Source organism: Bermanella marisrubri (genome assembly GCF_012295615.1).
Taxonomy (GTDB): domain Bacteria; phylum Pseudomonadota; class Gammaproteobacteria; order Pseudomonadales; family Oceanobacteraceae; genus Bermanella; species Bermanella marisrubri.
Map to the genome: position 1 here is coordinate 1 of NZ_CP051184.1, position 44397 is coordinate 44397.

A 44397-nucleotide genomic window follows, 5' to 3' on the forward strand; every position below is an offset into this window, starting at 1 on the left:
TTAGCAGAATCTGATGTAAAACACTCCCTTTTCTAGCACTCTCCCCCTTTTTTTAGCCGAGATTGATGTAAAACCCCCCTTTTTTAGCACTTCCCCACTTTCTTTCTATCAACCCCTGCTATTTTTGGGGGGGGTTTGGGTGTTGCTTCTCTATTTTTGGGGAGGTTTGGCTATTTTTTGGGGGGGGTTTGGGTGTTGCTTCTCTATTTTTGGGGAGGTTTGGCTATTTTTGGGGGGGGGTTGGGTGTTGCTTCGCTATTTTTGGGGTGATTTGTTTTCTTGAATCATTACAATAATTCATTCAGAGCACATATCTTGTGTTACCTCTACTTCTCGAAATATAAGGAAATACAATGAAGAAAATTCTATTTTTGCCCCTCTTGATGATCCCGACTATCGCAAGCGCTGATACGACCAGTAGATTTCTTAGTAAGATGAATATGCAGTACTGGTCAGAAAGTAAATGTGAAACATGCACAGTCACTTGCTTTAATGACCAAAAAAAGCTGTCGTTCAACTCTTTTGAGAAGCTTTCGTATGGTCAGAATGACAGTCGTATTGTTATAGCAATGGAGGGAAAGAAGCTAGACATAGTAACCCTTCCTTCTAGCGAATATGTTTGCCAGATAGAGGGGCTCGATAAGTGAGGTACGGAGTAAACTTTCGTTATGGCATGGAGTCTCGCCATATTTTGGGGTTGACGTATGCGATCTTGGTATTGATTCTAGTGGGGTTGCTAGGTTGGGAGTCATTATCTAATGGTCTATCCATCGATAATGACCCCCAAACCACGATTGCATTAATTGGGTTTTGTGGGATAGTCATAGTTAGCGGCTTTATAGCTCAAACCTTCCGAGAGAAAATGCTAATTATTTCTATGTTGCTAGCAAACCTACTATCGTTATTTTTGATGTTCTAACAGTCTTCTTCACCCGCCTCGGTTTTGTCTTCGGCGGGTGTGGTTGTTCAACCTTAAAAGACGGGGTTTCCTTTTTCGTCCTTTATGAATTTCGTACATTCATGGTTTTCTTCTTGGTGCATCCAGAAGTGAAAATCTTTCGTTTTACTGTATTTTCGTTCAATCGTCTGATCACATAACTTACAGGTAGATAGCTCTATCTTCTTCTCGCTAGGCTTTCCTTCTTTATCTTGAGCCGTGTATTTACAGCCTGATTTGAACCCTGAGCATCCCCAAAAATATCCATCTTGCCCTTTTATCCGTTTGAGTTCCGAATCGCATTTTGGGCAGTTATGGATTGGGCCTCGGTCACCTATTTTGATTTGAAACTCATGCGACCTGTCTATCAAGTTCCTGGTATGAGTGACTACGCTATTTAATACGGCAGATCCACTTAGCTGTCCTTTTCTCACCTGCTTTAGCATCCCTTCCCATATTGCGGTCATATCGATTCTCTGCATTTCTGGGGCTAAACTATTGAATAGCGTCATTCCAGCCTCGGTTGGCCTAATTTGTTTACCGCGATTAATGTATTTTCTTTTTTCCAGAGTATCTACCATCTTGGATTGAGTGGCCGGTGTTCCAAGTCCCTGAGCCTCCTTCAAAAGCTTCTTTATCTCTGTGTCGTCGATAAACTTAGCAGCATTTTCCATTGCATCGATTATGCTCTTTTCATCGAAGTAGCTTGGAGGGGAGGTTTTCTTTGTTTTTATATGTACTCCCTCCAAAGGAATATGGTGACCCTCTTCTAAATCAGGTAATAATTTGTCTTTCTTAATACCCGTTAACCACTCATGCCCTATTTCCTTTTTAACGGTTCCTTTGGCTATAAATGGATAGCAAAGACCGTCTATTTTCATTGTTAGCATTGTCTCTGCGGCAACACTTGGGCCTAAGAATTGAGCCAAGAAGCGTTCTCCAACAATCTTGTAAACGGCTTTTTCTTTATCATTCAGTTTACTATCAGATGGACTCTTTTCTGTCGGAATAATAGCTATATGAGCTGTGGTTTCTTGCTCATTAAATGCTGGAGATTTGTAATTATCTACGATTTTGTCTGTGATCGTTATATTAAGAAATTGCTCTAGATTACTAATTCGTACATTTGATGTTTTGTAGCAATCTTCGTCAACATATCGACAATCTGTTCGCGGGTAAGTAATCAGGTTATGTTTTATGTATAGAGATTGCGCTATCTCAAGCGTTTCTGATGATGTGAGCTTTAGACGTTCGTAACATTCCTTTTGAAGGTTAGATAGGTCATATGGTAACGGAGGCGCTGTTCTTCTTTCTTTTTCTTCTTTTTTTACAATAGTACCGTTTTTCGGTTTGGTCTCTATGAATTTCTGAAACTCTATTTTATTTATCACCCTGCCTTGCGGGTCTTTAAATGAGACTTTCATTTCCGATGTGTCACATTTAAAAGCTATACCTTGTGCTTCAGCTACTAGCTCATAAAAATCGTGAGGATTAAAGTTTTTGATCTCATTTTCTCGGTTCACTATTATAGAGAGCAGAGATGTTTGTACTCTTCCTATTGATAATACTCGCTTTTCTCCCCCTGCTATTTCGTTTTTACATGTATATAGACGGGTCATGTTGAGCCCGTATACCCAGTCTGATTCTGATCTGACTTTTGCTGAGACGCTCTCGTTGATAGTAGTGTTGGTTGCACTTTCTTTCGCAAGCCCTCTTTTAGCTGCTTCTACGTTTAGGTCATTGATTAACACCCTTCCAATTGGACCTTTGTAGCCTATGTTTTCAATTAATGAGTCTACTATATAGGACCCCTCAGGATCTGGATCGCCGGCATTAACAATCAGAGTCGCTTTATCCGCTAGTTTCTTTATCGTGGAGTACAGTTTCTTTTTGTCTCTACTAACCACGCGCTTGAATCGTTGAGGAACGATCGGGAGATCTGCAATGCACCATTGCTTAAGTCCTTCGTCATAAAAGTCTGGCGGTGCTAGCTCTAGAGCGTGACCTGCGGTATATGCGACAACCGTATTATTGTTGCACTTGTAGTAGCCATCGCACTTGCTTTGAATACCAATTGCTTTGGCAATTGCGTTGGCTAAGGCTGGTTTTTCTGCAATGTACAGTTTCATATCAGGAGTCCTTTTCATGGTTGCTAAAAAAGTATATCTTTTTTATTGTAAAAGTGCATTATTATGATAGTCTTTTAAGTACGCATAAGCGTGGACGCACCTCGGTCTTTCAGGGGTTGGAGGAATTTATGGAATTCGTATTCGACGCTCAGTCTTTTAAAAACTTTGGTCTGAAACTAGTTGTTGAAGACTATGGGTATAAAAAAGAACTCGTTGTTTTGTCTCAAGGTGGGAGTCAGTCACTATCTAGACTTTTTGAGTCTGATGATGGTTTTTTTCGTTTCTCGATTGGCAGCCAAAAATTTGCCATCGGCAAAAAGGATGTAATTCTGCTCGTTGAGAAGTCTGAAGTACGTTATTATCGTCAGTCTTCTTTAGTTCGATTGAATAATGACCGCCCTACCCAAGTAGCTTCCGTTATGAAAGCTCACTCCTAGGCCGTGTATGCGGCCTTTTTTGTTGGTGGTATATGGATAATTTAGAAAGGCTGCGACACATATTGATTATGTTAAAGGATGGGGAGCTTGTGCTGCATCCTGAATCAATTAGAGCATATGGAACAGGCAAGATTGTAGATTCTTGCGTTGTTGCTCTAGAGGACAATAAAGATGGCGAAAAAGATAGAAAAAACACAATTAGAAATGCCACTAGAAGAACTCTTACTTAGGGACATCAGCAAAGATCCTGAGTACCCTACCCTCTTCGCATCACTCCCGATTTTTCTTCCTACAATGCATCGTAAAAAATACGATACAAAGGATTGGGACGACAATTCTGAATTTACATACAAAACACCCTTCGGATCTGTCAGTCGTTTTGGCCCTGGATTGAATATATTCGATGAGGATACTCTTATCGGACTAATGCACATAGCGCGTGATAAAAAGCTTGATGGACACCCAACCAAAATGCCTGCTCAGCTAACAGGTGATGGTAGTGTTGTTGTCCATGTTGGTGAGACGTCAGCGTTGGAGCTTAATCGATTTCTAAGACGAGGAGTTTCGGAGCCAGAATTGGAAGCTACTCGGGCTAGTGTTTCTCGTTTATCTAAAACAACACTTCAAATCTACTCAAGCACTACAGATGTTGAAGGAGATACCAAGTTTTTCGATTATGTTGGTCAGCGAAATGTTAAAGGGAAGTTTCTTGTTCAATTTAGGCCTGAAGTCGTTAAGCTTTTTGAGCAGTATGTTGTATTAGATTTCGATTTGAGAACGGCACTTTCTGATACTGGGAAGGCGGTTCATAGGTTCCTATGCAGTATTAACAAAAACAGATTCTCAATTAAGCTTGATGATTTAGCGACTGCTATTTCTTATTCTGGACGGAAAACAGATTTTAAAAACACGCTGTTTGGAACAAAGACCAAGCCATCTCAATTAGAGATGATGCAAAAGAAAGGTTTTATAGTTGATTACGAGCTGCAAGGAACAGGCAGAAAGATCCCTTATTCTTTGTCTGTAACGTTAAATCGTTCAGCGGAACTTCCATCGTGAATTTATCTCGTTAAATCGTGAATTTATCGCTTAAACGTGTGCTTTTATCTCACGTTTAAGTGACTTCTTCTCACTAAGCTACTTTTAGCTAACTTCCTGTTTTTCCTACTATTTTTCTTTTTTCTAAAACGTGAAATCATTAGCGTATGGAAGCGCTATTGCAGAATTATAAAAACGATTCAGCTTTATCAAGGATCGAAGAATTTTTACCTTATAAACCGTTTTGTTCGGATAACAAAACGGCTGCGCTTATTCGCGTTGCATATAGCGCGCTGCGTTATGACTACATACAAGTCAACCCGCCTGAAATGCTCGCTTGGATGGTGTTCGATTTAGATAATCATCCAACAACTGGGAAAGAAGCAGATCCTTTTATTTGGCAATGGGAAGGGTTACCTCCCCCAAATCTAATTGTCACCAACCTCGATAATTCCAAAAGCCATCTTTACTATGCTGTTGCGCCAGTTTGCCGCAGCAAAAAAGCCCGAATTAAACCTCAGCAATATTTTAAAGCAGTTCGGAAGAAACTTGGGGCTCGCTTAGGAGCCGATCCTGATTTCACATCGCCGGTGTCCAAAAATCCTTTTAGCAAAAACTTCAGAACGTTAGAAATACATAATGATGAGTACTCGTTGTGTGAGTTGGATGTTGCCTTAGATGAGCCTAAAGCGAATGCGTTTTATGAGCTTCCTGGTGCTGCTACAGAGGTATCCATTGGTCGTAACACGACTGTTTTTAACTGGCTGAGATACTGGGCTTATGAAGCTGTTGATGAAGCTAGAAAGCATGACTTTGATACATGGACACGCAGGTGTCATGTACAGGCTAGACGTTTTGCAATTAAAGCCTCGGACGCACTTGGGAAAGAATGTTTGAAAGACAGCGAGATCAAAGCGATTGCAAAGTCCGTCTCTGGTTGGGTTTGGAACAATTACAATGGCGACAACATAGATCGAGGAATCATGGGACTAAATGATTCTGGGCTTGATCTCAAGAAAAAACAATCACTTGCAGCTCACAGAACTAATTCCATGAGTCGTGAGCGTAATAAGAAAGCAGTTAAGCGAGTTATTCTGGCACTCAAGAGGGCTGGATTCAGCAACTCTGAAATTACGAGATCCAGAGTCGCAAAGATTGTTGGGCTTGGCCGTAAGGCGCTCTATACGACCTACAAGGCTGTTTTTGATAGATACATTGCATTCCCTTCTAAGAAAGCCTCAGAAAGCACTAGAAAGCTTGCTGGAGCGCTATTCGAATTACGAACCCCCCTAGACCTAACCGCGATTTCAGTTATAGCAAGAAAGATACATACATCCGCTACTTGGGGCCTAGACCCACCTCCTGATTAGTGTTTCTTATGCTGTTAATCAGATAACAGCCGCAGGGGGTGTTTTTAGACGTTTTAGGAGGTGTTGGTTAAAGAAGTATAGGTGCATGTAGTAGCGAAGTTTACAGAGATAGAGGACCTTCGTGGATTTGTCTCACTAAATTATCATTGAGCTGGCATGAGTGTATATAGTAATCGTGGATTTATCTCACTAATTCGTGGCTTTCTAGTTATATTTTCGTGGTTTCTTCTCATGTTTGAGGTTGTTTATGGAAGTTTTTACAGGTATTCACCTTCGTGGATTTGTCTCATAAAGATGAGCTTAAGTCACATCGTTACTTTTTCTCACGAATGTTATAAGTGGCGTGATATAAGGCTTTTAGTTAGAATAAAGTGTATTTTTATTATTAATAAAATGTACTTGATATGGAGGTCGATTTGGAAGGACAAAAGTATTCGTTAGGACGTTTAACTAAAGATCAGATTATTGTAGTTATCTTGAATAGTCCTATTTTAACTTTAGTTGAAGATAAGTTAGGTTCTGATTGGTTTTGTGATGATCTTGGTCCAGCCCTTAAAATCTATAAGGACTGGTTAAGATCGCATTGAACTAGTTGTCTAGTTCATCAACATAGGATTCGGACATAAAGTCAGTGATTTGTTGCTCATCGATTTCAAATCCAGTTTCAAGATCTTCGTGTCCAATTATATTTCTATCAGCTTGTTTCTTTTCTTTTTGTTTTGATCTTCGTTGCTTCCGTTTCCCTTTCTCCGCTTTTTGTGGAGCGGGCAATACAGAAGCAAGGTTGTTCATTTTTGTTTCAGAGTCTTTTTCTTTTTCCTTTTGATTGTTCTCAGTTGGAGCGTTCGTGTCCTTAAGGTCGCGTGGTGACTTGTCTTTTACTTGGTCGTACTGCTTTTTTGGTTGTTTCGAAGCAATGTATGTGTCGAGAGAATCTGTCTCTTTCACTGGAACAAAACTAGTAAAACAAATTTGTGCCTGGTGCATTGGTCGATATAGGGCGCAAACTCGCGGAGGCATTGATAAAAAGACATTTGCAGGTATCAAATGTTCTGCTTGAGAACCCAGCATTCTAGAGGGCTCCCATGACTCACCACCGCCTGATTTTATTTCTGTTTTTTCTAGGCGAGTTATTGTTTTGAGTCTTTCACCTGAGAGCGAAGCCCCCCACTCTGCTGTTTCAGTGTCTGCGCCCCCATAAATAGCTTTAACTTGAGAGTTCACATTTATACTTTGAGTAAGTGACTTTCCATTTAATGTTTGGTCGTCAGGAGTCATCGTATCTAGAATAGATTGATAGGCTAATACCATGTTTACTCTGAAACCTATTGCGGTAGCCATCGCATCAGCTAATTGTTTGCTAGCTAGGAATCGAACTTCGTCGATAAAAAAGCTTAGGTGAGCTTGGCGTTCTTTTTGTAGACGCATCGATTCCTGAATAACTTCAATTATTAATGTTTTAGTGGCTTTCTTTAGAATATCACTGGTCAAAGAACCCCGTATATAAACTACAGCATTATCCAAAAGAGCTTGTTCGACCGAAAAACCTTTACCCGATTTTGGGCACAATGATTCATGACGTTTCCATGATTCGAGCTGGGCTTTCAGCTTTGAAGCAGCATCTGGGTTTATCTTTGAAGCTAGCCCTTTTATTGTCTTGGTTTCACTAAAGTACTTATCTATTTCTTCCTGTTCTTGAGTTTTATAGAAATCTGTTCCTGGATGACCCGTTAGCGCCAAATCAAATGCAGTAATAATTCGGTCTCTTGCGTCGAATTCGTTACCGCCGGTAAATGGAGAATAACTACCTATTTCGCCATCCTTCAGACTAACGTAGACAAATTTTCTGCCCATCTCTTTACAAGCGTTATACATAATATACGGAAGGAATTTATCTTCCTTGGGGTCTATATAAAAGACAGTATCATTGCGCCTAATAGCTTGATCTATAAGACCGCCGAGAATTACACCCTTACCGTAACGAGTAGGCCCAACCACTTGCATATTTGTCTCATACCAAGTGTCATTGTCGATATAGAGTGGTTTATTGTTCTCGTCTAAACCTACGACGATTCCATTTTTGTCGTAATGTTTCGAAGGAAGAAAGTCTTTTGCTTTGAACCGCTTTTTCTCATTTCTTATATCAGATAGCTCATCGTTAGATTGCTTGAAGCGCAATGCTCTTTTGAACTTTGATATTAAAGATACCATGTACCGTTGGTACATAAAGTTGATAAGCAAGCCCGATATCAAGCCCATTATTGGGAGGGGCCATTGTTGTTTTGTCAGCTCTAAATAAAAGGTCAAAAATGGAGTTATTCCTTCTATGGAATAGTCGTTATTTGATGCTGCATACAGCCACATATTTAATAGCGGATAGCAAAATAATAGGAACCAAGTAAGAATTATTAGCTTACGTTCTTTCACTAAAATGTGTTCTGAAAACTTCGAGTCGGCTTTTGTATTCAACGGAGACATTGAAAAAAGAGCTGCTAAAAATAGAGAAATCGTGAGCACATAGAACCAATATGGATTTGTCAGTTCAGCCATATCTGATGCAATAGATTGTATCCATTCTATGTAGCGCCGGTCTAAATCGCTCATAAATTTCTCCTTATTTTCGTCAAATTTGTTTTGGCTTAACCACAAACAAAGCCGTAAAAAAAACACCATTCGAGCAAATTCCCGCATGCGGGAATTTGACTAAAACTTTCATAACCCGTTTCAAATTCTTAGGCTAAGTTCCCGCATGCGGGAATTATTTTCCTTTGTTGTTTCTCTTCTAAAAATAACAGTTAAAACTTTTTTTAAAGCCAATTTTAGAAGAATGTTTGAGAGTTCCCGCATGCGGGAATTTCTCAAATATCAGGGCTTAAAAAATCGGTTCTTAACTCGAAATTGGGTGAGTTCCCGCATGCGGGAACTTTACAGTAGGCAATTATATCACCATCAATGTATACATGATAGTAAAATTGATGGTAAAATTGTGCTTTATGTGGTTGTTTTGGGCGTTTCTTATCTCTGAACGAGATTGCGAACGCCTTGAACATTAATACTGTCTAGGGCCAGTATTAATGAGGGTTGCACCCTCTTTTGATAATATCTTCGCTGGACGCTTGATATTATTCAAAATTCACCCGCGCCACCGTCTGCGCAGTGCTTCGCACAGCTTGACCACCCGCTTTGCGGGACTGCGCCCAAGAGCCTGCTGAAGCAGCTTTCTTTGTGGGCTTGCCTCGTAGAGGTCGCTGGACGCGATCCTCAAAACGGGTGGTCAAGCTGCTAAAGCAGGCTCGACGGTGGCGCATCACCAACAGTCAGAAACAACGAAGTTGTTTCTTCATTTAGCCCGCCTTGGGGCGGCCTATGGTGATTTGGTTTGGCTATGCCAAATTCCCACGCGGAGCGTGGGAACCGCAACGCCACTTTCCCACCTTGGGGTGGGAAAGTGGCTGCATATCGTAGGGATATGCAGCGGCCCTCGCACTGGGGGTGCTCGCACAAAATACGTTGCTGGACGCTGCCGTATTTTGCTTGACTATTCCGGCTGGACGCCGAATAGAGTGAAAATCAAAGTCGTGATTTTCACCGCCAAAATCTTTTGGATTTTGGCTTTTGGATTCTGGTGCTATTGGGTTTTTGGGGGTAGAGATGATTGTTCATAAACGGGATGCCGATCTAAAGTATCCTCTGGCGATTAAAGAGGAAAAGACAAAGCTTGTTTTGTCTTGGCTTCTTGAGTTTCGATTTTCGACGTTTGAGGTGCTGGCTGGCAGATTGGGTCAGCCCGTGGCTAATGCTAACCGCTTTTTTAATTCTCTTTTGGATGATGGGTTTATTCGGACTTTTAAAAATTCCATGGTTCCGAATACTCGCTTTGTCATGCTTACATCGAAAGGTGGGGAGCGTTTGAGTATCCTATTGGGTGAGGAGGTTCGCCCATACACTCGACTATCGACTTTCGCGAAGTCTACGAAAATCGCTCATGATCTTTCTGTTCAGTTTATGGTTCTTCGTTGGATCGATGATGTTGATGAGGTTGTTTGGGATCATAATATTGCGGGGGTGCATGAGCTTCCTTCTTATTCTCGACCAGATGCGCTTATGAAATCTACCAAGGGGTTTTGGTGGGCTTTGGAGTTGGAGCGTACTCGAAAGTCTGAATCTCGTGTTTTCTTCTCACTTTATAATCATGTGTTGAATATTCGTAATGGCTGTTATGTTGGGGTTCGGTATGTCTTTAACTCGCATGCGGTATGTGATTTCTATCGTAAGGTGTTTGAGCAGGATGCCTGGCCTTTGTTTGATCGTGATGGTAGGAGTGGGAGGCTCAAGAGAACATCTGGATTCTTTAAGCCTTCTAATGTGAAAAATATCGACAAGATCTTTGATTTTAAGGTTGGTGAATTTTGGTGATCATGTTTCTTTGGTTGTTGGTCATATTGGGTCTTTGACCCAATATCTGTAATCAGGTGAGTCTGCCCTTCTCTTTCTTCTTACTCCTCTTTTCACCAAGTGTAACTTTTTGTATCTATTTGTTGGATTTTTGTTCGCATTTATTGTAAAACGAGCGCCGCAATTCAGTTGGCGAATACTGTCTCTTCATGTTTTGTTGGGTGGTGTTCATTTCCAATGTTGGTTGGCTTTGAAAAAAGTGTGTTTTTATTCAAAAAAAAGTTTACTTTTTTATTTGTGAAGGTATTATACCCTCATGCATAAGAGCTTATTTTTAAGTTTGTTTTTTTGTCTCTTTTCGCTCGAAGCGCAGTCTTTTGATGCTTGCTTTGATGATGCAGGAAGGCGATTTGAGATTGATCCCAATTTATTGCGTGCTATCGCTCATGTTGAGTCGAGTATGAATCCGACTGCTATTAATGATCGAGGAAGCGAAAGGGATATTGGTCTTATGCAAATTAATAGTTGGTGGCTTCCTCACTTAAAAAGGTTTGGGATTGCCGAAAAGGATTTGTTTCATGCTTGCACAAATATCGAAGTTGGATCTTGGATTTTGTCGGAGAACATCAAGAGGCATGGAGCAAGATGGGATTCAGTAGGAGTTTATAATGTTGGGACGGGAAGAGGATTGGAATCTCTTAAAAGGGATTACGTTAATCGCGTCTACGAGTTTTATTCTCGGTTGCAGTAGCCTGCAAGAGCGAGAGCCGATAAATCTCTTATCAGTTGGTCAAAGCAAGTTCCACTCGGATCGCACAAATTCATCATACCCTCCTTATGTTTTTTGCTCTAGCAAGGGCGTTTACGCCTGTCAGAAAGTGAGTCAAAAAGAAGTAGTTTCTGAAGAGTTCCCGCATGCGGGAACTTCCATGCAAGAAGGCCAATCCTTACTGGCTGCCAATGATGATGAGTCTCCAAAGCAAACTTTCTTAAGCGCTGTTCAATTTGATTTTGATTCTTCCGAATTGACTGGGAAGGCTCGAATGAAATTGTTGGCAAAAATGGCGGATCTTCAAAAGCAGGGTGTGAGCTCAGTTTCGGTTTTTGGTTTTACTGACAATGTTGGTGCTGAAGCTTACAACAAGAATTTAGCTAAAGATCGTGCTTCCACAGTGGCGCGGTTTTTAGCTAATGGTGGGGTTCAGATTAATGAGGTAGTTGGCAAGCCTCTTTGTTGCTATCTCGTTGATAATGAATCTGATCAAAATCGGCATGTAAATAGACGTGCCGAAATACACTTAGGAAACTAAAAAAGGACGATAAAAATGAAACGCAGCGTTGGCTTTGTGATTTTCTTTGCTCTTAGTTTTCTGGCGCTTTCTGCTAGTGCCAGTACAACGGGTCAAGAATTTCAAGCTTTCTATGATTGGGTGTTTGGTGCAGCTACAGGCTTCTTGGGTCGTGGTATTGCAATTACTGCTGGCATTATTGGTTTGGCTATCGGTGCGGGAATGGGTAAGGCTATCCCTGCATTAATGGGCGTGCTGCTAGCAATTATTGGATCTATTGGCCCCACCATTATCAACAGTTTGTTTGGTTCTGCCCTTATCTAAATAGGTGCGCATTGCGGCCACGCCGCAATGCATTCTTAAAAAGGAGTTTGATATGGCCGTTAGTGAAAATTATTGGATACCGAGGACGCTTGAAGATCCACCATTATTTTTCGTATGGGAAATGGATACCGCAGTGGTCTTTCTCACTTCAATGATAATTTTTCTACTTTTCTCTTCGCCGATAATCGGTTTTTTTGTGTCGCTATGGTTGTCGAAATCGTATGCGCGGGTAAAAGAACAGGGCGGGGTTAGTTTGTTTGGGTCGTTTTTGTATTGGTATCTTCCAGTCGATCTATCTAAACGATATCCAAGTTTTATTCGTGAGTATGTGGGGCATTAAAAATGAATCGTGACGTATACAAAAGTGTTATTGCGCAGATGAATGTGTCCCGACTTTTCTGGGCAAGTCTTAGTTCATTGCTCATTGTTTCTAATGTACTGCTTGCTTACTTTGTGGTGACTGCTGACACCAGTGAAAAAACGACTCTTGTTCCAATAGGTTTCGAAAGTGAGTTTTGGGTTCACAATGAAGAGGTTGATCCTGAGTATCTAGAGCAAATGAGCCTGTTTTTCTTGGATCTTTACACTGATTATCACCCATCGAATGTTGAATCTAGATTTAAAATGATTCTCAAATATGTTGAGCCTAGCGCACACGGCTTACTAGAGCGACGTTTTGATAGCGAAGCTCAGCGAATTCGAAATAGCTCGCTTTCATCAACTTTTCATCCTTCAGCAATCAAGATCCGAGAAACCACAGTTTTTGTTCATGGAATTTTGCAGGGGTTGGTTGCTGGGAAGGCTACAGACCCCGATTTAGATGCGGTGTTTAGAATTGATTTTGAGCATGATCATGGTCGGCTTTTTATTAAGACTATTGAGCGTGTTATAGAAACACAGTCGGGAGAATATCTTGCTTATGAATAATATCGTTGTTTTTTTGCTTGTCGCTTTGATCTCATCAACAGCGTTTTCAATTCAGACTTATTCTGTTTCCGATGGTGATTCTATTCAGATCAAAGTTTCTTCCAAAGATCTTACTCGTATTCGTATGGACTCAGGGAGATTGGATGGTGCTTGGGGGTTGGATGAAAACTTCACTCATAAAGCCGATAGATCAAAAGGTGAGATTTTTGTTAGACCGAAGCCTGGTGCTCCAACAACATCGTCTTTCTTTATAAAGGATGGAAATGGATCGGTTTATAGTGTCACTGCGGTTCAGCATGCAATACCTAGTGACACTGTTGTACTGAAGTCACTCGATTATACGGCCAAAAGAGATAGCTCCCAATCTTCTCGAAAAGCTTCAAGTGATGTGAAACGCATTAAGCGCTTAGTGAAAGCTATGGCAAGAGGGGAGGGGTTATCTGGTTATTCCCGGTCTTCAAAAAAGGCAGAAGTCGAACTTTGGAAGAACATCGAAATTGTTCAAGTGGATAGCTATGTAGGTCGAGATTTTGAGGGCGAAGTTTATGCCATTCGAAATAGCGATGAGAAGGATCATGTGTTTCATGAGTCAGAATTTAGAAACTTTGGTGAGCACGTTCGTTTTGCTGGCCTAGACAAGCTAAAGATTGTTCCCAATGAAACAACAACTCTCTATGTGGTTAGGGAGGCGAAATAATGTCAGAGCAAGAATTCAATGAATCCAATGACTCTATAGATACCAATGAGGATTCGCGAAAAAAACAGATTAGGAACTTTTCTCTAGTCGGTATTGGTCTTTTTCTTATGGTTTTGCTTGGTCTTTACTACAGCGACAATCAAATTAAAAAGGATCGACAATCCTTATCTGCCGAGATTGAAGAGCAGCGTAAAAAAGATAATGAAATATTGAAGCGCTACAAATTCAACCCAAGCGAAGTTGTTAAGCCTGAAGAAAAATGGATGGCTAAATCCGAGACTGAATTTAAGGTTTTGAAAGAGGAGAATGATTCTCTTAAAGAGCGCTTGCAGCGACTAGAAGAAATGATGGAGAAGGGGCCTGATACTTCTAATAATACTGATGAAAGTGTCATTGCTAATACTCAGCAGTCTACGCCTGTTGAAAATGATCAACCGAAAGTAAAGCTTTCTAGTCCACTATCTGTAGAGTCTGTGAAGGCGAGTGTTGCGGATGGTGTTGCTGAGCCGAGTATTAAGAATAAAAAATCTACTGAGATTGGATACGTTGATCTTTCACCTATGGGCTCGTCAAACCAAAAAGATAAGGTAAAGAAAAACATTGAAACCTATATGCCAGCAGGCGCTTTTGCGAAAGTGTTGGTGCTATCAGGTGTTGATGCTCCAACTGGCGGTATGGCTGAAAGCAATCCATTACCAGTTATCTTAAAGGTATTGGACTCTGCCATTTTGCCCAACTTCTTTGATTCCGATATTCGAAACTGTCATGTAGTTGGTGCTGCTACCGGCGACTTGGCGGCTGAGCGTGTGATGATTCGTACAGAAGTTTTAAGTTGTGTTCTGGCGAATGGCGACATTATCGAAGTTCCAATTAAAGGGTATATCGCTGGTGAAGACGGTAAAAATGGTTTTCGAGGTAGGGTAGTCAGTAAGCAAGGTGCTGTCTTAGCGAAGTCTCTTTTTGCTGGCGTTGCTTCAGGTTTATCAAACAGTATCAATTCACAGTATCAGCAAATTCAAACAAGTGCTTTGGGTACCGTAACATCAATTGATCCAGACAAGGTTGCCGAGAGTGGTGCTGCACAAGGTGCAACAACTACATTAGAAAAAATTGCCGATTTCTATTTCAAACGAGCAAATGAAATTTATCCAATTATCGAAATGGCCCCGAATCGGATTGGGGAGTTGGTAATTATCAAAGGCGCGAAGCTAGAAAATGCATTAGTTCAGGATGATGGAAATGAATAGATTCTTAATAGTATTTTTTCTTATTGCTGCGGTTGGGTGTTCGGATAAGTATAGCTGTAATGGTTATCCCGATATGCCTTGTGCGAGCATTAGTGGTGTCTATGATCGCACAAAAGATGGTGTGCGTGACTATCGCAGTGCATCCAACTATGACGAAGAAGGTAATTGGATCAGTGAGGAAGACAAGCCTAGTGTGTCGCCAAACAATATAACTGTCAGTGATACCTATAACGCTCTTAACTATGTTTCAGTAGGTGATCCGATTCTTTCTGAGCCTAGGATTTTGCGCGGCCTTTTATTTCCATGGGAAGATTCTGAAAAGGATTTACAAGCAGGGGGATATATTTATCTAAGAGTCGAAGAACCAAAATGGATTATGGTGGAATAAATGATAGAACTATTAGAAGGGCTTAATTACAGATTTAAACAATTTCTAACCAAAGCTTTGACAGTTAATCCTCCTGGTTATGCTTATGCAGCGGGCCATGAGATCCCAACGATTCAACAGCAGAAAGCTTTTATGAATCGCTATAATCTGTCTTCCTTGTTTCCATGGGAATCATATGACGAAACGAGAGGCATCTTCTTTAATGAGGATTCGGTAGGCTTTTGTTTAGAGGCTTCCCCTTCTACTGGTTTATCAGAGGCTGACTTCAAGACGCTTGAAGGTGTTATTTCGAGAAAGCATGAAGCAGATTCTACTATTCAATTTACCATTGTTGCAGACAGTAATGTGGATGGTATTTACAAAAGTTGGGAGCGTTCTAGAACACGCAACTTTGATGATCCTGCATATGAGATTTTTCAAACGCTGAGTGAGAATAGGCGAAAATACTTGCTTCAAGGTAAATGGAAATCTTTATTTTCAGGAATGCCGTACGTGGTGAGAAACTTTCGCTTGATTATCAGTTTTACTATTCCTAAACCACGTGGCGGGAATATAAGTCAAACTACAGTCGATGCTTTAAGTAGTAAGAGAGAGAGTATTATTGCCAGCCTCAAGGGTGCGAAAGTACATTCGAAGTTGGTTCACCCTCAGGATCTCATAAACTTAGTATCTGCTTTGCTACATCCTACAGATGATGGTTATAAGCCTGTCAATTATGATGAAAATTCATTAATCAAAGATCAAATAGTCTCAAGCGAAACAGCTTTTCTTCCTGGTCGTGACGGCTCATCAATTATTTATCGAGATAAAAAAGTCAGTGTTTTACCTTGGTCTGTGCGGCAGTACCCTCAATATTGGAAAGGTAGTAATTCCGATGAACTGATTGGTTCGTTCCTTGATAATGTTCGTCAAATTCCTTGTCCCTTCATTACAACTATGAGTATCAATTTTCCTGATAGGGTTGATGAAGGTGGAAAGATTAAACAAAAAACCATGCGTGCCACTCAAATGGCTGACAGCGCAGTTTCTAAATTTGTACCTCAGTGGAAGAAAAGAGCATCTGATTGGCGTTATATTGAAGAGAAGTTCCAAAACGGAAGTTCATTAGTCAAAACTCTATATCAAGTTGTTTTGTTTGCTCCACAGGGAGAAGAAGAGAGCTGCGAACAGGCCCTGCAAGATCTATACGAAAGCTATGGATGGAATTTACAGAAAGATCGGTTCATTCCAGTCCATGGTTTTTTGAGTGCTTTGCCCATGATTTTTGGGCGAGAGTTTGTAGATGATACTAATCGTTTACGCCGTTACCGCCGAATGCTGACGTGGAATGCAATTAATGTGTCGCCTCTATTTGGTGAGTGGCAGGGTGATGGAAATAACTCGCTATTAATGCATGGTAGACGAGGTCAGGTAATGACCATTGATCCTTATCAGAATAAGGCAGGGAACTTCAATATAGCCTGTTCTGCATCTTCTGGTGCAGGTAAATCCTTCTTTACTCATGAGATGATTTTCTCGGTTTTAGGGGAAGGGGGTAAAGTAATTGTATTTGATTCTGGTCGAAGTTATGAAGAAACAGTTACATTGCTTGGCGGCCAATATCTCGATTTCGGTGATAAAACACGCACTATCTGTTTAAACCCGTTTACTAATATTCCGCTTGATGAAGGTGGGCTCAAGGATCACTTGCCATTGTTGAAGATCTTAATCTCTAATATGGCCTCTCCAAGTGAGGATATCCCTCAAATCATGAAATCTGCTTTGGAGCAAGCAATCGCAAAAGCTTTCGCCAAATTTAGAAACAAATGCAGTGTCACTCGGGTTATAGAAGAGCTTCTTGAGATGAACTCCGATGAATCCATTGAGCTGTCTAAAATGTTGTATCCCTATTCTAGAGACGGTGTTTATGGCGAATACTTTGAAGGAGATGCAAATATAGACCTTCAGGATCGGTTTGTTGTTTTGGAGTTAGATGATCTTGCCAAAAAGCCTGGCTTACAAGAAATTGTGTTGCTCATATTAATGATGAACATCAATGAGGTTTTTTATCACAGCGATCGTTCCCAGAAAAAACTCTGCATTATTGATGAGGCATGGAGATTACTGCAAGGCCGAGCAGGTGATTTCATCGAAGAAGGCTATCGTGTTGCTCGTAAATATGGTGGTGCTTTTATGACCGTCACTCAGCGTATAGCAGACTATTATACTTCGCCTGTGGCTCAGGCTGCTTATGCAAATGCTGACCATACTTGGCTGCTGCGTCAGAAGACGGACGAGCTAAGAAGCTCTATTGAAAGAGGCGAGATCGATGGGAGTAAGGGGAAGTTTGAAGTTTTCAATTCATTGAAAACGGAACAAGGGAAGTACTCTGAGATAGCATTTATGTCTCCAGCAGGCCTTGGAGTAGGGCGCTTAATCGTAGACCCTGTAACAGAGAAGCTTTATTCGACTAAGGCAGAAGAGGTTCAGTTCTTGAGGAACAAGCGAAAAGAAGGTGTTGACTTAATGACTGCGCTAACTGAGCTTGCAGGGAAGAATAATAGCAGATAAAAAAGTATACTTTTATTATGAAAAAGGTATACTTAAATAAATTAGAAGGATCGAGAATGAATATTCGAAATTTGGTCTTTACCCTTGGTATTAGTGTTTTGGTATCTCTTGCCTCATCTTTTCTTGTAGTTAAGTTGATGGTTCCCGAGATCAAGTCGGTATCGCTAGACAAGCTATTGGACAACCATATAGCTCAAGTGAAAACAAAATATGAAATGACTGATGAAGAGGTTAATACCTACTCTGAAGCATTCTCACTGCAAGTTGAAAAGACCTTAGACGCATATGGTGAAGGCGACACCATTATTATTGTAAGCCCAGCGGTGGTTAGGGGAACTACGGATATTACGGATGATGTATATGCTTCAATTCTGGAAAACATCGAGAGCAAGTAAAAAAAAGAAGATACTTAAATACTCTTTAATTGCTTTCTTCGTTATTGTCTTTTTTTCTTACGCGTTCAAATACATATCAGAAGATATTTTTGGGGTGCGTTTGGCTTTCAATATATCTGATTCCCTTCCTGGATATATCTATTTAGTTGATATAGGTGAGATGCCAAGCAAGGGGGATGTTGCATTGTTTTCCCCTCCCAAAAACCCCTATTTCCCTGAGCAATTAAACTTTATGAAAATTGTAAAGGGTATTAGCGGTGATCGCGTATCAGTTCAGAATCATAAGGTTCTAATAAACGGAGAAGAGGTTGGCATAGTTAAGCAATTGAGTAAGTCTGGGAAACAGCTTTTTCCTATATCGCCAACTTCAATTCCAGATGGTTACTTCTTTATGTGGACTCCTCATAAAGACAGTTACGATAGTAGATATAAGTCGATTGGATTAATCAATGAAAGTGATTTTGTCGGTACTGCTCGCCGTATTTACTAGTTTCGTTTTAGGTGATGAGCTAAATCTTGGTGCGCTTGGAAAGTCATACCCTGTAATAGAACGCAGTCCTTTAGACGAGATTTTGAACAACGCAAAAAATCTTGTTGAAAATGGTGGCTGGAAGGAAATACAGGAAAAGAAGAAGGAAGCAGTTAAGTCGTTTCTGGAAAGGCCTCCTGGTATCAAATTACCTACTACGGATGAGTATAGGAGAAGGGAATGGGATGCGACCTACATCGTTAAAAATGATATTTACACAGCAGAAGGTGTGTTGATTGCGAAATCAGGTCAGAAGATCAATCCATTGGATTTCAAACGAATGACCAAACAATATTGCTTTTTCAATATGGATGACAAAATGCAACGCGCATGGATCGAACAGAATTGCGCAAATCCAATTAAGTCTAAAGCAATAGGCGTTTTTGGCTCTGTTAAAGATTTTGCTGAATCAACCAAGTTAAGGGTTTTCTTTGATCAATATGGAAAGTTAGTAGATCGTTTTGATATCCGGCATGTTCCTGCAATTGTAAGGCAGATAGGGAATAAGATTTATGTTGAAGAATATCCTATTAATTAGTGTTTTTACTATTGTCGGTTTGTTTTCTTCTAGTGCATTTTCGGTTGTATGCCCTGGAAAATTCCCAAACCCAGTAACGGATATTTGCTGGAAGTGCATGTTTCCAATTTTTATAGGGCCTGCGGGTGTTACTAATGGAGAGGTTCCTACTGGAGAGGTGCCACCGCCTGTCTGTACTTGCCCAGCACCACCACCTGTATTTATTCGGTTCGGAGTCGGCATTTCTTTTTGGGAGCCAGCGAGAATGGCGGAGGTTGTGAGGTCTCCAATGTGTTCTCCATCATTGGGTGGTACAAAGCTTGGAGAGTTCAGTCTGAATGCAACTCAAGGTAGCAACTCTAAAGGTTCTACAGATGTTGATGACAACATGGCGTTCTATCATGTTCACTGGTTTACATACCCTTTGCTTTCATGGGTCGGCTCTGCAATAACGCAAGGTGCTTGCATGAGTACAGAGACATTGGACCTAACTGCGATGAGTGAGTTAGATCCAACTTGGTCAGACGACGAATTAACATTTTTCCTAAACCCAGAAGCTGTTTTATTTGCTAATCCAATATCAATAGCAGCCTGCGCCGCTGATGCTGTTTCGGCATCCGTATCCAACTTTGGCTTAGATCCGCTTTTTTGGTGTTCTGGCAGTGCTGGGCCTGTTTATCCACTAACGGGTCAAATTAGCGGTAATTTTAGTGCCGTGGATAGCTCTGCACTAGAAGTTCATCGTTTCGCATACAAATTACATAGGGCTGGTTTGGCAATGGATACATCAACTTATGCAGCGATGTGTATGCCTATTCCACAACCAATAATTAGAAAGCGTCAATATAAGCAGAATATGGTTTACCCAGTGCCAAATCCTGCTTGGGGAACAGGCTTTGGTCAAACCTCGACTATTTGGGGGGTTGGTAAGGAATTCCCATACCGAGGTGAGGATTATGCTTATTTAATATGGAGGAAAAGAATGTGTTGCGCTTTCTAGTAATATTCTTGTTATTCAGCTTAACCTTCATCGCTACAGCTTACGAAGAACCAACTGATAGCGAAATTGCAAAATCTAAAGAGATGACTCAAAACGCCTTAAAGCATGAAAGAAACACAGAGATATATAGAGAAGAGATTCAAAGGGCGAATCAATTCTTCAGTAAATATGAAAACCACGCTAATAAGGAAACATTGGGTCAAGCAATAGAGAGTAATGGTTTTATTACTAATCATTACAATGAGCTAATGGATGATCATTTTAACTCTGATACCCAAGCTGAGGCAAAAGACGCGAGAGCAATAGAAACAAATATCCTTATTTTCGTTTCTTTTTCAATGGATGTTAGTGATATTTTCTCGTTGGCGAAGGACGCACATGATATCGGTGGTCATGTTGTGCTTAATGGCTTCAAGAAAGACTTGGAGACTACGTTAAAAATAATATCAGAGATGAATACGAGAGCAGATAAGCCGCTTCCATTCTTAATCGATCCAACTTTGTTTGATCGTTTCTCTGTTCAAAGTGTGCCGCATTATGTATTACCGCTAGAAAGTGTGATGCCTTGCCTAGAGAAAAATGTTTGTCATAAGCCACGATCTATAGAAGCAAGCGGTTTGGTTCCGATTAAATACTTTTTAGAGTTAGCGGAAAGGAATGAGAATAGTGATGTTGTTGAGGGATTGGATGAATGGATAAAGCTTCTTTAATACTAGTTTTATGTCTTTCATTTTCACTTTGTCATGCTGAGGACTATACCGATTCCGGTAAGGCTTTTGCTGAAAGCATAAAAGGAAATCAAAGTAATTTAAGCGTGGATAATGCAGTTAATTATCAGGGTACAGATGTCCCTGGTAAGCAGTATCATGATGATCCAAGTCTCTCTAATATGGAGAATGCTGCTCATGCTGAAAGCTCGACAAATGAGATTAGTACTTTCGTAGATGATGCAAGCTCTACGCGCCCTCCAATTGTTTTTGATATGCAAAACGATCCGCTTTTTAAGAGGGTAGAGGAAGTTGAAGACAAGGCTCATTCTCTAACGGATACATATTCTGGTTGTGTCGAGTTGCCTGTTGGTCAAGAAGATGTGACAGATGTAATACCTGATACCTGTCTTGAATATGGAGATCATGATGTTATTGAGTACACATGCCGAAAAAATGCAATCGTAACTTGTTCTAACAAGGATGCTGGCAAGCCTATGCCTATTGATTTGAATTTCTTTAATACTTCTGGTGATTCAGGATTTTCAGAACGCAAATTATCAACTTACGTTTATCGATTCGGTAATAGCGGTAATAATAATAGAGATCCAAGTGGATCGTGTGAGTGGTATTACAATTACGTGAATTTTTACGTGGCAGATAAGGAGCAAATCCACTCTATTAGGCTGAAAGGTGGAGCGTATGATGATTGGGTTTTTGTAAAGTTTAATGGGAATAATATTTTTAGTGCAATTGGGGACAGTGTTTATAACGACGATATATCAGGATCTTATAAATGCGAGAGAGGTTTTTTCGGAATTCCTACGAATAAGATTCAACCCATGAAGCCGCATGTAAGAGACGGATGGAATCGAATTTATGTTCGTAATCAAGTAACTGGTACTGGTCAGGTTCGACTTGATATTGAGATTCGTGTTCTGGAGCCATGTGGTTTTGACACTGATTATCAGACTACTTGCCCAAGTGGGGAGTACGCACACCAAGGTGAATTGGTTTCAAGTCAATGTGTGGAAGGTGCTGGGACAAGATATATCGGTGTATTTCCCTACTATCGTTATTGCTGGGCATGGGATCAGACTTATACAAGAAACTCCGATCCAAATTACACAAGAGAGGAGAAATGCGACCTGCTATTGCAGCAAGGATGCGTAACAGATAGCTCTACTTGTACTGAATTCGATCAAGCTTTGGGCTACTGCAAGATCAGAGAGCACCAGTTTAGGTGTTTCAATACCCATTCGGCAGAAACAGTAACTATGTGTGGAGACACACTTATTTGTTCTGGTGGGGATTGTGGAGCTGAGTATCAACAATATGAAGAGGCTACAGATGACTTCAAAAAAGCTACTGCAACGTTTGAGGCCGCTAAAGCAGTAGGTAAATCCTACTCGGAAGATCTAAATATATTCAAAGGTAAAGCCTATAGTTGTGAAAAGGATAATATGTACGATACCAAGGACTGTTGTAAAGATTCGGGGTGGGCTACTGGTATATTTACAAGCTGTAGTACTGATGAAAAACAGCTCGGTATTGCTCGGGAAGATGGGCGGGCATTTCAAACTCATTACTGGGAATGGAGAAGGAAGGTTTTAGGTGAAACGGTTGAGAAATGGTCATATAGATCCTTTTGCGTTTATCCAAACAAGCTGGGACGAATCATCATGGAGCAAGCATATCAACAGATTGGGCATATAGTTGAAGGTAAGAAGACTCCTGATTGTCGAGGTCTAACGGAAGAGGAACTGGAAACATTGGATTTTGAGTCGATAGACCTATCTGAATTCTATGAAGATGTAATGAATAATAAAGACTCGGCATCTATGCCTGCTGTAGACGCATTGAAGCGTAGGCTTGAAAGTCAGATTCAATCAATGGAAGGAAGCTAGCATGAAGTTCATTTTGACTACCTTCGCTTTTTGTTTGTCTCTCTCGCTTTCAGCAAATACATACTTCGATAAGGAAGAGCAAGGTTATTGGTGGTATGAACCCGTTCCTATCGAAGTAGAGAAGGATGAAAAGAAAAAGGAACCTGTCCCTGAGCGACCAAGGATTGATCCGAAACAAGAGGTTGATCCTAGAGAAATTATTGCACAGCAAAAGGAATATTTAGATTACTTGATGAATAAAGCCGTTGTATATCCTACTGAAAAAAATATTACTGCATTCATGAAGTACAATGAAGAAATACAATCGCAAGCGCAGCGTTTCGCAGATACTGGTATGAATCTAAAATGGACGAATCCAGATCTAAACTACGCATTGAAAAAGCCAGTCTTTAAGGAAGCAATATTAGCGAAAAATGAACAAAAGCTACTGGAGACAAAAGATCAATTAGCCAATCTATCTCAGGAATTTGGACTTGTGTATTTTATGAGATCTGATTGCCCCTATTGCAAGCGCTATTCTCCAGTGTTGAAACAATTTGCGGAGAAACATGGGTTCAGTATCTATGTTGTTTCACTCGACGGTAAGGGGACCGAAGAGTTTCCATACCCTAAAAAAACATTTCATTTAGCTGAAACTCTTAAGGTTGAAGTGGTTCCAGCTCTGTTTATGGCAAGGCCACGGGATAGAAAAGTCGTGCCATTACATTACGGTGTTGTGTCTGAGACACAATTAGTTGGAAGAATTCTAGAGACAGCAGAAGGATTGGGAGACTAATATGAAGAAGCTACTTATATTAGCTAGCCTGTCGATTTTCAGTTATTTCACTTGGGGTGCCGACATTGGTGACGAAGTCGAAAGTATGTTTGATGGTGCATACTCAAACACAACTGAGCCAGGTGTTTATAAGACGCAAGGTGCGTCATACGTTACATTCGGTGGTTATAGTGAACGTAACCCTATAACCAAGAAGAACATTAACCTTGTCAATATAAACCCTCCAAAGGTTACAGCAGGGTGTGGAGGTATTGATCTACAGGCGGGTGGCTTCTCTATGATAGATGGGGATGAGTTCGTCGATAATCTTCGAAACATTGGCCAAAATGCTAAATCACTTTTCTTTATGCTTGGTTTGCAATTGGTTACTCCAACTATCAATGATGTGATGAACAAAGTTAATAAATTCCAAAAAGACTATTTGCAATTTAATCTCGATAGTTGTGAGGCAGCGACCCAGTTAGTTGGTGGCGCTATGGAGTATGCAGGTGCTGAAGGTGGTGAGTGTATTGTTAGGCGTATGCAGCAAAGTGGCGATGATTATGCTGAAGCTAAAAAGCACTGTACTACAGGTATGGGCCGAAGAAACACTATGGAAACAGGTGGAGAAAATACAGTGACCTTTAGCAAGGGTAACTTGATTTGGTGGCACCTAATGCAAGATGATTTCTTTAAAAATAATCTAGATTATTCTCTACTTGTAATGAATCTATTGGGAACAATAATTGTAAAATATGATGATAATAGTGCTGATTCAGGTAAAGAGGTTATTAGAATTTCTCGTGCTGCAACAGAGGCTGGTTTAACTACTGATGGTCGGAATATTATAAATGCATTATTGAGTGGTACAGAGGGGCCCGCTGCAAATTTACAGCTCAAAACATGTACTGATATGAATAATACTAAAGATGCATGTATCAATTACAACGGGTCAAACGATGTAACTATTGATTGGAAGGGAATGACAACATATGTCCAAGACACAATAGCAGATATAAATACAGCTATATCGAATAACGGTTCACTTTCATCTGATGCGTTGGCTTTCCTTAGTCAGACCCCAATTCCTTTATATCGCTTTATTTTACTAGAGCGAGCTAATAACCCAAGTGCCCAATTTAGTACAGTTACAAGGGATATTGCAGACAAATTGGCGCTTTCTCATTTGTACTCAGGTTTGCTTGCGACAATAGAGGTAGTCAGAGATCGAGTGGGCGACACGGATATGACAGAGTCAAAACAAGTTAAAGCCTTCATGAAAGATCTTGATGTCGTTGCAAGTGCGATAATCAATGAACAGCAGACTACTGAATTCAGATTGCAAGAACTATCCAATATTGCGAACCACATGCATAGGGTAGAAACACAACTTAAGAAACGTCTTAGTGCAGAGACAATTAGCAGCATGAACTGGTCGAGCAAAGGATAGTGTAATGAACTGGGAAGTTATCACCTATGGTAATGCGGAGCTTTTGACTCTAGTTTTTAATGGTATCGCCATGATATTTGGTGGCGCAGATATATGGGGTGCGATGAGAACTATCGCGCTTATTTCATTTATTGCCTGGATGTTTCAGGTCGCATTTTCTAAAGGTGATATAAACCCAAAATGGTTGATTGGTTTTATTATTATACTATCAGCTGTTCTTATGCCGAGAACTGACGTTGTCGTAACGGATCGAATTTACCCTTCAAATACGACTGTAGTTTCCAATGTTCCATTGGGGCTTGCTGCAACATCAAGCTTTTTGAATAACACTAGCGATTGGTTAGCAAGGACTATAGAGGTGGTTTTTTCGCTTCCAAACGGTCACAAATATTCAGATAGTGGCATGTTGTGGGGTAATCGATTAATGCAGGCTACTATGGAGCATAGGGTGGCTGATCCTATGACTGCGGGAAATTTAGCTAGGTTTGCTGAAAGCTGTATTATCATGGATCTTGGCTTAGAAAGGTACTCTTTAGAGGATTTGAGTACCGAAGATGATCTAGCAAGCTTTTTTGCGAACAGTTCCAGTATTCTGTATTTCAATTATAAGGATCAAGCAGGAAGTGGATCATTGACCCAATGTAATCTTGGTTGGCAACAGATCGTTGATGATATTGATGCAAATTTAGATGCTGAATTTGGGTTGTTAGGACGCTTAATTAGTCGCGATGAAAACGCCACTAGTGAAATTGTCTCTAGAGTTAAGACTTCGCTTCCAGTTGGCTTGCAGTATTTCGCGGGTAGCGCAAAAACCGAATCGGATATTCTCAAGCAAAATATGATACTGAACAGCCTAGAAACTGGTCTTGGAAGTTCTTACTCAAATGTTTCAGAAAGCTGGGTGATAGCTAAGGCTGAGCGTGATCGAAGTATTACACAATCTGCTTTGGCGAGAATCGGTGAAAATACTCTTCCTCTTGCTCGAAATATATATGAAGCACTTCTTTACGCTGCATTTCCTATTATTGCAATGATGCTTATGTTACCAACGGCAGGTAAGGTCGCGCTTGGCTATGTAAAGGCTTTGGCTTGGATAAATCTATGGATTCCAATGTATGCCTTGATTAACTTTGTCGCGAACTACTATGCGCAAAATGCTATACAAGCTCTTCCTGATGCGTCCACAGGTATAAGCTTGTTGAACCAATCAGCCTTATATCGTGAGTTAAATGAAGCGTCTGAAATGGCAGGCTATATGTCTCTCTCTATTCCATTGCTAGCATGGATGTTTGTGCAGCAAGGGGGATCGTTGGCTGCTGGTATGGCAAATCGTATGGTTGCGAGTTATGAGTCTGCTGTAGATGGTGCAGCTTCAAGTGCATCTTCAGGTAACTACAACCAAGGCAACGTAAATATGGATAACCTGAATGCTTTTAAAACGGACTCTTCTATCCAGAATACAGGTGGGTTTACACAAAGTACGAATGACCTTGGTAGTATGAAGACCTCATTTGATGGTAGTCGAAGTACGATGCAACTGGATCAGTCTAGTGCTGGTTTTTCTCTTGATTTCGGTTCGATGACATCGGAAAGATTATCTGCACAGTACTCAGAATCTGTTCAGCAACTTGAAAACACTTCTCGTAGTCTGGCGGAAACAAACGATTCCGCATATAAACAATCTATAGATTTCGGAGAAAACCTAAGTCAGTCAGATATGACAAAAGATGTATCGGTTGGATCTGACACTACTAGTTACCAAGATTCTTTACAGGAAGTTAATACTTTAAGAAACCAAGCTGCTAAAGAGCTTGGTTTAACAGACGATGAGATGACTCGTGCAATGGGCAGGGTTCAAGCAGGCGTAGACTGGAAATCTGATGAGTCTTTCTGGGGCGGGTTAGCGGAAAAAGCTTCAGGATTAAGTGTTAGTGCAAGTGCATCGGCAAGTGGTGAAATAGCGAGTGAGAGTCGCGCTAGTGAGCTTTATAGAGCGGTGACTGATTTTGCTTCTAGCGATCAATATACTTCAGCTGTAAGTGACATGGCCCAGGTTACGCAGTCTTTAGCCGCCGAAAGAACTGATGCTAGCTCTTCTGATTTCTCTGAAAAAATTGGAAGTACTGTTTCTGATCAGATGCAATATAGGGAGGATAAAACGGAGGCTCTAGCAGAAGTAAACCAAGCACAGGCTTCTAGAGATCGTGTCGAAGCAGCTACTGCAAATATGTCGAAACAAATGCTAGACGAGTTTCTTGTTTTTTCTACTAAAAACAATACGTTCGATACTAAATCAGATGCGATGGAAGCACTGGCAGACTATCGAGATGGTCGCGATGACGGACGTGTGGAATCTGCTATTGATAATTTTATTGACCAAAGAATGGATCAAATGCTGACAAGCGAAAGTGCTAAAAATGGCGAATCCATGGAGCAGGATGGATATATGCCTGAGGGATTCTCTAATAGGAATGGGGATGATCTCAGAAGCAGTTACGAAGAAAACCAGTCATCATTCGAAGAAAATGCACAAGGTGAGGTGGTCCAGCATGGTATATCTGGTGCTGAAAATACAATTGAATTGAAAAATGCAGAAAGTAGCTTGAATAGTTCAGAGGGTATTTTGGCAAACAATGAACAGATAAGACAGGATAATTCTAGCTTCTCCAAAGATCAAAGCGATATAGTTGATGCAGGCAAGGAAACAATTGAAAAAGCTGGTGATCGAATTCAAGGTGATACAAAAGATACTTTTATTGAGAATGGTGTTGGTGGTATGAGTGATACTGAATACATGGATGGTAATCGAACTAGAGAAGGTGACTCCTCCAGTTTTACAAGCAACTCTTTTTTAAATAAAGGGGTTATGGATAGAAGTGATCTGTTTGATACGGGGATGAACTTCAATACTTTTGGTGAGAATGGGAAAGGTATGTCTCCTAGCTATGATGAATCAGGTAAGATCGATTATGATGCGACTTCAAATGAATTAAAAGAAACTAATAATCCTGACACAGTTCCTGATAGGGATAGAGACGTAAACGATTCCTATGAAAGCGATATGGCTGATCTTGGGAATTCAAGGTATGATGATTTTTCTAATCGAATGAAGGGGATATAGGCTATGAAACTGATTCTGTTATCTTTTGGATTGATATTTAGTGTTTTCGCCTTTGCATATAAAGGTACTTATAGTACCGACACTATACCTGGATGTGATTTCGAGAAAGGTGAGCCTTTAAAAAATATATTCGATTTTAAGGCGCGTGATGCTCGCGGTGTTGTGAGTATTTTGAAGCAAGAGACTAGTAGGCTCGAAAGTGTTGCTGAAAAATTCGGTTATAATGCAATTGTCGGTTTTCAAGAAGATATTTATGCAGATTCCAATCTAAAGAGTGGAGTTATATCTTTGCGAGGGGTTGGTGTTTATGCTACTTGCGATAAAAAGTGAGCTTAAATTGGCTCACTTTTAATAATATGATCGAGAGCGCTCGATTGTAAGCCTCATATCCGATTCAAAGTTTTCTCTGTTATTATCGTAGTAGTCACCTCTAGGATTCCTTCTCGTAGAGGAATTGGCGTTCTGGCTGCTCTCATAGTTGGTAGTGCCGCTTACTATTGCTGAAGCTGCAACAAAGCCTTTATATATCAAGAACAACAGTATAGCGGAAACAAAAAAGCCCATCGTTATCTCCTTATGCTGGAATGTACTTAACATTCGTATATAATAAAATCTCAAGTGGCTAGAGATAGCCGTACTTCCAACTCAATACTCTGTATTGAGACTTAAAACCCAACAATATTTCATATCATGGTGCCTTAGTTCTGGCGGTACATATATGATCATTAGATGCCTTAGTTGGCGGTGCTTTTGCTTTGTTGGGTTTTTCTCCCTCACCTCCAAATAAAGCACAAATCAATAAAAAAGTATACTTTTTTTCCTCTTTTGATAGAATTTGCTGGCCTTTTAATTTGAATAGTTGATCTAAAATGGACGCGATAGATAAAGTGAGGAGTGGGACTCCGCTAAACGAGATTCCTCGGTCTGAGGTCTCATATCAAGTTTGTCTTGCTGCTGTTAATAAAAACGGCCTGAATCTCCAATATATAGCTGAGAAACGCAGAAATTACGCCCTTTGTCTTGCAGCTTGTTATCAGAACGGGCTTTCACTAGAGTTTGTTCCTGCCGTGATGAGGGATGAGCGGATATACAAGGTTGCGATCAGCAGAAATGCGAGCATGATTAGATTATTACCCCCAGAGCTTATGTCGGCAGAAATAGCTGAGATAGCGGTGAAGAATTCGGGGAAGGTCTTGTCTTTAATCCCTGAGCGGCTAAAGACTTTTCAATTGTGCAAATTGGCAGTGGAGCAGGATAGTTCAGCAGTTCCATATGTGCCTAATGGTCATTTGACGCCTGATTTATTCGAAAGGGTGGCTCTGAAAGCAATTCCTGATCATCATAGATCTTATGAAGTCTGCTTAAATCAGGTTTCAATACAGGGTCGCCAATTGCGGTACGTACCTATGGCTTTTCGAGATGAGAAGATGTGCCTAGCTGCTATGAGCAGTAATTCTTGGGCGCTTGAGTTTGTGCCGGTAGAACTCCACTCTCATTCGGAAATTGAAAGAATAATAAATAGAGATTTAGAGGTGTTACCCCCTCAGCAGGTGGCAATTTAATGAGTGAAATAAAACCCAATTCAGAGCCTGTGACTACAGAAGAGGTGAAGTCGCTGGTGAAGATAGGTTATGCGCTTGATATGCTTTTAGAATACGTTCCAGACGAAAAACTTGGCCATTGGCGAGTATATATAAAGCATAAAACATCCCTTGTTCGCCCGTTGATAGGCGTTAACAACAAGCCGAGGGAGTTTACTATGATCGAAAGGGCTCTTGCTTGGGGCAAGCGCACTGGGATTCGACTGGTAAAAATGGACCTTCATTTCTCGGAATATAAAAATAAATACACTGAAAAAGATTGATATTTTTACTTAAAAAAGTGTACTTTTATTGTAGTTGGTTGTATGGTTGTTATGTAGTATCCGCTAGGGTGAACTGAGTAAAAATAACAAAGCTCCTCTTGGTGCAAGGGGATGGAGAGCAAAATGACTGCTAAAATTATATCTGTGACTAATGGTAAGGGAGGGACTGGTAAAACTACAGTTGCCTACCCGCTAGCCTGTGGCCTAGTTTCTAAAGGTCATAATGTCTTGTTTGTAGATCTAGATCCTCAGAGATCGAGCTTAAAGTGGACAGCAAAAGCTCAAGAAGAGGATGTTTTGAATGTCCCTCGTGCTGTCGGCATAGAAAAACCACGCTTTATGGATGATATTTTATCTTTGCGCGGGTCGTTTGATTATATCGTTATTGATAGTCCAGGATCACTTTCAGATGAGCTTCTTCCAGCTCAGCTCTTGAAAATTTCTGACCTCGTATTTATTCCTATTCAACCATCGCCAATGGATGTTGATGACTCTGCAACTATCCTTCGCATGACGGAATCTGCTCTTATCCAGCGTGACGACTTAAAAGCCTTTGTGTTAATTACAAGAGATAAAGAAAAAACGATCCTGTCGAAAACCATAGGTAACGCGCTTGAGGATTATAATATCCCGATGTTCCCAGTGAGGATTTTTGACGGTGAATTGCACAAGCAATTGCGCGGTTCGGGGCGAACTACGTTTGATCCGATTCAAGGCTTATCAAAAGGTGAGAAACGCTTGGTTGATAACATGAATGATTTCCTCAACAAAGCTTTAGAGGTATTGCAGTAATGAAAGGCGCAGGTTTTGGTAAGCAAGGATCTCCCACGCTTGAGCACGCCAATCAAGAGAAGCTAGTGAGCAGTCTTGATGAGTTATTGGGGCAGGGGAAACCTGAACAAATTCTTAAAATTCATCATTCGAAAATTGAGCCAGATCCATTGCAGCCACGTCGAAAAATCGATGAGGCTGGAATCAAAGCACTTTCCGAGAGCATTAAGCTGAATGGGCAAGCTCAGCCTATCACTGTCATTCCTTTAGGTGATGATACGTATCGCATAGTCGCAGGTGAGCGTCGATGGAGAGCTGCAAAACTAGCGGATCTCGAAGTAGTTGCTTATGTGCGTGGTGACTTAGATGAAACCCAGATTCGACTAATACAGGTTGCCGAGAACGTAGACCGCGAGGATATGACGGTCGAGGATACTGCTAGGGCTTATGTTGGTATTGTAAATGTACTTACTGAGTCAGGCTTAGAAAAGAAGAAAGCTATTGAGCGAGCAGGTATTAGTAAGACTGAATTTTATCGTTGGCAGACGATAAATGAAGCCTTTGAAGCAGAGGATAGTAGTATTCAAATTGTGTCTACAGTGACAGCTGATTTACGCAGCCTAGAAGAATTTCGTAGGCTCGAAAAGAAAGCTCCAGATTTGAGCTCTAAAATAATAAAGAAAATTCAAGGTGACAAATTAAAAGGTAGTTTGCGAGAAGAGATTGACTCTTTAACAAAGCCAAAAAAGAAACAAGAAAAGCAGTCACCAGTTTCGTATGAAATCGAGAATGCAGAATTAGTTGGTGAGGAAATTCTAGTAGATATATCGAAAGGCGGTAAAGCAAAGTCTACTTTGAAAATTGATAAGTCCTCCCTAGCACTTTTAAATGGGTTATTTGAAAATGAGTGAAGAGAAAAATATCACAGTTCCTGGCGGTCTAAATGCAATTAATCTAGGTCGGCATTGGGCTGCTATTGATGGTGGTGAACAAGTTGTAGCCTTGATTTCAATGAATGTACCTAATCGAATTAAAGGTGATCGTTATGACTTGTATGCCCAGAAAGCAAGAGAGGCATTATCTGTAATAGGCGAGGTAAAGTCTGGTGAAGTGGTGTTTGATGAAGAAAATGGTTATGTTTTCCGTCAAAACCTTAACCACAAAAATCGTTCTAAGAAACCAAGAGAACCAAAGGTTTATTCTTTAGATTTTATACAGCAAGGTTAGATAAGAATGTCGAAGTTTATTGAATAAGCATGGAGGATCGATCAAGTGGATTTATTTTTAGAAGGACTTTCTGGGATACATTTACCTTATATTTTCTTAGCTTTCGTTGTTGTTGTTGTTTGTGTAGTGATATCCAATAATCCAGCGGCACTATTGATGTCAATTCCGATATGTTTACTTCTATCTGTCATAGGACATATGATACTTCTGAATGAAAAAAGGGATGCGTGGTCAAAAATATCGGAAAGCCATGGTTATATAATAGACTACTATCAAGAATGTAGAGAGTCAGGATTGTTTGATTCAGGTTCTAAATTAGAATGCTCAACTTTGGCTATTCAAGCTTTAAGTGAGAATAGATCTATGAGCAAGGAAAAGGCTACTAGTTTGATACACTACTGGGAGAATAACTTATCAATTTCATCACAATTTGATTCTGGTAATATTCAGTAGAGTTATGAACACGGTCGCCGAGGGTCGGAAGCCAGCTGGTTAGTGCTGAAACGGAATCTGCAACAACGCAATCGTAGTTATAAATCAAAACATAATCATTGTATAATGCGCCTTGTGCATGAGCACTAGGCGCACCTCGGCCAATCAGGGGTTGGAGATGATTATGAGTAATTCAGATCAATTTGATGGAGCACTTAAATTAGGGCGTTGGTATCGAGTGGTTGAAGAGTATCAACCAGACGGTTCAATTGAACTTTTAGTGCATGATACGCGAACTGGTGATGTTTATTCTATCGAGGTTCCTGATCTCGAAAGCTATAATAAGCTTGTTAGTTTGCTATCAGATGGTTCTATAACTCGATTAAAAAAAGTTATGGGCCTATAGCAGCCAGTGCTAGACGACCTACTTTGTAGGTCGTTCTGGCTGCTTTTTTAGGAGATTGTTATGTCTGTTTCTGAGCTAAAAATTAAAAACAATCCGATGGACGATTTGGAAAAGGTGATTCCTGGTGTGGTTATTAAGAAGGTAACTCATATTAATGCCATTCGGTCTAAACCTGAAGAATCACGTACGAAACTCGAAAAGAAAATTCTAAGCTAAAAGTATTATTTCATGCAGATATGGATTTCTGCTGTTACATTTTTTGTAGCTGCTCTCTTTTCCTTCGCCATTATTCCTGGCATTTTAGTTATTATTCTCGTCTTGTCTTCAATAGCTGTAGCTGGTCTATACGATCCGCTATACTTTTTGAATTCTCTCGCCAATAGAGAAATTCTCCTCGAATCCTGGTTCTTGGTGGGAGTTGTTTGTACTCCAATAATGGCGCGTATACTTCCTAAATACCTGATCACATAATTGTTGGCATCAATGAAGTTGCTGTTATAAACTTATCTCGATGGCCCTCATCTTTGATGGGGAAATACTAAAGCTAGTGCAATAGACTGGCTTTAGTAGCCAGTCAGTGCACCTCGACTTACAGGGGTTGAAGATGACTACAATTACCGAACCATTTGGCATTAAGTTCACGACAGGCAAGCTATTGATTACTACGGGTGTAGCCCAGTTAATTCAGCATGCGAATCTTGACATTGATGACATATATCAGCGTCACATTGCTTGTGACTGGTCTGATATGGCAGAAATGGATCGAATTGCTAACACGGATGCTATTCGTGAGGGAGATCGAATCTTTTCTGCATTCAAGCTTGATGAAACTTGTTTGAAACAAATTGAAAATGCTTATGGGGAGCTTATCAGCGACAAGGTTTACGTTATAACCGAAGCGGATAGGAGTCATACCACAATACTTCTACCTATAGAGTATTGATGTAAACCGCCTTCGGGCGGTTTTTTTTTAGGGAATAAATGATTATCATGTTGAGGTGCATTAGCACAAAGCGCACCTCGGCTAATCAGGGGTTGGAGAGCAAAATGACTGAGATCTTGAGTAGTATTTTTACTAATACCATTGGTGGAATTGCTACGGTATTGTTGTTTAAGTTTCTAGCAAAACGCAGTAAGAAAGTTAGACGAGAAAAACTCGTTCAATTAAGCGAGGAAAAAGAAAATATCGAGAATATGCGAGAGGATACTGACTTGTTTTTGCGGTATTCATTTTATTCCCTATTTAGAATGATCTTTCTAATTATGGTTGGCGTTTTCGGATATCTTCTAACCTTATTTCCTTCGCAAACAGTGGAAAGGGCTCCAGACGTTTGGTATATGTTCCTCTTCACTCTATCAGCGATTCTATTGGTTGGTAGTTTTCAAGAGGCTAGATCTGCCGAGCTTGTCTTAGATTCCAAGAAATTCGAGTCTTACTTTTCTAAGAAAATGAAAAAGTTCAAGTCTAATGACGATGCTTAAAACTTTCGCGTAATGTGAAAGGTTGATGAAAGCCACCTTCGGGTGGCTTTTTTTTTGCCTGTAATAGGTCTATTATTCATATGTGCATTTGCACAAAGCGCACCTCGGCTAATCAGGGGTTGGAGAGTAATATGTTTACTATTGTATTTTATGGTCTGGACAATACTGAATGTTCAAAAGACTGTAACACATTGTGCGAGGCTCAATATGAAGCAGCCACTTTGACTGAAAGCGGTTGCCATACCGTTTCCATTAATGATGATAATGGAAATGAGTATGAGTTTTGAGTTATTAGGCTAATAGCTTAATTCGTGTTGCCACCTTCGGGTGGCTTTTCTTTGTGTAAATTTAGGCGCACCTCGGCTAATCAGGGGTTGGAGAGTAATATGGGTTCTCAAGTTGATACCTTTATTAAAGCATTTAACCAGTTGGTGCATCATAGAAATAAATATGATGTATTTAAGGACTTTGTCTATTTGTCATCCATTTCGATTCAAAATGCTTTTTTGAAATCACAGGAATTGGAGGGTGAGTATTTAGAGCTTATTTCTAAATACAATAAGGACGAGTCTTTGGTTATAGCTTCATTACTAGGAGAGGTCATTATTGCACTCGAGGGATCGCATAGTGATTTCTTAGGGGCAGTTTATATGGAGCTGGATATCGGATCGAGTCACATTGGGCAGTTTTTTACGCCCTATGATGTGTCTCGGATGATGGCAAAAGCTATCTATGCCGACTCCTTTAGCTTGCTCGAAGAAAAGCCGTTTCTAACACTTTGCGAACCATGCGTTGGTGCAGGATCTATGGTGATAGCAATTGCTGATGAGATGCTGTCCAATGGCTTCAATCCACAAAATCAGTTGTGGGTTAGTTGTGTAGATATAGACCCTTTGGCAGCAAGAATGGCGTTTATTCAGCTGAGCTTGTTAGGTATTCCCGCCGAAGTCATTGTCGGAAATACCTTAACAATGAAGGTTACGGAGGTCTTCAGAACACCTATGCATTTCATAGGGTTTTGGGATTCGAAACTATCAAAGTTGAATGAGGATGTATCCTTAGTTGAACCCGACTCAATCATAAACGTAGAGAAAGATCAGTATGATTTATTTTCTCTAGTTTCATGATAATAAAGCCACCTATGGGTGGCTTTTTTTTTACACCTAATGCCGCTATGATTTTAGTGTGCATGAGCACTAGGCGCACCTCGGCTAATCAGGGGTTGGAGATGATTATGCAAGTTCTTTATTCAAAGGTTTCAGAGAGCAAAGCTAATAAGAGGATCTGGATCGAGGGCGGTAGGCTTTCTAAGGCAGGTTTCGATTATGGTGAAGCTTATACCGTGACCTATGATTTAGAAAATCAAGAAATTAAGCTTGAGTTAGACCTTTTCGGTGACCGCCGTGTTAGTGGGCGTAAAAGAAGGGGAGAAGAAAAAAAGACACCTATCATTGATCTTTGTTCAACGAGAATTACTGACATAGTCGGTGATTCGGAAAGGGTGAGGATAGCAATTGAGTTTGGTGTTATTACTGTTTCTCTTCATCATGAGTGTAGAAAAAAGATTGTAAGAGAATATAGGTATAGAGCTAATAGATCGAAGCGTAGGTTCACCACCGGTACGCTTTGTTCTGGAGCTGGTATCTCTTCTTCTTCTATTTCCGATGGACTTCTTTCAGCTGGTTTTACGTCAAAAACTAAGTGGTTTGTGGATGTGAATCTTCGATATCTGGAGGTTGCGGACAGAAACAACTATACAGTCGATGATGAGACTAATTTAATTGTAGCTTCAATTGAAGAGCTGGAAAACGATGACCTAGAGCCAGTCGATATTCTTAATGTATCTCTTCCGTGTGACATACACGCGAAATGTGGGAAATCGAAAAAGCGGATAGGCATTGCTGAGGAAGATCATTCTATAACGGCAATAGTAGGATTCTTGAAAGCAATACATTCTGTGAATCCTTCTATAATCGTAAGTGAAAATGTTGTCGAAGCTAAAAATAGTGCTTCCTATTTAATTCTAAAATCAGAGTTAAAAAGGCTCCAGTACAATATTCATGAATTTATATTGGACAAGGAGGTTGGTGGTTCTATTGAACAGCGTAAGCGATATTGGTTTGTAGCGACAAGTTGCGGTCTAGCAAACCCTTTTTCTGACGCTTTGGATCATTACCAAAGGAAGTATTTCTCTGTTGGGGAGTGTTTGGAGGATGGAAAGCATATTTCTGATATGTTTAAAACCTTCGACTACCTCGAAAAGAAAGAGAAGTCAGATATTGAAAAAGGTAAGGGCTTCAGACAGCAATTGGTTGACGGTAATTCCAATAGTATCGGCACGATTGGTAAGCACTATGCCAAAGCAAGGTCTACTGAACCAAGATTGATTGGGAGTAATGGTTTAAGTCGCCTTTTTACTGTTGTGGAAGCTTGTCGCTTTAAGCTTATTCCTGAAAAGCTTGTAGACGGATGTTTATTTACCTTGGGTCATGAGATACAAGGTCAAAGCATTCTTTATGGTCATGGGTGGTCGTTAGGACGCTTTATTTCTAACTTCCGTTGATATCAACCGCCTTTGGGCGGTTTTTTTTTATCCATAATGAGTCTATTATTTAACTGTGCATGAGCACAAAGCGCACCTCGGCTAATCAGGGGTTGGAGATGATTATGCTTGACTCTATATCTGAGCTTGTGAAAACCGTGAAGGATCGTGACGAAGTGGAAATATCTGAGCGTCTATATTTTCAGATGCTTGAATGTTTGCCGCCCGTAGATATGGGTTCAAACTATTTTATTTTCCAAGAGGGTGATGGAGACAGAATCCTCTTTGAGAAAAAATGCGGTTCTCATTTCGCAACTATGCTTGGGGGCGTTATTTTAAATAGAGATTTTTCTATTGGGATTCGCTTCTCTAGAGAGCATCTAAAGTCTGGCTTCAAGATAGTCCATATCTTTAGGACAGACTACGATTCAGGTATTGTTGATCCTGGATTACATACTGATAAGTGTTTTCAGTGTGTGTCCGAAATGGCAGATTTTATTAATGACGCTATTTGATTGAGCCGCCCTCGGGCGGCTTTTTAGTATGGAATTAAATCTTTTGGTCAGCTAGACTAATTCGTGATGGCCCTCATCTTTGATGGGGAAATACTAAAGCTAGTGCAATAGACTGGCTTTAGTAGCCAGTCAGTGCACCTCGACTTACAGGGGTTGAAGAATGAAGAAACGTAGAGATCTTAAAGCTGAGATTACTCAAAAAATCGTAGATCGTATTGAGCAGGGTGGTTTATTACCTTGGATTTGTCCTTGGGATATAAAGCAATGCTCTCCAATACCTGTGAATTTTGGCACTAAAAAAGCCTATACAGGTATGAACGTTTTGTTGCTTTGGATGGAGGCTGTTGATCGTGGTTACTCGAACAATCAGTGGCTTACATTTAAGCAGGCCAAAGCGCTTGGCGGGAGTGTTCGACGTGGTGAAAAGTCTACGACCTGCATTTTTTATAAAAGTGTAGAGATCGATGACGAGCAAGAAGAAGATGGGAAGAAACAGATCCCAGTGATGAAGCCATTCAATGTGTTTAATGTTGAGCAGATTGATGGCTTGGAACTTCCAAATGCACGCCCAATTCCCAATATTGAGCAGGGTGATTTAAACCTTTCTTTGGTCAAATCGATTGAGCAATATTGCAAAATTCAGGGTATTGCTTTGAGAAATGGCGGCAATAGAGCCTATTACTCACCTTCATTAGACTTGATCAAAATACCTGATGGCTTCTTTGATGCCTCTGGTATGGCGGCTACGCTTGCGCATGAAGCTGGACACTCGACTGGTCATAAAAAGCGTCTTGATCGTTTTGAAAAGTTTGATAATGACTTTGACAAAGAGATTGAGGCATATGCCTTTGAAGAGTTGGTAGCTGAGACTTTTAGTGCTCTGTTGTGCGGTGAATACGGTGTTCCATTGCAAACTGATAACCATGCAAGTTATTTAAACTCTTGGTTAAAGGCAATGAAAGGGGATACTTCATTCATTTTTAAGGCCGCTTCGCATGCCTACAAGGCTTTCGACTATTTCCAAGATAGTGTGAAAGCTGGCGGTGCTTCTATCGAAGCAGCATAGCGAAAGCCCCCGAACTGATAAAAAGGTTTACTTTTTTACTTAAAAAAGTATACTTTTTGAGCGCCTATCAGGGAGGGGGTTATGTTACGTTATCTAAGTAGTCTTTTTCGGCCTAATTCGCATAGAATAGATACGCCAGTAAAGCCAGATTTTGATAAAAACCATTCTTGCAGATACACATTTGCGCTGGCAGATGAGTTGGAGCGAGAGCATGAGGAGATTCTGAACTGCTTAGTTCTTTGCAGGCAGGCTTGCCTCAGTGGTCGCTACTCCCTAGTTCCAAAGTTCCTCGCTGATTTCAGATCAATTTTATTCTCACATTTAATAAAAGAACGCACGATCCTTTACCAGGAATTAAAATCGCATATAAGTGACGATGATACTCTTAAATCTATCCGAGCCTTTAAGCATGAAATGGAGCTGTTCCAAGGAGATTTGACGAGTTTTATATTGAAATGGCGTGAAGAGGAAACCGTAAAATCCAAAACGGCCTCCTTTTTAAAAGAGCTTAACCGAATAGGCAAGGCGCTTGTTTTTCGTTTTGCTAAAGAAAAGGACACTATTCATTCTATGCACCGGTTAATACCGCAGATTTCCACTGCATTTCAACGAAAAAAGGCTGGGTGATCGTAAACACGACTTTTGACTTATTTTTTTACAGAGGAAGATCGGCTAAATTGCATCTTAGTCGCGCATCCAAACCTTATTATTCAGCAAGGACGCTGAGCCTTCTGGGTGCGCGCGCCACTCTGTTTTGCTCAATCCTCATGTTATGCTTCATTTTCTAGTTATTGTTTGGAGAAGTTAATGCTCAGACGTGAGTATTCTATTTTGTGGCTTATTTTTATTGTGTTGATCGTTGCATTTAGTGCAGGTGCGAAATCTGAGGATGAGCTAAATTATGGGGAGACTAAGCCATTCGTGCTATATGGCTTGGTCTCTAAAGGTAAGGCTGAATTGCTTGCACAGGCAACGACACGGCTAAATGATGGTAATATTGCGTTAATATCAACGATTAAAATGCTTGGTGAGATTGGTACGAGGAGCTTTGTGATGGACGCTGGTGTGTCGTTTAAATACGCAATACCTTCTATTTACCGCTGTCGAGAAATTCTGTCTGAGGATAGATTGCAAAAAGTCTCTAGTGCACTAGAGAATCGATGCTGGGAATTGTAAGAGATAGGTACATGGTTGATTTATCGGAAGAAAAATTCTCTACCATAGAGGATGCTGCTTTACATCGGGCTTTATTGGCGGATCAAAAATTAAAGTGTGAGAAAACCAATGGAATTGTATATTTAGGATCAGTAATTTTACTTTATTTATTGCTCGCGCCTATATTAAGCTGGAAAGTTCTCATACTTCTTTGGTGTATGTATTTACCAGTTCGAACAATTTTAAGCGCAACTAAGGAAAGAGAAAAAATGTATAGGAAGTATTTCGAACTACATAGTAAATAGGATTAGTCCGTGTAAATAGATGCCATTTATGTCTTTTTTTGGAAGTTGTAAAATTTAGGAGTTGTCTTGTAAGGTTTTTTTATGGATATATCAACCACTTTTTCTGCGCTATCGGTCGCTATTGATTCTGTTAGAAGGCTGAGGGATGTGAATAACGCTTTATCGAGTGCAGAACTGAATAACCTAGTCGCCGATCTACTGGACTCACTTGCCAATGTTAAAATGGATTTGGCAGAGGTTAAGTCAGAATTAGCCTTGAAGGATTCTAGGATTCTAAAGCTTGAAGGAGAGTTAGAGCTATTAAACGAGACAAAATATGCTCATGAGAAGATTTTCTTAACAGGAGACGATGATCCTTTTTGTCCAGTTTGTTTTGAGCGTGATTCAAAACTTATTCACCTGAGAGCATCTATTTATCGAAAGTCTCAGGGTTATGGTTGCCCTTCATGCGGCTACTTTACTTATAACGAATTGTTATTGGTGTGATCTTATGAGAGAGTTTTTTCAGCCATCCGATCATGTTCTTAAGTTAAGACGAAACCTTTTATTTCTTTGTGTCACTTATATTGTTCATATACTTGTTCAGCCTTTGACTAAATTGAAGGTTTTCGAGGTTCATATCCCCTCGGAGTTGCTTAATTTGGGGTTTCCTATTTTCATATCTTGGATGGCTGTTAATTATTTCTATTATTTATACGCTGAGCGTATCCAGTGGCAGAGCCTTTTTATAGATGATGAGCTCAAGAAAGACTACATGGTTGATGGTGTTGTTGAAACTTTGGTTCCTGTTATCACAAAGCTGAGGCCAGGAAGTTTTTCCCTCGACACCAACATTAGTGGTCGAGGGCCAGATATGTACGAGAAACAACTTCCAAGTGGTGCCGAAAGGGTTGTTTTGGAAGATATGGAAAATGCTGATCGACTAAAAGAGGCTTTCCAATCATTAAATGAAAATTGGAATAAACGAGTTAAGCAGGATTTGAAGTTATTAAGGGGTTACAGTTCTGCTTTTAGCCGATACCACTTAGCGAATAAATTCAGGTTTTGGATTCTAGATAATGCCATACCATTTTTAGTTCTGGTTTTTGTAGTAGTACTAATTATTAACGAGGCTTTTGGTTTTTGGTGTTACTCTTAAATGCGAATGATAATCAATTACCGATAAAAATTATTATCGGAAACTCATAGGCTATTTCCAAGCTACCGAGACAGCGATTATGCCTTTAGAAAAATTCCAGATAGATGCACGCATTGGATTAATGAATTCGAAGCCGCCAAATCTGGCCGAGATAGCGCTGCGAGCATATGAATACTTAAAGTATTATCCTGATGCTAAACAGATTGAAATTGCACTGTACCTCCGCTTAAAAAAGCCTGAAACAACGGGCGTTGCAAATGTCAGTCGGGCGCTGAAATTTCTTAGAGAGGCTGATATGGATCTCTTTGATGGTGTGTTGCATGGTAAGACTTCTTATCATGCAGCGATAAGAGAGATGAAGAAAAGAAGGAAGGACTATCTTAGTAGGGTCTAAGGCCAATCCCAATTATCGTATTCTTTCAATAATTCTGTTATTTCTTTTGGTGCTTGATTGTCAGTTATATGCTGTGCGTAAGTGTGAGAATTAATTTTTTCTAAGTCTTCATCATTAAACTGGTTTTCTTCAAAGGGTTTAAAATTTCTTTTAATTCTTATTTCTTCATAATCTGTATTGATGGTTTTTAACCAAGATACAAGTACAACTTTTGCACCTGCTCTTTGTAAATACAACCTAGCTGCCTCAAGGCTAAACCCCCTTGTTGAAATGTCATCTAAAACCAGTACAGTTTTGTTCGATAATGGTATTAAGTTTTTATATGCTTCCGTTCTATTTTTCATTGGGTGCGGGTTGAGTTTTATGGTATTCAATTGATTCAAATGGTTTATTTGTATACCAGTGTTTCTAGCAACATGAGATCGTGTGGAAGTTTTATGTCTGATTATTAAATCTGGCAAATATTTAATTCTGAAGCACTTACTGAAGATTCCAATAGCTTCATCCATTATGGCATTGCCAGAACCTTCTTTATGTCCAGGATATGATGTTATGAAGTTCAGATCTAAATAGATCCCACTAAAATATAAACTTGAGACAATAGATCCCACCCAAAAGTCCCGATGCCCCAACCCGTGCTTCGCTGTGTTTCTGGCGTCCTGTGAATATTCGGTATACTCTGGTTTGTATGTACTAAAAGGTGCTAGAGATAAAAACCTAAAATCCTCAGTTTCTATTTTATGGAACCATAGATGTTTTCTAAAACAAAAACATCAAAAACTTTGCCATCTCTTTTGGCTTTGAAAAGGAAAACCCATAATCTATATTATCCGAGTACCATTTGGCTCTAAGAAAAAGAAGTTTACCGTTAACAGCAGTTCTCATATCATTTTCTGAGGCGCCAATGTAAATTACTTCTTCTCTTTTCCAGCCCATCTCTTTTAATATATATTCTGTCGCACTCGATGACGGTTTAGCGGGTATTTCCGGATTCTGTACTTTTGAGAAGTACTTAAAACCTCCCCAGCTTTCGAACAGCCTCTCTTGAAGAGTTTTTCCTGTGCCTGCCTCCGTCCAGTGGCGATTAGTAAACACAACAAATTCAACGTTTTTTCCCCTTAAAAACTGGGATAGCCTTGCTAGTTCATTGAATAACTCTTCTGATGGACCATTGTTTATGGAAACGATAGTATCCTCTACGCTAAAAATTACACCTTTTAACATATCTTCCCTTTATATCTCCAAGCCTGCTTGGATTGGCTGGCGTGGTTGATCCAAATAATGTAAAACTCACGTGTTTCTATTGGTAACTCGAAGACCTGTCCATTTGCACTGATTATGTATTCGTTTTCACTGCAGCCATGAAACTGATTGGGTAATTTCAGACCGGCTATCTTTCTATCATATTTTATTGCAAAGTTTACTGTATGACCTGTACCACTGTTCACCTTCCATTGCGCAGGAATAATTGTCTCTGATAGTCCCGCTTGAATTCTATTTCGCTTAACAAAATTTTCCGCGCTATAGGTTTGGTTGGGTAAGTACTCAGTAACGATAGCGCCACCCGAGTTAATTATTTCACTCTTCAGTTTTTCTGATCCAGCGGGATAGTCTATAGATAGACCGTTGCCCAGAACCGCCACAGTTTTAAGATTGTATTTTAATGCTGCTTTATGTGCGGTTTGATCTATGCCATCTGCTAACCCGCTAATAATAGTTCTGTTTTTGGATGCTATGCCGGCTACTGCTATTGAGGTCAAAAGAATTCCATCTTCATTGGGCTTTCGTGTTCCAACAATGGCTACCGGCTTTTCGTTTAGGGAGTCAAGATTGCCCTGGACAAATAACCAATATGGAGGGTCGGGTATTTTCTTGAGTAGCGGTGGGTAGCATTCCTCATTGAGGAAAATGAGTCGCGTTTGTTGCGCACTAAGTTCTCTGGCAAGTTCTATACCTTTAGCCCAAGCTTCTAGTTGAAAGTCATGCCAAGATTTATTGGGGTCAATCTTAGCTTTAATATGCTTTTGAAGTTCTTCTTTACTATCCGACTTCAGTATTGATTTGAATCCCAATCCATTAGAAGCAATTTTCTGGAGTGTTCGAAAGCCCACTCCTTTAATGTTTGCTAAGGCAAGAAATGCGATAGTTTCATTTTTCCAATATTCCTTAGAGTGCATTGTTATCTCTTGCGATGGCCCTTTTTACAATCAGACACTGTAAGTAATTATTGTTCGGTGAGCAAATATTTAGTGGTGAGCCTGTGAACTACCCTTTTCAGGATCTGGTATGCGGCTTATTATACGAATGTGCATCAGCACAAGGCGCACCTCGGCCAATCAGGGGTTGGAGATGATTATGTCTGACGCAAATAATCTACACATGAATATGCCTTCCTTGAGCCCTACTACTGCTTTGATCTTCCTAGCGGTATGCCAGCTCATTGATTCGGTTTCGGAAATTGTCACGGAAGTGATCAAATCTCAAGATCGGAAAGGTTCTCATGTTGGTGCATCTGAAAGGCCGAATTGTAATGAGGCTTTGCAGGATGCGATTGGTCACTTGATTCATCATCCTGGTTCGACTGCTGTTTTGCAGCAATCGTCTAAAGGATGCGAGTTGATCATTACTCAAAATGGTAGTGTTAAGTCAAAGGTATCTTTGAATCACTAGTTTGAGTTGCCACCTACTTCGGTAGGTGGCGTTTTCGTCATTCTTAATCTGAGTTCGCTACCTGAACAATTACTGCTTCTATTAATTGATTCACTCGAATATCCAACCCGCTTATTTCGGCTGTTAGGCCTCGTAGAGCTGCCAAATTATTTTGTTGCATGGCTTCTGTTAATGCTAAGGCAATTTTGATCAGCATTGATTGTTGTAAACTATTGTAGTCTGATTTCAATTCAACAATATCATCCAGAATGGCATCAAGTCGTTCGGTCTTGTAGTCACCCATTAACCATCTCCAAAAATTAGGTATTCTAGCCCCCTTTTT

General features: G+C 40.3%; 49 protein-coding genes. 43 read left to right on the plus strand and 6 right to left on the minus strand.

The window, feature by feature from the left end; translation table 11 throughout:
- Nucleotides 1-972 precede the first annotated feature (972 nt).
- A complete protein-coding gene (locus HF888_RS16275; RefSeq protein ID WP_168367088.1) occupies nucleotides 973-3066 on the minus strand; it encodes a DNA topoisomerase in 2094 nt (697 codons plus the stop codon).
- Nucleotides 3067-3194: 128 nt separating this feature from the next.
- On the opposite strand from HF888_RS16275, the gene HF888_RS16280 reads away from it, so the two are divergent.
- The 3 genes from HF888_RS16280 to HF888_RS16290 all read left to right on the plus strand — a co-directional run bounded on the left by HF888_RS16280 (nucleotide 3195) and on the right by HF888_RS16290 (nucleotide 5911).
- The gene (locus HF888_RS16280; protein WP_168367089.1) at nucleotides 3195-3503 is read left to right on the plus strand and encodes a hypothetical protein; all 309 of its coding nucleotides are present in this window, start codon (nucleotides 3195-3197) and stop codon (nucleotides 3501-3503) included.
- Nucleotides 3504-3674: 171 nt separating this feature from the next.
- Nucleotides 3675-4562: a replication initiation protein gene (locus tag HF888_RS16285; protein WP_168367090.1), complete on the plus strand. Its 888-nt coding sequence runs from the start codon at nucleotides 3675-3677 to the stop codon at nucleotides 4560-4562.
- A gap of 146 nt (nucleotides 4563-4708) precedes the next feature.
- Nucleotides 4709-5911 carry a replication initiation protein gene (locus tag HF888_RS16290; protein WP_007019384.1) on the plus strand — a complete coding sequence of 401 codons (1203 nt, stop codon included), beginning with the start codon at nucleotides 4709-4711 and terminating at the stop codon, nucleotides 5909-5911.
- A 588-nt stretch (nucleotides 5912-6499) separates the two neighbouring features.
- Here HF888_RS16290 and HF888_RS16295 read toward each other — a convergent pair.
- Nucleotides 6500-8515, minus strand: a complete 2016-nt coding sequence (locus HF888_RS16295; protein ID WP_007019386.1) for a type IV secretion system DNA-binding domain-containing protein — start codon at nucleotides 8513-8515, stop codon at nucleotides 6500-6502.
- A 1047-nt stretch (nucleotides 8516-9562) separates the two neighbouring features.
- Here HF888_RS16295 and HF888_RS16300 point away from each other — a divergent pair.
- From HF888_RS16300 to HF888_RS16490, 39 genes are all read left to right on the plus strand, one after another.
- Nucleotides 9563-10327 carry a hypothetical protein gene (locus HF888_RS16300; protein ID WP_007019388.1) on the plus strand — a complete coding sequence of 255 codons (765 nt, stop codon included), beginning with the start codon at nucleotides 9563-9565 and terminating at the stop codon, nucleotides 10325-10327.
- 295 nt (nucleotides 10328-10622) lie between these two features.
- Entirely contained in the window at nucleotides 10623-11057 is a 435-nt protein-coding gene (locus tag HF888_RS16305) for a lytic transglycosylase domain-containing protein (protein ID WP_007019389.1), read from the plus strand.
- Nucleotides 11058-11235: 178 nt separating this feature from the next.
- Entirely contained in the window at nucleotides 11236-11616 is a 381-nt protein-coding gene (locus tag HF888_RS16310) for an OmpA family protein (protein ID WP_165837050.1), read from the plus strand.
- 15 nt (nucleotides 11617-11631) lie between these two features.
- Entirely contained in the window at nucleotides 11632-11919 is a 288-nt protein-coding gene (locus HF888_RS16315; protein ID WP_007019391.1) for a hypothetical protein, read from the plus strand.
- A gap of 52 nt (nucleotides 11920-11971) precedes the next feature.
- Nucleotides 11972-12259 (plus strand): type IV conjugative transfer system protein TraL, encoded by a 288-nt coding sequence (traL, locus tag HF888_RS16320; protein WP_007019392.1) that lies wholly within the window; start codon nucleotides 11972-11974, stop codon nucleotides 12257-12259.
- Nucleotides 12260-12261: 2 nt separating this feature from the next.
- Complete coding sequence (traE, locus tag HF888_RS16325) at nucleotides 12262-12846, plus strand: type IV conjugative transfer system protein TraE (RefSeq protein ID WP_007019393.1); 585 nt, start codon at nucleotides 12262-12264, stop codon at nucleotides 12844-12846.
- Nucleotides 12839-13543, plus strand: a complete 705-nt coding sequence (locus tag HF888_RS16330) for a TraK domain-containing protein (protein WP_168367091.1) — start codon at nucleotides 12839-12841, stop codon at nucleotides 13541-13543. The genes traE and HF888_RS16330 overlap by 8 nt, the downstream gene beginning before the upstream one ends.
- Complete coding sequence (locus HF888_RS16335) at nucleotides 13543-14790, plus strand: TrbI/VirB10 family protein (RefSeq protein WP_007019346.1); 1248 nt, start codon at nucleotides 13543-13545, stop codon at nucleotides 14788-14790. The genes HF888_RS16330 and HF888_RS16335 overlap by 1 nt, the downstream gene beginning before the upstream one ends.
- The gene (locus HF888_RS16340; RefSeq protein WP_040298375.1) at nucleotides 14783-15178 is read left to right on the plus strand and encodes a TraV family lipoprotein; all 396 of its coding nucleotides are present in this window, start codon (nucleotides 14783-14785) and stop codon (nucleotides 15176-15178) included. The genes HF888_RS16335 and HF888_RS16340 overlap by 8 nt, the downstream gene beginning before the upstream one ends.
- A complete protein-coding gene (gene traC / locus HF888_RS16345) occupies nucleotides 15179-17728 on the plus strand; it encodes a type IV secretion system protein TraC (RefSeq protein ID WP_007019348.1) in 2550 nt (849 codons plus the stop codon).
- A 56-nt stretch (nucleotides 17729-17784) separates the two neighbouring features.
- Nucleotides 17785-18123 (plus strand): TrbI F-type domain-containing protein, encoded by a 339-nt coding sequence (locus HF888_RS16350; protein WP_007019349.1) that lies wholly within the window; start codon nucleotides 17785-17787, stop codon nucleotides 18121-18123.
- Nucleotides 18089-18613: a S26 family signal peptidase gene (locus HF888_RS16355; protein ID WP_007019350.1), complete on the plus strand. Its 525-nt coding sequence runs from the start codon at nucleotides 18089-18091 to the stop codon at nucleotides 18611-18613. The genes HF888_RS16350 and HF888_RS16355 overlap by 35 nt, the downstream gene beginning before the upstream one ends.
- On the plus strand, nucleotides 18573-19190 hold the full coding sequence (locus HF888_RS16360; protein WP_007019351.1) for a hypothetical protein: 618 nt from the start codon (nucleotides 18573-18575) through the stop codon (nucleotides 19188-19190). Before HF888_RS16355 ends, HF888_RS16360 begins: the two co-directional genes overlap by 41 nt.
- Nucleotides 19165-20169: a conjugal transfer pilus assembly protein TraU gene (traU, locus tag HF888_RS16365; RefSeq protein ID WP_007019352.1), complete on the plus strand. Its 1005-nt coding sequence runs from the start codon at nucleotides 19165-19167 to the stop codon at nucleotides 20167-20169. The genes HF888_RS16360 and traU overlap by 26 nt, the downstream gene beginning before the upstream one ends.
- A complete protein-coding gene (locus HF888_RS16370) occupies nucleotides 20154-20879 on the plus strand; it encodes a TrbC family F-type conjugative pilus assembly protein (RefSeq protein WP_165837051.1) in 726 nt (241 codons plus the stop codon). The genes traU and HF888_RS16370 overlap by 16 nt, the downstream gene beginning before the upstream one ends.
- Nucleotides 20861-22783 carry a conjugal transfer protein TraN gene (traN, locus tag HF888_RS16375; protein WP_040298360.1) on the plus strand — a complete coding sequence of 641 codons (1923 nt, stop codon included), beginning with the start codon at nucleotides 20861-20863 and terminating at the stop codon, nucleotides 22781-22783. Before HF888_RS16370 ends, traN begins: the two co-directional genes overlap by 19 nt.
- A gap of 1 nt (nucleotide 22784) precedes the next feature.
- On the plus strand, nucleotides 22785-23558 hold the full coding sequence (locus HF888_RS16380) for a conjugal transfer protein TraF (protein ID WP_007019355.1): 774 nt from the start codon (nucleotides 22785-22787) through the stop codon (nucleotides 23556-23558).
- A 1-nt stretch (nucleotide 23559) separates the two neighbouring features.
- Nucleotides 23560-24987, plus strand: coding sequence for a conjugal transfer protein TraH (locus tag HF888_RS16385; protein ID WP_007019356.1), 1428 nt, complete (start codon nucleotides 23560-23562; stop codon nucleotides 24985-24987).
- Between the two features lie 4 nt (nucleotides 24988-24991).
- Complete coding sequence (locus HF888_RS16390) at nucleotides 24992-28108, plus strand: conjugal transfer protein TraG N-terminal domain-containing protein (RefSeq protein ID WP_007019357.1); 3117 nt, start codon at nucleotides 24992-24994, stop codon at nucleotides 28106-28108.
- Between the two features lie 3 nt (nucleotides 28109-28111).
- Nucleotides 28112-28438 carry a hypothetical protein gene (locus HF888_RS16395; RefSeq protein WP_007019358.1) on the plus strand — a complete coding sequence of 109 codons (327 nt, stop codon included), beginning with the start codon at nucleotides 28112-28114 and terminating at the stop codon, nucleotides 28436-28438.
- Nucleotides 28439-28977: 539 nt separating this feature from the next.
- Nucleotides 28978-29670, plus strand: coding sequence for a DUF4116 domain-containing protein (locus HF888_RS16400; RefSeq protein WP_007019359.1), 693 nt, complete (start codon nucleotides 28978-28980; stop codon nucleotides 29668-29670).
- On the plus strand, nucleotides 29670-29972 hold the full coding sequence (locus HF888_RS16405) for a hypothetical protein (protein WP_007019360.1): 303 nt from the start codon (nucleotides 29670-29672) through the stop codon (nucleotides 29970-29972). The genes HF888_RS16400 and HF888_RS16405 overlap by 1 nt, the downstream gene beginning before the upstream one ends.
- A 123-nt stretch (nucleotides 29973-30095) precedes the next feature.
- Entirely contained in the window at nucleotides 30096-30764 is a 669-nt protein-coding gene (locus tag HF888_RS16410) for an AAA family ATPase (RefSeq protein ID WP_007019361.1), read from the plus strand.
- Entirely contained in the window at nucleotides 30764-31654 is an 891-nt protein-coding gene (locus HF888_RS16415; RefSeq protein WP_007019362.1) for a ParB/RepB/Spo0J family partition protein, read from the plus strand. Before HF888_RS16410 ends, HF888_RS16415 begins: the two co-directional genes overlap by 1 nt.
- The gene (locus HF888_RS16420; RefSeq protein ID WP_007019363.1) at nucleotides 31647-31970 is read left to right on the plus strand and encodes a hypothetical protein; all 324 of its coding nucleotides are present in this window, start codon (nucleotides 31647-31649) and stop codon (nucleotides 31968-31970) included. Before HF888_RS16415 ends, HF888_RS16420 begins: the two co-directional genes overlap by 8 nt.
- A 45-nt stretch (nucleotides 31971-32015) precedes the next feature.
- Entirely contained in the window at nucleotides 32016-32423 is a 408-nt protein-coding gene (locus HF888_RS16425) for a hypothetical protein (RefSeq protein ID WP_040298365.1), read from the plus strand.
- 163 nt (nucleotides 32424-32586) lie between these two features.
- Nucleotides 32587-32808 (plus strand): hypothetical protein, encoded by a 222-nt coding sequence (locus HF888_RS16430; protein WP_040298367.1) that lies wholly within the window; start codon nucleotides 32587-32589, stop codon nucleotides 32806-32808.
- A 60-nt stretch (nucleotides 32809-32868) separates the two neighbouring features.
- Complete coding sequence (locus HF888_RS16435) at nucleotides 32869-33024, plus strand: hypothetical protein (protein ID WP_007019365.1); 156 nt, start codon at nucleotides 32869-32871, stop codon at nucleotides 33022-33024.
- Nucleotides 33025-33412: 388 nt separating this feature from the next.
- The gene (locus HF888_RS16440; protein WP_007019367.1) at nucleotides 33413-33751 is read left to right on the plus strand and encodes a hypothetical protein; all 339 of its coding nucleotides are present in this window, start codon (nucleotides 33413-33415) and stop codon (nucleotides 33749-33751) included.
- Nucleotides 33752-33855: 104 nt separating this feature from the next.
- Entirely contained in the window at nucleotides 33856-34290 is a 435-nt protein-coding gene (locus tag HF888_RS16445; RefSeq protein WP_040298369.1) for a hypothetical protein, read from the plus strand.
- Between the two features lie 386 nt (nucleotides 34291-34676).
- Entirely contained in the window at nucleotides 34677-35417 is a 741-nt protein-coding gene (locus HF888_RS16450) for an N-6 DNA methylase (RefSeq protein WP_007019370.1), read from the plus strand.
- Nucleotides 35418-35518: 101 nt separating this feature from the next.
- A complete protein-coding gene (locus HF888_RS16455) occupies nucleotides 35519-36853 on the plus strand; it encodes a DNA cytosine methyltransferase (RefSeq protein ID WP_165837052.1) in 1335 nt (444 codons plus the stop codon).
- Nucleotides 36854-36957: 104 nt separating this feature from the next.
- Complete coding sequence (locus HF888_RS16460; protein ID WP_133308544.1) at nucleotides 36958-37347, plus strand: hypothetical protein; 390 nt, start codon at nucleotides 36958-36960, stop codon at nucleotides 37345-37347.
- 160 nt (nucleotides 37348-37507) lie between these two features.
- Nucleotides 37508-38413 carry an ArdC family protein gene (locus HF888_RS16465; RefSeq protein WP_168367092.1) on the plus strand — a complete coding sequence of 302 codons (906 nt, stop codon included), beginning with the start codon at nucleotides 37508-37510 and terminating at the stop codon, nucleotides 38411-38413.
- Between the two features lie 81 nt (nucleotides 38414-38494).
- Complete coding sequence (locus HF888_RS16470) at nucleotides 38495-39040, plus strand: hypothetical protein (RefSeq protein ID WP_007019375.1); 546 nt, start codon at nucleotides 38495-38497, stop codon at nucleotides 39038-39040.
- 180 nt (nucleotides 39041-39220) lie between these two features.
- Nucleotides 39221-39589: a hypothetical protein gene (locus HF888_RS16475; protein ID WP_007019376.1), complete on the plus strand. Its 369-nt coding sequence runs from the start codon at nucleotides 39221-39223 to the stop codon at nucleotides 39587-39589.
- A 365-nt stretch (nucleotides 39590-39954) separates the two neighbouring features.
- Nucleotides 39955-40359, plus strand: a complete 405-nt coding sequence (locus tag HF888_RS16480) for a hypothetical protein (RefSeq protein ID WP_007019378.1) — start codon at nucleotides 39955-39957, stop codon at nucleotides 40357-40359.
- A 4-nt stretch (nucleotides 40360-40363) separates the two neighbouring features.
- Nucleotides 40364-41011, plus strand: a complete 648-nt coding sequence (locus HF888_RS16485) for a hypothetical protein (RefSeq protein ID WP_007019379.1) — start codon at nucleotides 40364-40366, stop codon at nucleotides 41009-41011.
- Between the two features lie 79 nt (nucleotides 41012-41090).
- On the plus strand, nucleotides 41091-41405 hold the full coding sequence (locus tag HF888_RS16490) for a hypothetical protein (RefSeq protein ID WP_007019380.1): 315 nt from the start codon (nucleotides 41091-41093) through the stop codon (nucleotides 41403-41405).
- Here the strand turns inward: HF888_RS16490 and HF888_RS16685 are convergent.
- From HF888_RS16685 to HF888_RS16500, 3 genes are all read right to left on the minus strand, one after another.
- Nucleotides 41402-42016: a phosphoribosyltransferase gene (locus HF888_RS16685; RefSeq protein WP_244957551.1), complete on the minus strand. Its 615-nt coding sequence runs from the start codon at nucleotides 42014-42016 to the stop codon at nucleotides 41402-41404. The two genes, HF888_RS16490 and HF888_RS16685, sit on opposite strands and share 4 nt — an antisense overlap.
- Before the next feature lie 148 nt (nucleotides 42017-42164).
- A complete protein-coding gene (locus HF888_RS16690; protein ID WP_244957552.1) occupies nucleotides 42165-42629 on the minus strand; it encodes an HAD family hydrolase in 465 nt (154 codons plus the stop codon).
- Nucleotides 42623-43582 (minus strand): DNA-processing protein DprA, encoded by a 960-nt coding sequence (locus tag HF888_RS16500; protein WP_168367093.1) that lies wholly within the window; start codon nucleotides 43580-43582, stop codon nucleotides 42623-42625. Before HF888_RS16500 ends, HF888_RS16690 begins: the two co-directional genes overlap by 7 nt.
- A 178-nt stretch (nucleotides 43583-43760) precedes the next feature.
- Here HF888_RS16500 and HF888_RS16505 point away from each other — a divergent pair, with 178 nt between their 5' ends.
- A complete protein-coding gene (locus HF888_RS16505) occupies nucleotides 43761-44075 on the plus strand; it encodes a hypothetical protein (RefSeq protein ID WP_168367094.1) in 315 nt (104 codons plus the stop codon).
- A 43-nt stretch (nucleotides 44076-44118) separates the two neighbouring features.
- Here HF888_RS16505 and HF888_RS16510 read toward each other — a convergent pair whose 3' ends face one another.
- A complete protein-coding gene (locus tag HF888_RS16510) occupies nucleotides 44119-44358 on the minus strand; it encodes a hypothetical protein (protein WP_168367095.1) in 240 nt (79 codons plus the stop codon).
- Nucleotides 44359-44397: the final 39 nt, after the last annotated feature.

What these genes read in the sequence shown, in the direction of transcription:
- HF888_RS16275 (WP_168367088.1), bottom strand. Translation starts at nt 3,066, where the DNA reads ATGAAACTGTACATTGCAGAAAAACCAGCCTTAGCCAACGCAATTGCC.
- HF888_RS16280 (WP_168367089.1), top strand. Translation starts at nt 3,195, where the DNA reads ATGGAATTCGTATTCGACGCTCAGTCTTTTAAAAACTTTGGTCTGAAA.
- HF888_RS16285 (WP_168367090.1), top strand. Translation starts at nt 3,675, where the DNA reads ATGGCGAAAAAGATAGAAAAAACACAATTAGAAATGCCACTAGAAGAA.
- HF888_RS16290 (WP_007019384.1), top strand. Translation starts at nt 4,709, where the DNA reads ATGGAAGCGCTATTGCAGAATTATAAAAACGATTCAGCTTTATCAAGG.
- HF888_RS16295 (WP_007019386.1), bottom strand. Translation starts at nt 8,515, where the DNA reads ATGAGCGATTTAGACCGGCGCTACATAGAATGGATACAATCTATTGCA.
- HF888_RS16300 (WP_007019388.1), top strand. Translation starts at nt 9,563, where the DNA reads ATGATTGTTCATAAACGGGATGCCGATCTAAAGTATCCTCTGGCGATT.
- HF888_RS16305 (WP_007019389.1), top strand. Translation starts at nt 10,623, where the DNA reads ATGCATAAGAGCTTATTTTTAAGTTTGTTTTTTTGTCTCTTTTCGCTC.
- HF888_RS16310 (WP_165837050.1), top strand. Translation starts at nt 11,236, where the DNA reads ATGCAAGAAGGCCAATCCTTACTGGCTGCCAATGATGATGAGTCTCCA.
- HF888_RS16315 (WP_007019391.1), top strand. Translation starts at nt 11,632, where the DNA reads ATGAAACGCAGCGTTGGCTTTGTGATTTTCTTTGCTCTTAGTTTTCTG.
- traL (WP_007019392.1), top strand. Translation starts at nt 11,972, where the DNA reads ATGGCCGTTAGTGAAAATTATTGGATACCGAGGACGCTTGAAGATCCA.
- traE (WP_007019393.1), top strand. Translation starts at nt 12,262, where the DNA reads ATGAATCGTGACGTATACAAAAGTGTTATTGCGCAGATGAATGTGTCC.
- HF888_RS16330 (WP_168367091.1), top strand. Translation starts at nt 12,839, where the DNA reads ATGAATAATATCGTTGTTTTTTTGCTTGTCGCTTTGATCTCATCAACA.
- HF888_RS16335 (WP_007019346.1), top strand. Translation starts at nt 13,543, where the DNA reads ATGTCAGAGCAAGAATTCAATGAATCCAATGACTCTATAGATACCAAT.
- HF888_RS16340 (WP_040298375.1), top strand. Translation starts at nt 14,783, where the DNA reads ATGAATAGATTCTTAATAGTATTTTTTCTTATTGCTGCGGTTGGGTGT.
- traC (WP_007019348.1), top strand. Translation starts at nt 15,179, where the DNA reads ATGATAGAACTATTAGAAGGGCTTAATTACAGATTTAAACAATTTCTA.
- HF888_RS16350 (WP_007019349.1), top strand. Translation starts at nt 17,785, where the DNA reads ATGAATATTCGAAATTTGGTCTTTACCCTTGGTATTAGTGTTTTGGTA.
- HF888_RS16355 (WP_007019350.1), top strand. Translation starts at nt 18,089, where the DNA reads ATGCTTCAATTCTGGAAAACATCGAGAGCAAGTAAAAAAAAGAAGATA.
- HF888_RS16360 (WP_007019351.1), top strand. Translation starts at nt 18,573, where the DNA reads ATGAAAGTGATTTTGTCGGTACTGCTCGCCGTATTTACTAGTTTCGTT.
- traU (WP_007019352.1), top strand. Translation starts at nt 19,165, where the DNA reads ATGTTGAAGAATATCCTATTAATTAGTGTTTTTACTATTGTCGGTTTG.
- traN (WP_040298360.1), top strand. Translation starts at nt 20,861, where the DNA reads ATGGATAAAGCTTCTTTAATACTAGTTTTATGTCTTTCATTTTCACTT.
- HF888_RS16380 (WP_007019355.1), top strand. Translation starts at nt 22,785, where the DNA reads ATGAAGTTCATTTTGACTACCTTCGCTTTTTGTTTGTCTCTCTCGCTT.
- HF888_RS16385 (WP_007019356.1), top strand. Translation starts at nt 23,560, where the DNA reads ATGAAGAAGCTACTTATATTAGCTAGCCTGTCGATTTTCAGTTATTTC.
- HF888_RS16390 (WP_007019357.1), top strand. Translation starts at nt 24,992, where the DNA reads ATGAACTGGGAAGTTATCACCTATGGTAATGCGGAGCTTTTGACTCTA.
- HF888_RS16395 (WP_007019358.1), top strand. Translation starts at nt 28,112, where the DNA reads ATGAAACTGATTCTGTTATCTTTTGGATTGATATTTAGTGTTTTCGCC.
- HF888_RS16400 (WP_007019359.1), top strand. Translation starts at nt 28,978, where the DNA reads ATGGACGCGATAGATAAAGTGAGGAGTGGGACTCCGCTAAACGAGATT.
- HF888_RS16405 (WP_007019360.1), top strand. Translation starts at nt 29,670, where the DNA reads ATGAGTGAAATAAAACCCAATTCAGAGCCTGTGACTACAGAAGAGGTG.
- HF888_RS16410 (WP_007019361.1), top strand. Translation starts at nt 30,096, where the DNA reads ATGACTGCTAAAATTATATCTGTGACTAATGGTAAGGGAGGGACTGGT.
- HF888_RS16415 (WP_007019362.1), top strand. Translation starts at nt 30,764, where the DNA reads ATGAAAGGCGCAGGTTTTGGTAAGCAAGGATCTCCCACGCTTGAGCAC.
- HF888_RS16420 (WP_007019363.1), top strand. Translation starts at nt 31,647, where the DNA reads ATGAGTGAAGAGAAAAATATCACAGTTCCTGGCGGTCTAAATGCAATT.
- HF888_RS16430 (WP_040298367.1), top strand. Translation starts at nt 32,587, where the DNA reads ATGAGTAATTCAGATCAATTTGATGGAGCACTTAAATTAGGGCGTTGG.
- HF888_RS16435 (WP_007019365.1), top strand. Translation starts at nt 32,869, where the DNA reads ATGTCTGTTTCTGAGCTAAAAATTAAAAACAATCCGATGGACGATTTG.
- HF888_RS16440 (WP_007019367.1), top strand. Translation starts at nt 33,413, where the DNA reads ATGACTACAATTACCGAACCATTTGGCATTAAGTTCACGACAGGCAAG.
- HF888_RS16445 (WP_040298369.1), top strand. Translation starts at nt 33,856, where the DNA reads ATGACTGAGATCTTGAGTAGTATTTTTACTAATACCATTGGTGGAATT.
- HF888_RS16450 (WP_007019370.1), top strand. Translation starts at nt 34,677, where the DNA reads ATGGGTTCTCAAGTTGATACCTTTATTAAAGCATTTAACCAGTTGGTG.
- HF888_RS16455 (WP_165837052.1), top strand. Translation starts at nt 35,519, where the DNA reads ATGATTATGCAAGTTCTTTATTCAAAGGTTTCAGAGAGCAAAGCTAAT.
- HF888_RS16460 (WP_133308544.1), top strand. Translation starts at nt 36,958, where the DNA reads ATGCTTGACTCTATATCTGAGCTTGTGAAAACCGTGAAGGATCGTGAC.
- HF888_RS16465 (WP_168367092.1), top strand. Translation starts at nt 37,508, where the DNA reads ATGAAGAAACGTAGAGATCTTAAAGCTGAGATTACTCAAAAAATCGTA.
- HF888_RS16470 (WP_007019375.1), top strand. Translation starts at nt 38,495, where the DNA reads ATGTTACGTTATCTAAGTAGTCTTTTTCGGCCTAATTCGCATAGAATA.
- HF888_RS16475 (WP_007019376.1), top strand. Translation starts at nt 39,221, where the DNA reads ATGCTCAGACGTGAGTATTCTATTTTGTGGCTTATTTTTATTGTGTTG.
- HF888_RS16480 (WP_007019378.1), top strand. Translation starts at nt 39,955, where the DNA reads ATGGATATATCAACCACTTTTTCTGCGCTATCGGTCGCTATTGATTCT.
- HF888_RS16485 (WP_007019379.1), top strand. Translation starts at nt 40,364, where the DNA reads ATGAGAGAGTTTTTTCAGCCATCCGATCATGTTCTTAAGTTAAGACGA.
- HF888_RS16490 (WP_007019380.1), top strand. Translation starts at nt 41,091, where the DNA reads ATGCCTTTAGAAAAATTCCAGATAGATGCACGCATTGGATTAATGAAT.
- HF888_RS16690 (WP_244957552.1), bottom strand. Translation starts at nt 42,629, where the DNA reads ATGTTAAAAGGTGTAATTTTTAGCGTAGAGGATACTATCGTTTCCATA.
- HF888_RS16500 (WP_168367093.1), bottom strand. Translation starts at nt 43,582, where the DNA reads ATGCACTCTAAGGAATATTGGAAAAATGAAACTATCGCATTTCTTGCC.
- HF888_RS16505 (WP_168367094.1), top strand. Translation starts at nt 43,761, where the DNA reads ATGTCTGACGCAAATAATCTACACATGAATATGCCTTCCTTGAGCCCT.
- HF888_RS16510 (WP_168367095.1), bottom strand. Translation starts at nt 44,358, where the DNA reads ATGGGTGACTACAAGACCGAACGACTTGATGCCATTCTGGATGATATT.